Raw genomic sequence first — 56,695 nt, 5'->3', positions numbered from 1 at the left:
GAATGGCCAGAATTGCCTCACGGCCGTCCTGGCCGATATTGCTGATTCGGGTGCTGCCGCTGATCACGCCGTAAAGCCCATCGGGCTGGTCGTCCTTGGCGTAGACAAACTCGCCATCCTGCAGGGTGCGTATGCGTGCCAGCGCCAACAGCTCGTCCAGGACGTCCTGGGGCAATTCTCCAAACCAGCGATTCTGCTGCAACAGCTTGGCCAGCTGCGGGTTGTTGCCCATCTCGGACACTGTAATGTGTTTGACAGTCCGCTTTGCCGTCACCGTCTAGACTCCACTGATACTGAACGTCCCACAGTATGCCGCACGAGCGCTGGGGATGTCCTGTAGCGTCAGCCGCCTGTACGGGCCCGATTACATTATTCCAACAATAGAGGATTACTCCCCATGAATGCAGTGCATGCTCTGTCCGATATCAGCCTGAAGAACAAGGTCAGCGCCGAAGAGTGGCAGGTCCGTGTCGAGTTGGCCGCGGCGTATCGCCTGATTGCCATGTTCGGCTGGGATGATCTGGTCTTCACCCATATCTCTGCCAAGATTCCGGGCACTGAGCATTTCCTGATCAACCCCTACGGCCTGATGTTTGAAGAGGTTACCGCGTCGAATCTGGTCAAGATCGACCTGCAGGGCAACAAGATCGAAGAGTCGCCCTACAACGTCAACCCGGCCGGCTTTACCATCCACAGCGCCATTCACGAGGTCCGTCACGATGCCAACTGCGTGATGCATACGCATACCGCTGCCGGTATTGCCGTATCCGCCCAGAAGGACGGTATTCTGCCGATCTCCCAGCAGTCGATCTTTGTGCTGAGCAGCCTGGCCTACCACGACTACGAAGGGGTGGCCCTGAACGATGAAGAAAAGCCGCGCCTGCAGGCTCACCTGGGTCGCGCCAACAATCTGGTGCTGCGCAATCATGGTCTGCTGACCTGCGGCAAGTCGGTCGCCGATGCCTTCCTGACCATGTATACCCTGCAGCGCTGCTGTGAAATCCAGGTGCGCGCCCAGGCGCAGAATGCCGAGCTGATTCCGATTCCACAGTCGATTCTGGACGGTGCCGTGGCCTCCATGAAGAAGGTCACCAACGGCGCGGGTGCGGGCATCGCATGGCCGGCGCTGCTGCGCAAGCTGGACCGTGTCAACCCGGGCTACGATGCCTGAGCCGTGTCTGTCACCGGCATTGCCCTGGACGACTGGGTCGCTCAGGGGAAGGTGTTCCGTTATCGCGGGCACCAGATTCGCTGGTGGGAAGCAGGGGCGGGTGAGCCGCTCCTGCTGATCCATGGATTCCCCTCCGGCTCCTGGGACTGGCATTACCTCTGGCAGGCGCTTGCCGAACGCTATCGGGTGATCGCGCTGGACATGATTGGCTTTGCCTTTTCCGACAAACCGCAACATTACCCCTACAGTTTGCTGGACCAGGCCGACCTGCAGCAGGCGCTGATGGGGTCGCTCGACATCGCCGAGTACCACGTGCTGGCGCACGATTATGGTGACAGTGTCGCCCAGGAGTTGCTGGCGCGGCACGAGCAGGGGGCGGGTTTTTTACGTTCGCTGTGTTTTCTCAACGGTGGGTTATTTCCCGAGACCCATCACCCTGTGTTGTTGCAGCAGCTGTTGATGAGTCCGATCGGTTCCTTGATCGGGCGTCTCTACAGCCGGGAGCGGATGGCACGCACCTTCGGCAAGGTGTTTGGGCCGCAAACCCAGCCGGATGACCGCGAGCTGGATGCCTTCTGGCGCATGATCGAGTTCAATCGCGGCCCTCGCGTCATGCATCTGCTGATTCGCTATATCGCCGAGCGGCGGGGCAATCGCGACCGCTGGCTTGCTGCCATGCAGCGGACCCGGGTGCCACTGCGGGTGATTGACGGTGCGGTTGATCCGGTATCGGGCGCGCACATGGTGGAACGCTATCGGCAGCTGATTCCGAACCCGGACACCGTGTTGCTGCCGCACATCGGCCACTACCCGCAGGTCGAGGCGCCGGAGCAGGTTTTGCAGCACTATCTGGCGTTTCGCGATCAGCGTGTGGATGTGACTGCCCAGGCAACGACCCCGGCCTGAGCCGGGGTCGTTGTATTCAGGCCTGCTCGTCGCGCAGGAACACCAGCTGGTTTTCGCTGCTGGAAGCAGGGTCGAAACGGTAGCCGTCCAGATTGAAATCCTTCAGGCCTTCAGGATCCTGCAGCCGTTCCTTGATGACATAGCGGGCCATCAGGCCGCGGGCCTTCTTGGCGTAGAAGCTGATGATCTTGTACTGACCGTTTTTCTGGTCCTTGAACACCGTATCGATGATGCGCGCGTTCAGGGCTTTGGGTTTGACCGCGCCGAAGTACTCCTGCGAGGCCAGGTTGAGCAGTACCTGATCGCCCTGCGCGGCCAGATCCTCGTTCAGCCACTGGCTGATGCGCTCGCCCCAGAAGGCGTACAGATCCTTGCCTCGCGCGTTGGCCAGCTTGGTGCCCATTTCCAGGCGGTAGGGCTGCATCAGGTCGAGCGGGCGCAACAGGCCATAGAGGCCGGACAGCATACGCAGGTGCTGCTGGGCGAAGGCAAAATCGTCGGCCGAGAAATCTTCCGCGTTGAGTCCTGTGTAGACATCGCCCTTGAACGCCAGCAACGCCTGCTTGGCGTTGTTTGGCGTGCTCTCGCGCTCCCAGCTGCCGTAGCGGGCAACGTTGAGGCTGGCCAGCTTGTCCGACAGGGACATCAGCTTGGCGATATCCTGCGGCGACTTTTCACGCAGCACGTCGATCAGCTCGACGCTGTGCTCGACAAAGCGCGGCTGGGTGCTCTGTTCGATCACCGGGGGCGTGTCGTAATCAAGGGTCTTGGCGGGGGAAATCACCATCAGCATGGGCGTACTCCTGTCAGCTTTAGCCGTGGATTATGCCGCAAACCTGCGCCGCGATGGGTAATGGGTTGGATAGATAGGGGCTATTGGGCTTCGCCGCTTTGCGGCTTCGCAGCTGCAAGCTACAAGCGAGAAGCGAGAAGCGAGAAGCGAAACCGGGGTGAGCCATCGGATACGTTGAGGATTCTCGACTTATGAAAACCCCGCGTGATCTGACACCACGCGGGTTTTTCTTGCAGCTTGCAGCTTGAAGCTTATGGCTTGCAGCTACCGGCCAAAGGCCGGTCAGAGGTGCGTTTCTGCGTACTCGGCCAGTGCGGAGCGCGGTACGCCCTGCAGGTGGATGTGTACACCGTGGGGGAAGTCTTTGAAGCATTCGGTCAGATAGGTGAGGCCTGAGCTGGTGGCGTTGAGGTAAGGGGTATCGATCTGCGCCAGGTTGCCAAGGCAGATCACCTTTGAGCCGTTGCCGGCGCGGGTGATGATGGTCTTGATCTGGTGCGGAGTCAGGTTCTGGCTTTCGTCGATCAGGATGAAGCTTTGCTGGAAACTGCGGCCGCGGATGTAGTTCAGGGATTTGAACTGCAGTGGCACGCGGTCGAGGATGTATTCCACGCTGCCGTGGGTGCTCTCGTCATCCATGTGCAGGGCTTCAAGGTTGTCGGTGATGGCGCCGAGCCAGGGTTCCATCTTCTCTTTTTCGGTGCCGGGCAAAAAGCCGATATCTTCGTCCAGACCCTGGGTGCTGCGGGTGGCGATGATGCGGCGGTAGGTCTTGGTGACCATGGTCTGCTCGATGGCGGCGGCCAGCGCGAGAATGGTCTTTCCGGAGCCGGCGGCACCGGTCAGGTTGACCAGGTGAATGTCCGGGTCCATCAGTGCATACATGGCCAGCGCCTGGAAGATGTCCCGCGGGCGCAGCCCCCAGCACTCCTGATGCAGCATGGGTTCCTGGTGCAGGTCGCGGATGGTCAGGTTGCTGCCGTCGATACCCTTGACCCAGCCGATAAAGCCCTGATCGTCGATGATGAAGTCGTTGATGTGCAGCGCCGGCAGGTTGTCGGTGAGCTGAACCTGATGCACGGTCTGCCCGGTCAGCTGCCTGGTTTCAACCTTGGCCACCCGCTCCCAGAACGAGCCTTCGATTTCATGGTAACCGCGGGCCAGCAGGGCGATGTCATCGAGCAACTGGTCAGTGTGGTAGTCCTCCGCGTCAATGCCGCAGGCGCGCGCCTTCAGACGCATGTTGATGTCCTTGGACACCAGCACGATGCGGTCATCGGGATGCTGACTTTGCAGCTGACAGAGCTGGTTGATGATCTTGTTGTCGTTAAGGTCGTTGGGCAGGCAGTGGGCGGGAATCGGGGCCTTGTCCATGAGGATGGCAAGGGTGCCGTTAGGGCCGAGTTTGCCACGCTCAATGGCGACGCCCTGTTCTACCTGATCGGGTGGTGCGTCTCCCAGGGTTTTGTCGATCAGCCTGATGGCCTGGCGACAGTCTGCTGCGGTGCTGGATTTGCCGGATTTGAGTTTGTCGAGTTCTTCCAGAACGGTCATCGGGATGATGACGTGGTGTTCTTCGAAGTTGAGCAGTGCGTTGGGATCGTGAATGAGTACGTTGGTATCAAGAACGTAGAAGGTGTGCTCGGTCGGTCCGCACGCTTCCATATGCTGTACCTCGCAGTGCCGGTGACGCGACTGTATCAGGCAGCATTGGCTGCGCCTGGCAGTCCACTGGGCCGGCTCGCACAGCACTCGGGTATCAAGGGATCACCACGACGGCGTGGACCGGTTGATCGAGGTATAGCGTAAACAGAATGACCTTCACAAGCGCGGAAAATGCTTAAGGCAAAAAAACTCGAAAATTGATCAAAGGGGCTGGGCAGAGGGCAAAAAGGCGGGATATAGTCATTGGCCCGGCCACTGAAAAGTGGCCGTTTTTTTTGCCTGAATGGTCAGGTTTTATGGCTGCGGGTAGTACCGATGCTATGCCTAGGGACGCGACATGTCGCGTCCGCAAAGGGGGCACGCGGACACGGCATGCTGTGTCCCTACGGCTGGGTCAGTGGCGACCCTGTGGACGACCGCCACCGCGGCGGCTGTTGCTGCCAGCCGAGCGACGGCGGGCTGCCGCAGCGGCTTCAGCCTGCTCGGCTTCATTGGCGTCAGTAGCGGCTTTTTCTTCAGCGCTCTGCTCGCGCTTGGGCACCGGCTTGAGCAGGTGCTCTTCCGGCGGCACACACTCCAGCTTGTTACCCAGCAGCTCTTCGATCGGCGGCACCTGGAAGGCGTCGTCTTCACCTGCCAGACTGATGGAAGTGCCCTTGGCGCCAGCGCGGCCGGTGCGGCCGATGCGGTGGACGTAGTCTTCCGGGTCTTCCGGCAGGGTGTAGTTCACCACGTGGCTGATGCCATCGATGTGAATGCCGCGGCCAGCCACATCGGTAGCGACCAGCACCCGCAACTTGCCGGTCTTGAAGTTCTCCAGGGTGCGCACACGCTTTTGCTGCGGCACATCGCCGGACAGCTGGGCGGCGTTGATGCCGTCGCGCATCAGGCGCTCCTGCACCCGGCGCACTTCATCCTTGCGGTTGGCAAACACCATGACCCGGTCCAGATCCAGCTGGGTGATCAGGTTGTAGAGTACCTTGTACTTGTCGCGGCCGCTGACAGCATAGACTTTTTGGGTCACGTTCTCTGAGGCCGGACGCTCGGGCTCGATCTCGACGACGGCCGGTTCGTGCGTCCACTGACGGGCGAGGTTCATCACGTCGTCGCTGAAGGTGGCCGAGAACAGCAGGGTCTGGCGGTCGCCCTTGCGCGGTGTCTGGCGGATGATCTGGCGTACCTGCGGGATAAAGCCCATGTCGAGCATGCGATCGGCTTCGTCGAGGATCAGCACTTCGATCAGATCCAGGTGCACCTCGCCGCGATTGCAGAAGTCGAGCAGCCGGCCAGGTGTGGCGACCAGGATGTCGCAATAGCGCAGTTCCAGCTGCTTGAGCTGCTTGTCGAAGTCCATGCCACCGACGAAAGTCATCACGTTCAGCGGGCAGTGCTTGGTCAGGCCCTCGGCGTCGCTGGCAATCTGCATGACCAGTTCGCGGGTCGGTGCGATGATCAGCGCCCGTGGCTCGCCCATAAAGCGCTCGTCCGGCGGCGGTGTTTCCAGTAGTTGGGTGATGGTGGAGACCAGGAAGGCAGCGGTTTTGCCAGTGCCGGTCTGGGCCCGGCCGATCGCGTCGTGGCCGCGCAGGGTGCTGCCCAGTACGGCGGCCTGAATCGGGGTGCAGTAGCTGAACCCCTGGTCCTGAATGGCGTGCATCAGGCTGTCAGGCAGCGGGAAGTCGTGGAAGCGGGTTTTACCTTCGGCCGGTGGAACCTGAAAGTCATTGATGCTCCAGGGCTTGACCGGGGTCGCAGGTGGTTTGGCCAGGCGCTTGCGATCACGGTTGCGCGGCTTGCGTTCGCGGTTTGCGCTATCGTTCTGCAGGGGCGCGGGAGTGGGCTCTGCTGCCTGACGGGGTGTGGTGTCGGCCGCTTTCGGCGCCGGCTCTTCTGGCTTGCTAATCAGCTTTTTCAGTGCTTTGAGCAAAGGTTTTTCTCGACTGCGTGGAAATTGAACGTCAGGCAGTGTAAAGCAAGGCCGCGCGTTCGCGAAGCCTTGCGGTTGTTTTTTGAACAGGTGCGGTGGCCTGCATGGCCCCTGACCGGCTCAAAGCCCGAAGCGTTCTGCCAGCCAGCGACGGATGTCGGCGATTTCGTCCATGCAGACCTCGTGCGCCATCGGGTATTCGTACCAGCGGGTGTGGTGGCCGGCGGCCTGCATCAGATCATGGGCTTCGCGGCCCATCGCCAATGGCAGCACGTCATCAAAACGGCCGTGTGCGCAGAACAGCTCCAGCGGTTGGCGGGCCGGGTGTTGCTCGAGCAGCAGGTCCAGTCCCGGCCCGTAGGTGGACAGCGCCATCACACCGCCAAGCGGCAGCTCGCTGCTGACAGCGGTGCAGAGCACAACCGCGCCGCCCTGGGAGAACCCGGCGAGAATGATGTTTTCCAGCGCAATGCCCTGTGCGCATTGTTCGTCGATCAGCTGACGTACCAGGGCAACGGCTTCATCCAGATGACTCTGGTTGATTGCCCGGGCTGGTGACATGCCGAGGATGTCGTACCAGCAGGGCATCGGGAAGCCGCCGTTGATGGTGACCGGCCGGGTAGGTGCCTGTGGAAAAATGAAGCGGATGGCATGATCGGCGGGCAGTTGCAGGGCCTCGACTACCGGCACGAAATCGTAGCAGTCGGCGCCCAGACCGTGCAGCCAGATGACGCTGCGGGTGGCGGGCGTGGCGGGTTCGATGATGTGCGGTGACATGCGGGCTCCTTGCAGGAATGGAAATTCGGACGCCCTTTATACTGTGCTGCAGAGCCAATACCAAGTGTGAGTGCAGCCCACCGGCTGGCAGGCTGCAGGCGGGCAGGCTGCTCAGGCGCGGGACATGAACTTGCCGGATTCGGTGTTGATACGCAGCACTTCGCCGGTTTCCAGATACTCGGGGATCTGGATTTCCAGACCGGTGGCAAAGCGCGCGGTCTTGGTGCGTGCGCTGGCTGATGAGCCCTTGATGGCCGGCGGCGTTTCCTCGATGGCCATCTCCACTACCGCGGGCAGCTCGATACCCACCAGGTTGCCCTCAACCAGCAGGCCATACAGGCCTTCGATGCCGTCATGCAGGTAAGGCAGCTGATCTTCCAGCTGGTCGGCGGTCAGGGTGAACTGGGCGAAGTCTTCGTTATCCATGAAGGTGTAGCCGTCCGCGTCCAGGTAGAGGAACTGAACCGGGCGCTTCTGGAAGTCGATAAAGGTCAGGACGTCGTCGCCGGTAAAACTCTGATCGAGCTTCTGCTTGGTCTGGACGTGGTTGAAGCGCACCTTGTAGAGCGTCGTGCCGCTGCGCGAAGACGGGCTTTTTACCTCGATCTGGCTGACGATGTACGGCTGGTTGTTGATCTGGACGATATGGCCTTTTTTCAGTTCGGCAGCTTTGGGCATGGCGGCGCACTCAGGGGATGAAAACGAGGCGCTATTCTGCCCGCAGCCGCTGCACCTCGGCAAGCGGCTGCGGGGGCCGTGATCAGCGGTCTGTCGGTGCGTCGGGGGTATTGCCTGTCCCGCTCTGATCGGCCGGTGTGATCGGGTCTCTGCTGGTGCCGGCTGCTGGCGACGGCCTGGAACCGGAGGCCGAATCGCCTTCGATACGATAGCTGTGCACCAGCTTCTCAAGGCCCGCGCTGCTGCGCAGATTGACGTCGAGCTGGCGGAAGGCGATTTCGATACCGTGCTCCTTGAAACGACGGTCGATTTCGCGGTTGATCTCGTCAATCGCCATATTGCGATCGGCCAGCTCCTTCACATGTACTCGCAGTTCGTGGTCCAGCGTGCTTTCGCCAAAGTTGAGGAACAGCACCAGCGGTTCGGGATCCTTCAACACGCGGCTGTTGGACTGGGCGATCTGCATCAGCAGCTCGCGTACCAGTTGGACGTCTGAACCGTAGGCCACACCGACCTTGATGATCACCCGGGTAATAGTGTCCTGCAGCGACCAGTTGATAATCTGCTCGGTGACGAAGTTCTTGTTTGGAACAATGATTTCCTTGCGGTCGAAATCGGTAATGGTGGTTGCGCGAATGCGGATTCGGTTGATGGTGCCTGACAGCGGGCCGATGGTGACCACGTCACCAATGCGCACCGGACGCTCGAACAGGATGATCAGGCCGGAGATGAAGTTGGCGAAGATTTCCTGCAGACCAAAGCCCAGACCCACACCGAGGGCGGCAACCAGCCATTGCAGCTTGTCCCAGCTGACTCCGAGCGTTGATAACGAGGACACCAGACCGAAACCGACGATGATGTAGCTGAGCAGGGTGGTAATGGCATAACTGCTGCCCTGGCGCAGCTCCAGTCGCGAGAGCACAAGGATTTCCAGCAGGCCGGGCAGGTTGCGCGCCAGGGTAATGGTCAGAATGATGGTGACCAGTGCGCCGAGGATATCGCCAACGCTGATCGGCACCGCTTCGCCGGCATTCAGGCCGGTGCCCTCGTAGTGCCACAGGGTCACGGACTCCAGATACGAGGTGGCGCTGATCAGGTCAGCCCAGGTGAAGTACAGCGCGAGGGCAAACGTCAGCAACAGGGTCAGTTTGGCCAGTCGTAACGACTGCTGATTGATCTGCTGCAGATTCATTTCCGGGATGTCGACCGCGGTCTCGGTGTCGCTTTGCCCTTCGCGTGCCTGGGCCGCCTGCCGTTTGCTGATGGCGCGCTGATAGGCCAGTCTGCGCCCGGCAACGTTAAGGTTGCGCACCACGGTACCCTCGACCAGCATCCAGAGCACGATCAGATACAGGCTGTCGATGAAACGCTCGGCCAGCTTGACCGCCGTGTAGTGGTAACCCATGGCGGTCATGCCTGCCAGCGCCAGCGGTGCGAGGATCAGCAGGCTGGCGGCGACAAAATGGACCACCCGGGAGCTGTAGAGGGGCTGGCTGCGGAGCATGAAGCGGCCGAGCAGCAATGACAGCGCGATCATGCCGATCAGCATGCCGGTGCGCCCGATCGGATCGGTGCCGGTGTAGTCGGGCATGGACCCATGCAGGCCAAGCATCAGCACCAGCGGTACCAGAATCCAGGCGACGTTGCGCACCAGTTTGCGCAGACGATGAACCAGATCGTCGTCCCAGTGGAAATGACGGGTGGCAATGCCGTGGGGGTCGAACACCCGGTACAGCATGTGCAGGACAAACCAGGCCAGCGCCAGCTTGAGCATGCCGGTGCCCAGCACCGGCGCACTTTGCTCGCTGTCCAGACGCAGCAGCAGACCTGCGCCGGCCAGCAGCGCTGGCATCGGACTGACCAGCAGTGCTGTCAGCAGTAGCGCACGGGGCGTATGCCACTGGCTGTCGCGGCGGAAATGCCCGACCTCGTCATGCAGGGTGTCGAGGCTGCTGCGCAGTCGTGGCTTGCGCCAGATGTACAGGGCCAGTAAAAGCAGGGTACCCAGGCACCAGAGCAGATGGCGTTTGGCAGCGTCCAGCAGGTTTTCCCACTGGCGGGGCAGATTCATGCTGTCGATCTGGTGGGCTACTTCGCCTGGCAGGCTGGTCAGCCAACTGCGTTCAATGGGGCGGCTGCTGGCCACCCAGAACAGCTGGTCGTCGATGGTGCGCTTGAGATCGCTGCTGAGCTGCTGCAGCTGCCGCTGGTTGATCTGCAGGGTGATAGCCAGATTGATCAGGCTGTTGATATTGCCGTTTAGCTGCTCGACCAGCGTGACCCGGGCGTTGACCATCTTTTCCAGCTCCGGGCGCAGTGTGTCGCGTTGACGAGCTGGGATCTTGAGCAGCAGGTCGTTGAGGTAGGTGTCCGGGCTGGCGAGGCTTTGTGCCTGCTGGTTGAGCTCGAACTGGCGCAGACGCAGGTCGGCGATCTGATCCGGCAGATCGGTATCAATTTCTACCCGGGGCAGCTCGTTCTTCTGCTTGTGCAGAATGCGCGACAGCAGCAGGCTGCCCTCAAGCACTTCGATCTGTTGCTCCAGGGCCTTATCGATCTGACTCAGGTGCTCGGTCTGCTGCTTGGTTTCAATGTTCTGGCGGGTCAGTACACCGAGCTGCCTGGTTGCGTTCAGCAACTCCTCGCTCAACTGCCGGTTGATGCTGCTCTGGCCCTGCAGCACCTCGTTCTGGCTGGCCTCCTCCGGCAGGGTGGCATCGCTGACGGCCTTTTCCGACACCGACTGGCGCTTGTCATTGATGACGGTCTGCAGCAGCGAGATGTCGTCTTCAATTTCGCGTATCTGCAGGGTCAGCAGGTTTTTTTGCTGGGTGGCCAGATCCTGCAGCACGTTGTTGCCAGCCAGTCGCTGACGCAGCAGCTCACTGTCTGCATTCAGGTACTCCAGTTCTGCCTGCAACAAGGCGATGCGCGCGCGCGTGAGCGTGGTCGGTGCCAGACGTTGCTGGGTGCGCAGCTGTTCATTCAGTTGCTGGCTGCGGCGCTGGTTGTCGGACACGCTGGCCTGGGTACGTTCCGGCCGGGTCTGGGCGGCAATCAGCTGGCCATTGACGCCGGTCAGCTCGTTCTGCCAGGTGAACATCTGATTGACCTTGTCGCTGAGCAGGGTTTCCAACTGATCCAGCGCCTGACGCTCCAGTACCGCACGTTGCAGGCTGTCGTCGTTCCTGGCCAGACGATTGTGCTCGGCACGGACACTCTGGGTCTGGCGCGGGGCGTCGGCGATCTGCTCCTGCAGGGCCTTTTGTTCCTCCAGGGTCTGGCGCGTCTGCCTCAGAAACCCCTGGGTGCTCTGCTGCAGATCTGTCAGCTCACGCTTTTCTGCTTCCGGCAGATTACTGTTGCTGGTGCTTTCGATCTCCGCCGTGAGGCTTTCAATCCGTTGATCCAGATCGGCGGTTAGCTGAGTGTCCTGAGCCCATCCCAGCGGGCTGAGCAGCAGGCAGCCCAGCAGCACTATCGCGCGTAGCGGCATGGTGTTGTTCCTGAATGAGTCTGTGCGCAAGGTTAGCCCTCCTGCTGCCGATTGGGAAGCTGACCACCTGGGTAGTTGCGGGTTCCCCAAAGGGTTAAAACGCAGCAGGCCACCCGAAGGTGGCCTGCTGGGATGCCGCAAGCGGCAGGGAGGTCACAGGTCGATCAGAACCAGGCGTCCTGCATGTCGTAGCAGGTCAGGTCGCGGTTTTCCAACACGTTCAGGTCGTGGTGGCAGGACGGCACTTCCCAGCGCAGGAAGTAGCGGGCGGCCTGCAGCTTGCCCTGATAGAACGCGGTATCTGCCGCGTTACCGGCAGCCAGTCCCTGTTGAGCCTTGACTGCCTGTTCCAGCCAGCGCCAGCCGATCACCATGTGACCGAACGCCTTGAGGTACAGTGCCGAGTTGGCCAGCGCCTCGTTGACCTTGCCCTGACCCATGTCACCGAGCAGTGCCATGGTGACGCTGCCGATGTGGGCGTGCAGTTTTTCCAGCGGCTCGCGCAGCTCGTTCAGTTCGCTGTATTCGGCAGCGCGCTTGCAGCAGCTCTGAATCAGGCCGGACAGCTGCTTGAGCGCGGCGCCGCCGTTCATGGTCACCTTGCGAGCCAGCAGGTCGAGCGACTGGATACCGTTGGTGCCCTCGTGGATCGGGTTCAGGCGGTTATCGCGATAGTACTGCTCGACCGGGTACTCGCGGGTATAGCCGTGACCACCAAGAATCTGGATCGCCAGTTCGTTGGCCTTGAGGCAGTAGTCGGAGGGCCAGGCCTTGACGATCGGCGTCAGCAGGTCCAGCAGTTCCAGCGCGTTCTTGCGCTGTTCCTCGGTTTCCAGGGTTTCGGTATCGTCGAATACGCGGGCAGCGTACAGACCCAGGTCAAAGGCACCTTCAACATAGGCTTTCTGGGCCAGCAGCATGCGCTTGACGTCGGCGTGCTCGATGATCGAGACCTGCGGTGCATTCGGGTTCTTGCCGTCGGGCAGGCGGCCCTGCGGGCGCTCGCGAGCATAGTTGAGCGAGTACAGGTAGCCAGCGTAACCGAGCATCACCGCGCCCATGCCAACGCCGATGCGCGCCTCGTTCATCATCTGAAACATGTAGGACAGGCCGTGATGCGGCTTGCCGACCAGATAGCCGACGCAATTATCCTTGTCACCGAAGTTCAGTGCGGTTGAGGTCGTGCCGCGCCAGCCCATCTTGTGGAACAGGCCCGCCAGGGTCACGTCGTTGCGCTCGCCGAGGGTGCCGTCTTCGTTGACCAGGAACTTGGGTACGATGAACAGCGAGATGCCTTTTACGCCGGGCGGTGCGTCGGGCAGCTTGGCCAGAACCATGTGGACGATGTTCTCGGACAGCGGGTGATCGCCACCGGAAATAAAGATCTTGTTGCCCTTGAGTCGATAGCTGCCGTCAGCGGCCGGCTCGGCCTTGGTGCGGATGTCGGACAGCGAGGAGCCGGCGTGTGGCTCGGTCAGCGCCATGGTGCCGAAGAAGCGGCCTTCGATCATTGGCTGCAGGTAGCGCTGTTTCTGTTCCTCGGTGCCGAAGCTCTCGATCAGGTTGGCCGCGCCCATGGTCAGCATCGCGTAGGACGAGGTCCCTGCGTTGGCCGACTGGAAATGGGCAAAGCAGGCCTGCGACAGCAGGTTCGGCATCTGCATGCCGCCTTGTTCAAAGGTGCGGGTGGCGTTCAGAAAGCCCGCCTCGAGGAAGGCGTCGACCGCCGGTTTGACTTCCGGGATCAGCTCGGCCGCACCGTTGACGTACTTGGGCTCGTTCTCGTCGCTCTTGCGGTTGTGTGGTGCGAACAGCTTTTCCGCGATGGTGCGGGCAGTACCGATGGCCGCGTCGAAGGTCTCGCGGTTGTGATCGGCAAAGCGCGGGCGCTTGGTCAGCGCTTCGGCGTCCAGCACTTCATAGAGTTCAAACGCCAGGTTGCGTTGGTCAATCAGCAGTTCGGACATGGTTCTCACCTCTATAGGAATCGCGGGGCAGTGTATTGAGTCACTTCCGGCCAGGGAATGGCCATTGATGGCTTTTATATCCGCAAATCAGAACAGACGAAGCGCAGGCTCGTCCAACGTGGCGCGCTGCTCGCGCAGGGTCAGGATCTGGTCGGCCCAGTAACGTTCCTGGGCGAACCAGGGGAAGTGCCTGGGAAAGGCCGGGTCTTCCCAGCGGCGTGCCAGCCAGGCACTGTAGTGCACCAGCCGCAGGCTGCGCAGTGGCTCAATCAGGGCCAGTTCGGACGGATTGAAATCGTGGAATTCGTTGTAGCCTTCAATCAGCTCGGATAGTTGCGCCTGACGCTGATCGCGCTCACCCGACAGCACCATCCACAGATCCTGCATCGCCGGACCCATGCGGCAGTCATCCAGATCGACCATATACAGGCTGTCGTCGCGCCACAGCAGGTTGCCGACGTGCAGATCGCCATGCAGGCGAATCTGCTTGGCCGGATGCGCCTGGAGTTGCTGTTTTACCACCTGCAGCAGGTCTTCGGCGACCGAGAAGTAGGCGGGTTGCAGGCTTGCAGGCACCACATTGGCGCTGCGCAGGTAATCCAGACTGTCCCCGCCGAAGCTTTGCCAGTCGAGGGTCGGCCGGTGCTCGAAGGGGCGCATCGAACCGACCGCATGCAGGCGGCCGATCAGGCGACCGAGCATCAGCAGATGGTCGGGATCGTCGAACTCGGGGGCGTGGCCACCAAACCGGCGGAACAGGCTGAAGCGAAACCCTGCATGCTCGAACAGCGTGCGGCCGTCGATCTGCTCCGGGGCAATCACCGGGATCTCGCGTTCAGCCAGTTCAAGGCTGAAGGTATGCTCCTCGAGAATCGCCTCATCGCTCCAGCGGTCCGGTCGATAGAACTTGGCGATCAGCGGTGCGGCGCCTTCTATGCCGACCTGAAATACCCTGTTTTCGTAACTGTTCAGGGTCAGGATGCGCGCATCAGAGAGATAGCCAAGCGATTCGACCGCGTCCAGCACGGTGTCAGGGGTGAGGGTAGAAAAGGGATGGCTGGACATGGTGGTCGACTCGGAGCAAACACGTGATTGTGACCGCACAGGGTAACAGGTGTTGACCGTGGAATCGCTCGTTACAGACGGGTTTCAGGGGGTACGGGCGACGCACCAGACCTGAACCGATGCGGCGCCGGCCTTGAGCAGGGTTTGGCTGGCCTCACTCAGCGTCACGCCGGTGGTCATGACGTCATCGATCAGCGCCAGGTGCTTTCCCTGCAGGTGTTCAGGCCTTGGGCAGCTGAACGCACCGCGCAGGTTCTGGCGTCGTGCTTTGGCATCCAGGCCCTGCTGCGGCAGGGTTGAGCGGGTGCGTTCCAGCAGTTCGGGTCGACAACGGAGTTGGGTGCGTCTGGCAATATCGCGCGCCAGCTCGCAGGCCTGATTGTAGCCACGCTGAGCCTGCCGCTTGCGGTGCATGGGCACTGGCAGCAGCAGGTCGGGGCAGGGGGCAATGTCTTGCTGCAGCCAATCCGCCGCCGCTTCGGCAAGTAGCTGCCCGAGCAGGCGGCCAATGCTGGTCTGGCCATGGTACTTGAACGCGGGAATCAGGCTGTCAACCGGGAAGCGGTAGATCAGCGGTGCCAGCGCGTGACTGAATGGCGGGGGTGCATTCAGGCAGCGCCCGCATTGCTGCGCCGGGTGCGGCAAGGGCAGGGCACAGCGTTGGCAGCAGGCCTGTTGCCAGGGCAAGTCAGCCTCGCAGCCTCCGCACAGTTGCGTGTCCGGATGCGGGTTGCTGCCAAGGCAGAGTATGCATTGTGCGAATAGATTGTTTTTTATCCAGATGTAAACCTGTTGTTTTTTCAAAGGTTGACAGCCTCCGTGCCGTCGTTATGATGCTCGGCAGACTTGGAACCCGCCCGGTTCCCCTGCCAATTCGAAGGGACAAGACCCCATGACTGCATCCGTGACCCGCCACGACTGGACTCTGGCAGAAGTGCTGGAGCTATTCAATCAGCCGTTCAATGATCTGCTGTTTCAAGCACAGACGGTGCATCGCATGCACTTCGACCCGAACCGGGTGCAGGTCTCCACGCTGCTGTCGATCAAGACCGGTGCGTGCCCGGAAGACTGCAAGTACTGTCCGCAGTCCGGTCATTACAACACCGGTCTGGACAAGGAAAAGCTCATGGAGGTCGAGAAGGTGCTCAAGGCGGCGGCCGATGCCAAGGCCATTGGCTCCACCCGCTTCTGCATGGGCGCGGCCTGGAAACATCCGTCTGCCAAGGACATGCCCTATGTGCTGAAGATGGTCGAGGGCGTCAAGGCGCTGGGCATGGAAACCTGCATGACCCTGGGCAAGCTGAGCAAGGAGCAAACCCAGGCGTTGGCCGAAGCCGGGCTGGATTACTACAACCACAACCTCGACACCTCGCCCGAGTTCTACGGCAACATCATCACCACCCGGACCTACGCCGATCGGCTGGAAACCCTGTCGCATGTGCGTGACGCGGGTATGAAAATCTGCTCTGGCGGGATTCTCGGCATGGGCGAGTCGCTTCAGGATCGCGCCGGTCTGCTGATTCAGCTGGCCAACCTGCCGGAGCACCCGGAGAGCGTGCCGATCAATATGCTGGTCAAGGTGCAGGGTACCCCGCTGGCGGACGAGAAGGATGTTGACCCCTTCGACTTCATCCGCATGCTGGCCGTTGCCCGCATCATGATGCCCAAATCTCACGTGCGCTTGTCTGCCGGCCGCGAGCAGATGAACGAGCAGATGCAGTCGCTGGCCTTCTTCGCCGGCGCCAATTCCATCTTTTATGGAGAGAAGCTCCTGACCACCGGCAACCCGCAGGCGGATAAGGACATGCAGCTGTTCGCCCGCCTCGGCATCAAGCCGGAAGAGCGCCAGGAGCACGCGGACGAGGTGCATCAGGCGGCGATTGAGCAGGCGCTGATCGAACAGCGGGACAGCAAGCTGTTTTATTCGGCCGTCTGACGACGGCAGCCTCAAGCCATAAGCTGCAAGCCTCAAGCGAGCGCTGATGTGGCTTGAAGCTTGCTGCTTGCCGCTTGGAGCTTTTTTATGTCTTTCGATCTTTCTGCACGCCTCACCGAGCGCCGCGCTGCGCATCTGTACCGTCAACGCCCGCTGCTGCAGACGCCGCAGGGCGTGGAGGTGCAGGTCGACGGTGAGCGGTTGCTCAGTTTCTGCAGCAATGACTACCTCGGTCTTGCCAATGATCCGCGCATCAACGAGGCGTTCGTCGAGGGTGTGCGGCAGTGGGGCACAGGTGGTGGTGCGTCGCACCTGGTGACCGGTCACTCGGGCGCCCATCATGCGCTGGAAGAGGCGTTGGCCGAGTTTACCGGCCGGCCACGGGCCTTGCTGTTGTCCAGCGGCTATATGGCCAATATGGGTACGGTTACGGCGCTGGTGGGGCAGGGCGATACGGTGCTGGAAGATCGGCTCAATCACGCCTCTTTGCTGGATGCCGGGCTGCTTAGTGGTGCGCGTTTCTCGCGTTATCTGCATAACGATGCAGACAGCCTGCGTGGCCGGTTGAGCAAGGCTCAGGGCAATACGCTGGTGGTGACCGATGGCGTGTTCAGCATGGACGGTGACCTGGCCGACTTGCCCGCGCTGTGTGCTGCCGCAGCGGACGTCGATGCCTGGATGATGGTGGATGATGCTCACGGCTTTGGCTGTCTCGGCGCTCAGGGTGGCGGCATTGTTGAACATTTCGGCTTGTCGATCGACCAGGTTCCGGTGCTGGTCGGCACCCTCGGCAAGGCGTTTGGCACTGCCGGCGCCTTTGTTGCCGGCAGCGAAGAACTGGTCGAAACCCTGATCCAGTTTGCCCGTCCCTACATCTATACCACCAGCCAGCCACCCGCCGTTGCCCATGCCACATTGACCAGCCTGCAACTGGTGCGCGAAGAGCACTGGCGCCGTGACCAACTGGCGGCGCTTATCAGCCGTTTTCGGGCTGGAGTCACCTCGCTCGGGCTTGAGCTGATGGATAGCCCGACGCCGATTCAGCCGATAGTGGTGGGCACCAGCGAGCGGGCGCTGGCGCTGTCGGCTGCACTGCGCGCGCGCGGCCTGCTTGTGACTGCCATTCGCCCGCCGACCGTACCGCAGGGTACCGCCAGACTGCGTGTTACCCTCAGCGCCGCGCATACCGAACAACAGGTTGACCGCTTGCTCGATGCGCTCGGGCAGGCGCACAAGGAACTCAACGATGAATAACCTTACCTTACTGCCCGGCTGGGCGCTGGCCGCCAGCAACCTGCTGCCGTTGCAGCAGGCGTTGCACGAGCGGCTGCCCGACCTGGCTGTGCAGCTGGCGGAGTTGCCGCCGCGGCTGCAGATGTCGACCCTCGAGCCGGACCTGACGGCGCTGGCCGAGGCCTTGCCTGCTGGCTGGCTGGCCGGCTGGTCGCTGGGCGGCATGCTGGCAGTGCAGCTGCAGCGCCGCTTCCCGGAGCGCTTCTGTGGCGTCATCACCATCGCCAGTAATGCCTGCTTTGCGGCGCGCGACGGCTGGCCTCATGCGATGCCGGTCGATACCTTCAAGGCTTTCCTGGCTGATGCCCGCGAGCAACCCGAGCGTATTCTCAAGCGCTTTTCCCTGTTGGTAACGCAAGGTGGTGAGAACGCCCGGGAACTGAGTAAGCAGTTGCAGTGGAGCGATGCCGATCCGCTGCAACGTCTCAACCAGCTGGCGCTGCTCGGCGTGATCGATAACCGCATTCCTCTGCAGCGTTGTGCGCAACCGGTACTGCACTGCCTCGGTGGTAACGACGCGCTGGTGCCTGCGGCCGTGGAATCGGACCTGCTGGCGCTCAATGGCAATGCCCGGGTGAGGATGCTGCCGCAGGGCAGTCATGCCCTGCCGCTGGAAGCGCCACTCTGGCTGGCGGGTGAAATCGCCGAGTGGCTGGAAGCGCAATGACCACCGAGGTGATCGACAAGCAGGCCGTTGCCGCCTCGTTCAGCCGGGCGGCGACAACCTACGATCAGGTCGCCGAGCTGCAGCGCAGCGTCGGCAGCAATCTGCTGGCGCGCTTGCCCGAGAGCCTGGAGGTCGAGCGTCTGGCCGATCTGGGCTGCGGAACCGGATACTTTACCCGTGCACTGAGCGCCCGCTTCGGGCAGCCGGTGCTGGGGCTGGACATCGCCGAGGGCATGCTCCGCTATGCCCGCGCCCAGGGGCCGGTATCCTCGAGCTGGATCGTTGCCGATGCGGAGGCGTTGCCGTTACGTGCAGACTCCCGGCAGTTGCTGTTTTCCAGCCTGGCGTTGCAATGGTGCCCGGATCTCTCGCAGGCGCTGAAGGAGGCCCTGCGGGTGCTGGAGCCGGGTGGTCTTATCGCTTTCAACACGTTAGTTGAAGGCACGCTGCAGGAGCTGCGCGACGCCTGGCAAGCAGTCGATGGCTACGTGCACGTCAATCGCTTCATGCCGCTGGCGCAGTTGCAGCAGACACTGGCTGATGCGGGCTTTGCCAGTTGGCGCTGCGAGGTCGAAACCCATGTCCTGCACTACCCGCAGCTCAGCGGGCTTACCCATGAACTCAAGGCGCTCGGCGCCCACAATCTGAATGCCGGCCGTCCCGGAGGTCTGACCGGCAGAGCCAGATTGCGGGCACTGACCGCCGCCTATGAAACCTTCCGCCAGCCGGCGGGTTTGCCCGCGACCTATCAGGTCGCCCAGATCATTCTGCATAAAGGCCAGCAGGCCTGAGGGAACCCCCATGAGCAAACGTTACTTCGTTACCGGTACTGATACTGAAATTGGCAAGACCACGGTCGCCGCCGGTCTGCTGTGTGCAGCGCGTCAGCGAGGCCTGACCACCGCCGGAGTCAAGCCGGTGGCTGCAGGCTGCGAGCGCACGCCTGACGGGCTGCGTAACGAAGACGCGCTCGCGCTGCAGGCCCAGTGCAACCCGCCGCTGGCCTACGAATTGATCAATCCTGTGACGTTGGAAGCGGCTATCGCACCGCATATTGCCGCGCAGGAGGAGCAGGTGACACTGACCGCGAAAGGGTTGGCACAGGCTTGTGACGCGGTATTCGAGCGAGGTGCCGCGCTGACCCTGGTGGAAGGGGCCGGCGGCTGGTGTGTTCCTCTCAATGAGAGCGAACTGCTGTCGGATGTCGCCATTGCGCACAAACTGCCGGTGGTGCTGGTGGTAGGTATGCGCCTGGGCTGCATCAACCATGCGCTGCTGAGCTGTCGTGCCATTGCTGCAGATGGGCTGGAGCTGGCTGGCTGGGTTGCCAACCATGTTGATCCGCAGATGAGCCGTCCCGAGGAAAACCTGGCGACGCTCAAGCAGTTGATCAAGGCACCATGCCTGGGCGTCGTGCCGCGCCTGGATTCGGCCGACGCGACCGCCGTGTCTGTGTATCTGGATGTGTCTCCGCTGGTCTGATACGACCAGCGGTGCTGGGCGCGGGGGGGCGTCTATGCTTGAATGTAGGTGTCAATTTACCCAGAGACCATGCCATGGCTACCCTTGACTTGATTTCCGCTGGCCTGACCAGTGTGCGTCAGGGCCAGAACCGCATCAGCGGTGCGGCGTCCGATATTGCCCGTGCGGCCCTTCCGGTTGATCCGGTGGCTGCGACTGCGCAGCCCGCGCAGCCGGCTACGGGCCAGGCTGCGGCATCTACGCCGGTAGAAACCGCGCGTCCGGTCAATCTCGTCGACAGTCTGGTGGAACTGCAGCAGGGCCGCCAGCAGGCTGAGGTCGGGGCGTCGGTGATCGACACCGCCGACGAAGTGCTCGGCACCTTGCTGGATGTCACTGCCTGAGCCTGACCAGGCTCAACAGCGTGGTGCGCCCCCATGACCCCTGTCGGCAGCAGTCAAAGCACCTATATTCCCTCCGCGTTCACCACGCTGACCGCACGTTCCATCGCGGTCAGCGACAAGGTCCCTGCTGACGACCCCAACACCCGTTTTGCGCCGGTAGAGCCAACCAGCGAGGCGGCAGTGGGCACCGCTTCCCCTGACGCATCCGGCGATACCGAACTGGCCGAGGCCGAGCGCAGCAAGCGGTCCCAGCTCGCCAAGGCCGAAGCGCAGTTGCTGCAAGCCGAACAGAACGAAATCAGAGAGCTGGCCGCCCGTGATCGCGAGGTGCGCGCCCATGAGCAGGCGCACATGGCGGTTGGCGGTCAGTACGCCGGCTCCATGTCGCTGAGCTATGAACGGGGCCCGGACGGCCGCCTGTATGCGGTCGGTGGGGAGGTGTCCATTGATACCGCTCCGGTACCGGGCGACCCGCAGGCCACCATCGACAAGATGGAACAGGTGCGCAGAGCCGCGCTGGCGCCGGCCGAGCCTTCATCTCAGGATCGTGCCGTGGCGGCCCAGGCTGCACAGCTGATAGCGCAGGCTCGTGCCGAGATAGCAGCATCCGATCCGGTGGCCGGTAGCAGTGCCGGAGCAGCGGAGTCGGCCGACTCGGCGAGTACGCAGGCCAGCGGTGACTCAACGGTGGAAGACGACCGCGCAGGCGCGGGGCTGTCTGTCTATCGGGGTGTTGCTGCCGATCCGGCCAATGCAGGTCTGCGCGCCCTCGCCTGATTCGGCCCTGTCAGTCAGGCCACCCTTTTTCTGTTCATACTCACGCAGACTGATACCGGTGCATTCATGCGGGGGTTGACATTGGTTTGGCGTAAACGTATGTTTCAAACGTCTGTTTGAATTCGAGCTGCCAGGCAGCTCAAAACTGCAGCCTCGGCTGCCCGTGCATACTGATCAATACTTGAGGTCCAGTACCATGCCCGATTACAAGGCTCCCCTGCGTGACATTCGTTTCGTCCGCGATGAACTCCTGGGTTATGAAGAGCACTATCAGAGCCTGCCCGGCTGCGAAGATGCTACGCCGGATATGGTCAACGCCATTCTGGAAGAGGGCGCCAAATTCTGTGAGCAGGTTATTGCGCCGCTGAACCGTGTTGGTGACATCGAAGGCTGTACCTGGAGCCCCGAGGGTGTGACCACGCCCACTGGCTTCAAGGAAGCCTACCAGCAGTACGTTGAGGGTGGCTGGCCGAGTCTGGCGCACAGCGCTGAGCATGGCGGTCAGGGTCTGCCCGAGTCGCTGGGTTTGACCATCAGCGAAATGGTTGGCCAGGCCAACTGGTCCTGGGGCATGTACCCCGGCCTGTCGCACGGCTGCATGAACACCCTGGAAACTCACGGTACCGACGAGCAGAAGCACACCTATCTGCCCAAGCTGGTTTCCGGCGAGTGGACCGGCACCATGTGCCTGACCGAGCCGCATTGCGGTACCGACCTGGGTATGCTGCGTACCAAGGCCGAGCCGCAGGCTGACGGCACCTACAAGGTATCCGGCACCAAGATCTTTATCTCTTCCGGCGAGCATGACATGTCGGAGAACATCATCCACATCGTGCTGGCCCGCCTGCCTGACGCACCGGCCGGCACCAAGGGTATCTCCCTGTTCATCGTGCCGAAGTTCCTGGTGAACGCCGATGGCGAGAAGGGTGAGCGCAACACCGTCAGCTGTGGCTCGCTTGAGCACAAGATGGGCATCCACGGCAACGCTACCTGCGTGATGAACTTCGACGGTGCTACCGGTTACCTGATCGGCGAGCCGAACAAGGGCCTCAACGCCATGTTCACCTTTATGAACACCGCGCGTCTGGGTACTGCACTGCAGGGTCTGGCACACAGCGAAATCGCCTTCCAGGGCGGCATCCAGTACGCCCGTGAGCGTCTGCAGATGCGTTCGCTGACCGGCAACAAGGCGCCGGAGAAGCCGGCTGATCCGATTATCGTTCACCCGGACGTGCGTCGCATGCTGCTGACCATGAAGGCGTTTACCGAAGGTAACCGCGCGATGGTTTACTTCACTGCCAAGCAGGTCGATATCCTGAAGAACAGCCAGGATGCCGAGCAGAAGAAGCAGGCCGATGCCATGCTGGCGTTCCTGACGCCGATTGCCAAGGCGTTCATGACCGAGGTCGGTTTTGAAGCGGCCAACCACGGTGTGCAGATCTACGGTGGCCACGGCTTTATCGCCGAGTGGGGCATGGAGCAGAACGTGCGCGACGCCCGTATCTCCATGCTGTACGAAGGTACCACCGGTATTCAGGCCCTCGACCTGCTGGGTCGCAAGGTTCTGATGACCCAGGGCGAGGCGCTGAAAGGCTTCACCAAGATCGTCCACAAGTTCTGCCAGAACAACGAGGGCAACGAAGCCATCGCCGAGTTTGTCGCGCCGCTGGCTGCGCTGAACAAGGAGTGGGGCGAGCTGACCATGAAGATCGGCATGGCCGCGATGAAAGACCGCGAAATGGTCGGTGCCGCGTCCGTGGACTATCTGATGTACAGCGGCTACGCCTGCCTGGCCTACTTCTGGGCCGACATGGCACGTGTTGCTGCCGAGAAACTGGCCGCCGGTACCGCAGAAGAGGGCTTCTACAAGGCCAAGCTGCAGACCGCCCGTTTCTACTATCAGCGCATCCTGCCGCGCGTTCGCACTCACGTTGAGGCGATCCTGTCCGGTGCGGATAACCTGATGGAAATGGATGCCGACAACTTCGCACTGGGCTACTGATCTAGCCTGACGTTGTTGTCAGTATCAAGGCCGCCCCGGTAACGGGGCGGCCTTTTTTAATGTCCGATGATCAGGGATTGCGCGCCAGGCGCAGTCCGCTGAATTGCCACTGCGCCGCGGGCGGGAAGAAGTTGCGGTAGGAGGGTCTGCTGTGGCCCGCCGGGGTGGCACAGGAACTGCCGCGCAGGACCATCTGGTTGATCATGAATTTGCCGTTGTACTCACCAACGGCACCTGCCGCCGGCTGGTAACCGGGGTAGGGCAGGTAGGCACTGTTGGTCCATTGCCAGACCTGGCCAAACAAGCCCGCAAGATCTGGTGCGGTACGCGCCGCGTGCTCCCATTCAGCCTCTGTCGGCAGCCGTGCGCCCGCCCAGCGTGCGTAGGCATCGGCTTCATACAGGTTGATATGGCAGGCCGGTGCTTCGGGGTTGAGCTCTTGCCGGCCAGCCAGGGTAAAGGCGTGCCAGGGTTCACCCGAGGTCTGCAGCCAGTACAAGGGCGCCCGTGCCTGTCGCTGGTTGACCCAGTCCCAGCCATCGGACAGCCAGAGCTCCGGACGCTGGTAGCCTCCGTCGGCAATAAAGGCCATGAAGTCGGCGTTGCTGACGTTGCGCTCCCCCAGCAGGAAGGGTTCCAGCCAGACGCGGTGGCAGGGGCCTTCGTTGTCATAGCTGAAGCTGGCGTCGGACGCGCCGATCTCGCACAGACCGCCGGTAAACGCCCGATAGGGGTAAGGCTCAGTGGCAATAGCGGAGCGTTGTTCAGGTGCGCTTGTCCGCCAGGCGGGCATAAGCGGGTTACAGGAAAAGTGGTGTTTGAGGTCGGTGAGCATCAATTCCTGATGCTGCTGTTCGTGGTGCAGCCCCAGGGTCAGCAGCGGGGCAAGGTGGGTGCGCTGACCGGCGTCGCTCAGCAGCTGGCACATCTGCTCGTCAACGTGCCGGCGATAGCTGAGCACCTCGTCCAGTGTGGGGCGCGACAACAGACCGCGTTCGGCACGCAAATGACGTTCGCCGATGCCCACGTAGTAGGAGTTGAACAGGACCTTGTAGGCCGGATCAACGAGTGGGGGCGGCTCGGGCAAGGCGGCGAGAACAAAGGTCTCAAAGAACCAGGTGGTATGGGCCAGATGCCATTTCAGCGGGCTGGCGTCGGTCATGGACTGCAGCTGACAGTCTTCGGGGCTCAAGCCGCGGATCAGCTCCAGTGAGTGCGCGCGGACCCGGGCGTAGTCGAGTTCCAGGGTGCCGGGTGCTGCGTGTCTGGCCGAGCGGTTCATGCCGGCTCTGCCAGAAAGACACCGAACCAGTCTTGCGGGTCTGTCCAGTAGTGGCTGCAGTGCAGGCCGCTGGCGGCCAGCAGAGCACAAAACTCATCCACACTGTATTTGTGGGAATACTCCGTGACGATGTGCTCCCCGGCGTCGAACTGGCGCTGGGTATGGCGGGCCAGGTGCACTGAGTGGCGCTCACGGGCAACCAGGCGCATTTCGATACGGTGGTGGTCCTCGTCAAAGCGGGCGCGGTGTTCAAACAGTTCAGGCTGAAAATCGGCGTCCAGCTCCCGGTTGACGACATTGAGGATATTCAGGTTGAACGCGGCGGTAACGCCGCAGGCGTCATCGTAAGCTGCTTCCAGGACGGCGCGGGGCTTGATCAGGTCGGCGCCAATCAGCAGGCGACCGTGGCTAGTGCAATGGGCGCGTATGCGGCTGAGAAAGCGCATGGCGGCGCGGGGCTCGAAATTGCCGATGGATGAGCCGGGGTAGAAGAATACGGGAGGGTTGTCGGGGCGTTCTGCCAGCAGATCATGCAGTTCGAGATGCTGGGTGAAGTCGCTGATCACGCCAACGCATTCGAGCTGAGGGTGCTGCCGGGCAACGTCGGCTATTGAGCTGTGCAGAAACTCTCCTGCGATGTCGACACCGACCACGCGCGCCGGGTCGACGGCGTTCAGCCATTGCTGCGTCTTGCTGCAGTCACCGCAGCCGAGATCGACCCATTGCGGGTCGTCTGGCAGGTGGCCGGCGATCGTCTCACGGTTTTCCGAGAAAATCAGCGCCTCGGTGCGCGTGGGGTAATACTCATCGAGGCGGCAGATGTCGGTGAACAGCTCGCAGCCGCGTTCATCGTAGAAGTACTTTGAGTCGATGCGTGCGGTTGGCTGCAGCAGTCCCTGCAGAAGTTGTTGGCGCTCATCCTGAATCGGAAGGCGCAGGGTGGACTCGAGTCTGGGCAGGTCAAGAGCAAGGCTCACGTGGCGTCATCCTCTGCAGGTTAAAGTTAAAACCTAGCAGTGGGTTGCGCTCAGCGCCAAAATGACCGGCCAGTCAGGCCCCGGGCTGTGATCCAGTGCCGCGCCTTTATCAGAGCCCCTTGGCGTCGTCGGCCAGCACACGGATAGCCTTGAACAGCTTGCGCGCCGCCGCCGGCGGCTTGTTCTGCTCGGCTTCCTTGGCCGCCTGGCGAGCCAGTTGGCGCAGGTGCTGACGATCTGCGGCGGGGTAGGCCAGCATAAACAGCTCCAGCTCGTCCGCACGGCCGGTCAACAGCCGGTCGCGCCAGCGTTCGATCTGGTGGAAGTGCTGGTTGTGGGCTGCGCTGCTGCTGTCAAACAGATCCAGATAGGTCTGAATTTGCTCAATATCCTGATCGCGCATCAGCTTGCCAACATAGCTCATATGGCGTTTCAGCGCGCCGCGTGCGGTGTGCCGACTGGCCTCGGCGAGCGCCAGGCGCAACTTGTCGGTCAGCTCCAGCTTGGCCAACTGGTCGGGTTTAAGTGCCAGCAGGCGCTTGCCCATTTCCTGCAGGGCGTCCATCTCCCGTTTGATCTGGGTCTTGCTCTTGCCCTCATCAACGGGCTCGAGGGATTCGTCGTCGTGAAACTCGGTCATGGTGATCCTGTCTGGAGATGGTCGCGTCAGCTTTTGCCGGGGGTAATGATACCCGTTTCCCGCTGGCCGCGGCCAATCCGTGGTGGTTTCCGGTTGCGCAACCTCGCTACAATGGCTGCTCGAACCGGAGGTGACATGAGCGCGAATACCATCAGCGTAGCCGAGAATCCCGCAAGCCTGCAGCAGACGCTGGAGCAGCGGGTGGCCTTTATTGTCGACGAGGCGCGACGTCAGGGAGCAACCGCAAGCGAGGTCGCGGTCAGCCAGAGTACCGGGCTGTCGGTGAGCGTGCGCAGCGGTGAAGTCGAAACGGTCGAATTCAATCGTGACCAGGGCTTCGGCATTACCCTGTACGCAGGTCAGCGCAAGGGCTCGGTCAGTACCTCCGATACGTCCGACGACGCCATCCGGCGGGCGGTTGAGACAGCACTGGCGATTGCGCGTCATGCATCCGAGGACCCCTGTTCCGGTCTGGCCGATGCCGAGTTGATGGCTACCCAATTGCCGGATCTCGATCTGTTTCACCCGTGGGAGCTGTCTGCCGAGCAGGCGATTGATCGGGCTCTGGAGCTGGAGCGCTCGGCCCTTGCGGTTGATTCGCGGCTGACAACCGACAGTGCGCAGATCAGCAGTCAGCAAGGCTGCCGGGTGTATGGCAACAGCCATGGCTTCATTGGCAGCGCCCTGAGCAGCCGCCACAGCAGCGCGGCGGTCATGATCGTCTCTTCCGAACAGGGCATGCAGCGTGATTACTGGTACGCCGTCGATCGCGTACCGGGGCGATTGCCAAGCGAGCAGGCGGTAGGGCGCAAAGCCGGTGAGCGGACGCTGGCGCGCATCAACCCCCGCACGGTCAAGACCGCCAAGGTGCCGGTGCTGTTTGCTGCCGATCAGGCGGTGGGCCTGGTTGGCCATTTGTTCGGTGCCATTTCCGGCGGAGCTGTCTATCGTCAATCCACATTTTTGCTCGATGCGTTGGGACAACCGATTTTCCCTGCCTGGATGACCATGCGCGAAACCCCCTACCTCAAGCAGGGCATGGGTAGTGCGGCGTTTGATGGCGATGGTCTGCAAACGCGTGAACAGGCCTTCATCGAGGACGGCCAACTGGTCAGCTGGTTGCTCAGCACCTACTCTGGCCGCAAGCTCGGGTTGCCCAGTACCGCCAACGCGGGCGGTGTGCACAACCTGCAGGTCACCAGTAACGCGGGCGATCTCGATGCACTGCTCAAGGAAATGGGCACCGGCCTGCTGGTGACCGAACTGATGGGGCAGGGCGTGAATGGTGTCACCGGCGACTATTCCCGCGGTGCCGGCGGCTTCTGGGTCGAAAATGGTGAAATTCAGTACCCGGTCAGCGAGATCACCATCGCCGGCAATCTGAAGGATATGTATGCCAACCTGCGTTGCGTCGGCAGCGATGTTGAACGTCGTGGTAACTACCTGACCGGCAGCTGGCTGGTGGATGGGATGACGGTAGGGGGCGCGTAGCGCTCCCTACCGTCAGCTGCAAGCCGTAAGCTTCAAGCTGCAAGTGAAACCCGCACGGTTTTGACTTGCGTGGGTTTAGATTGAAGCGTCGAACGGTCGGAAAGCTTGCAGAAAACACTTGACCACCCTGACGCCGCATTCACCCTGTTGCAGCTTGCAGCTTGCAGCTTGCAGCTTGCAGCTTGCAGCTTGCAGCTTGCAGCTTGCAGCTTGCAGCTTGCAGCTTGCAGCTGGGCTTACTCCCCTTCCCCAAAATAGTCGTTGATCAGCTCCAGCAATGCCTGCAGGGCTTCTTCTGCCTGCTCGCCTTCGCAGCTGACGCAAACCTCTGTGCCCTTGCCGGCGGCCAGCATCATGACCTGCATGATGCTCTTGCCGTCAACCTGGTCGGTTTCGTCATGGCCTATGGTGACCTTGCAGCCGTACTGGTTGGCAATGCCCACAAACTTGGCGGCGGCACGGGCGTGCAGGCCGAGTTTGTTGATGATCAGAACACGGGAGCTTGGCATCAGGGCAGGTCGCGGTGGCGTATCAGCAGGTTGGGTGTGTCGGCGCTCAGTTCGCGCACCAGTCGCTCGGCGATATAGACCGAGCGGTGATGGCCGCCGGTACAGCCGATGGCGATGGTCATGTAACTGCGTTCGCTGGCGGCGTAGCGGGGCAGCCATTTCTGCAGGTAGTGACAGATGTCCTGGTACATATCTTCCACTTCCGGCTGTTTGCCGAGGTAATCACTGACCGGGGCATCACGGCCGGAAAAGGCGCGCAGGTCGGGCAGCCAGTAAGGGTTGGGCAGGCAACGCACGTCGAATACCAGGTCGGCATCCACCGGCAGGCCGCGTTTGAACCCGAATGACTGGATCAGGACCGAGGGCTGGCTGCCCTTGGTGCCGAGCAGTCGCTGTTTCAGGTGGTCGCGCAACTGGTAGAGATTCAGGTGGCTGGTGTCGACCTTGAGCGTGGCCAGGTCGATGATCGGTTGCAGCAGCAGTGCTTCACGGTCCAGGGCCTCGCCAAGTGACAGGTTGCCGTCGGTCAGCGGGTGTTTGCGGCGGGTTTCCGAAAAGCGCTTGATCAGTACGTCGTTACGCGAGGCCAGGAACAGCACGTCACACTGGACTCCTGCATTGCGTACGTCCTGCAGCAGCTCGGGGAAGCGTGCCAGGTCGTTGGGCAGGTTGCGGGCGTCGATGCTGATGGCGACTTCCGGCAGGCTGAAATCATTCTGTCTTGCCTGGCGGGCCAGTTCGGGCAGCAGGCCTGCGGGGAGATTGTCGATGCAGTAGAAGCCGTTGTCTTCAAGCAGATGCAGCGCGGTGCTTTTACCCGAACCGGAACGGCCGCTGACGACAATCAAACGCATGTCAGCCTCCGTCGCCGTCGCCAACCATGACGCGATAAAGCGCATCCGCGTCCGGTGCTGCGCGCAGTGCATCACGCAGCTCGGCGTTGTCGAGCTTGCCAGCCAGCATTTTGAGAATCTGCAGGTGTTGCTCGGTGGCTTCCTGCGGGACCAGCAGCACGAAGATCAGGTCGACAGGTTGGCCATCGAGAGCGTCGAAATCGATTTTGCCGTCCAGCTGCAACAGGGCGCCTATGGCCTGGTGGCAGTCTTCCAGACGACAGTGAGGGATGGCAATGCCATTACCAAAACCGGTTGACCCCAGGCGTTCACGAGCGATCAGGTTTTCGTAGATGGCGTCAGGATCCAGGTTGGTGTGCTGGGCGACCAGCTTACCGATCAGCTCCAGCACACGTTTTTTGGATCCGCCCTGAACGCCGGCGAAGGTACGTTCAGGGGTCAGGATGTGGTCTATTTGCATGGTGATGCAGTGAAGGTCCGGTTATCGGTCGTTCGCGCCTTGCTGACGGTCGATGTGCTTTTCCTTGTGCTTGATCAATTGGCGATCCAGCTTGTCGGTCAGCAGGTCAATGGCGGCGTACATATCGGAGTGTTCTGCCAGGGCAACCACTTCACCACCGGCAATGTGCAGGGTGGCTTCGGCCTTCTGCCGGAGTTTCTCTACTTCCAGGGTGACCTGGACGTTGGTGATCTTGTCGAAATGCCGCTCCAGGCGGGACATTTTTTCGGTGACGTAGTCGCGCAGTGCGTCGGTGATATCGAGTTGGTGACCGCTAATGTTCAGTTGCATACGGCATCTCCTGATTGGCTTGTTGTTGCTGGGTGACGACCTGTCACCCGGTATTGCCACTTGCGTGATCCCTGAACTGGATCTGCTGCGTTGAACGGCTCATTCGAGCCTGTTTTCGCAGGTACTAGACCAGTCTCTTGCGTTCGCTCGAAGGCGCGATGTTGAGCGACTCGCGGTATTTCGCGATGGTCCGTCGGGCTACTTCAATGCCCTGTTCTTCAAGTAAACCAGCGATCTTGCTGTCGCTCAATGGTTTCTTTGGGTTTTCTGCTGCGACCAGCTTTTTGATCAGCGCGCGGATAGCGGTGGAGGAAAATTCCCCGCCTTCGCTGGTGCCGACGTGGCTGGAGAAAAAGTACTTCAGCTCGAAGATGCCGCGCGGCGTGTGCATGTATTTCTGGGTCGTAACCCGCGAAATAGTCGACTCGTGCATGCCGACGGCTTCGGCGATGTCATGCAGCACCAGTGGCTTCATCGCCTCTTCGCCGTGCTCAAGAAAGCCACGCTGGTGTTCGACGATCTGGGTGGCGACCTTCATCAGGGTCTCGTTGCGACTCTGCAGGCTCTTGATGAACCAGCGCGCCTCCTGCAGGTTGTTGCGCAGGTAGGTGTTGTCGTCACTGGAGTCGGCCCGTCGCACCATCGAGGCATAGTGGCCGTTGACGCGAACCTTGGGTACCGCTTCCTGGTTCAGTTCAACCAGCCAGCGATTGGCGTCGCGGCGCACAATCACATCCGGTATCACATACTCCGGCTCGCCCGAGGCGATTTCCGAGCCCGGGCGGGGGTTGAGCGTCTGAATCAGCGCAACCACGTCACGCAGCTGGTCTTCCTTGAGCTTGCTGCGGCGCATCAACTGGCTGAAATCGCGGCTGCCGAGCAGTTCCAGGTGATCGCGCACGACGCGGGTCGCCTGTTCCAGCATCGGGGTGTTCTCGGGCAGCTGACGAATCTGCAGCAGCAGGCATTCGCGCAGATCCCGCGCGCCAACGCCTACCGGCTCGAATTGCTGGATGCGATGCAGCACCATTTCGACTTCATCGAGTTCGACTTCGAGCTCTGCGGGCAGGGAGGCCAGAATGTCATCCAGCGACTCTTCAAGGTAGCCGTCGGCATTGATGCCGTCGATCAGCGCTGTGGCGATCTGATAATCGGTTTCCGACATCGGCAGCAGGTTCAGCTGCCATTCCAGATGACTCTGCAGGGTCTCGCCGGTGCCGGTACGCGAGGTGTAATCCCAGTCCTCGTCATCCTGGCTGGGCAGCGAACTGGCAGAGGTCTGGTAGACGTCTTCCCATTGGGTATCGACCGGCAGTTCACTGGGAATCTGTTCATTCCAGTTGCCTTCCTGGTCGTTTTGTCCGTGCTGCTCGATGGAGTCGAGGGAGACCGGCTCGGGCAGGGTTACCGCGGGGGCGTCATCGTCGCCGCTTTCCTGGGCGCTGCTGCCGTAGTCGTCATCGCCGTCGTCTGCCATTTCCAGCATCGGGTTGGCTTCCAGTGCCTCCTGCACCTCCTGCTGGAGGTCAAGGCTGGATAGCTGAAGCAGTCTGATGGCTTGCTGCAGCTGCGGTGTCATCGTCAGCTGCTGCCCCATCTTGAGGACGAGCGAGGGTTTCATTGTGTCGCGAAATACCTTGTGCGCTTGATCAAACCATGTGCCGGGCGAAGTCCGGACTCGTTCCCCGCTAGCATGCCTGAGTTGCGGGTGCTTTTATAGCCGGAAGGCGTGGCCCAGGTACACATCTTTCACTGTCTGGTCCGCCAGCACGGTCTCGGCGTCGCCTTCAGCGATGATGTGGCCGTCGTTGACGATATAGGCCTTGTCGCAAATGTCCAGCGTCTCGCGAACGTTGTGGTCGGTGATCAGTACGCCGATGCCCTTGTCCTTGAGGTGCTGGATGATCTGCTTGATGTCGTTGACCGAAATCGGGTCTACCCCGGCAAAGGGCTCGTCCAGCAGAATGAAGCTGGGGTCGGTTGCCAGTGCGCGCGCAATCTCGGCGCGCCGGCGCTCACCACCGGACAGGCTCATGCCAAGACTGTCGCTGAGGTGGTGGATATGGAATTCACGCAGCAGCGATTCGAGTTTCCCCTCGCGCGCCTGACGGTTCAGGTCCTTGCGGGTTTCCAGAATCGCCATGATATTTTCGGCGACGGTCAGCTTGCGAAAGATCGAGGCTTCCTGCGGCAGGTAGCCGATGCCTTCGCGGGCCCGGCCGTGCATCGGCAGGCGGGTCACGTCCTTGCCGTTGACGGTGACCTGGCCTTCATCCGCCTTGACCAGGCCAACGATCATGTAGAAACAGGTAGTTTTGCCTGCGCCGTTCGGGCCGAGCAGGCCGACGACCTGGCCGCTATCGATGGATACGGACACATCACGGACGACCTTGCGCGATTTGTAGGCCTTGGCCAGATGGCGCGCCTGTAATGTGGTCATGGCGTTGCCGGCTCTTCGCTTGGCGCTTCGGTATTGCGGCTGCGCGGCTGAATCACGATTTCGATACGCCCTGAGCCCCCGCCGCCGTTGGCGCCGCTGCTGCTGTTGCCGGCATCGACGACCTGACGCTGAATGTCGTAGCTGACATGCTCACCCTGGAAGGTATTGCCGGACTGTTCAAGAAACGCATTCCTGATCAGCACGATGGTCTCGCGGTCGGCGTGGTACTCGATGGTCTCGGCGCGCGCCTTCACCGGCGGTTTGTTGGCTTCCGGCGTTTGCTGATAGGTGGCCGGTCCGCCCTGGGTGATCATGGTATTGAGCTCACCATTGGCATTGGTGGTCAGGGTAACGCGGGCACCGGTGAGGCGCAGGGTGCCCTGGGTAATGACCACATCGCCGGTGTATACGGCGGTATTGCGCTTGTCGTCCAGCGTCGCGCTGTTGGCCTGAATGCGAATCGGCTGGCTGCTGTCGCTGGGCAGTGCCAGAACGTGGCTCACTGGACACACGGCCAGCGTCAGGGCAAGGAGGGATTTAACGCACCTCATATTGGCCTCGTACGGTGGACAGCAGCTTCAGGCTACCGTCGTTGAGAAATAGTTGCATGCCCTCGGCAGTGGTCACACTGCGAGCGGCTTCGATTCTAACCGGTTGATCGGTTTCCGCGTAGTCACGGGCGGGAAACAGGGTCAGGGCTGACGTGGTCAGCTGACGCGCGTCATCGGTGTTCTGTTTCAGCAGGACATCGGTCGTCAGGTCAACGCGGTCACCGCGCTGGGTAACGACACCCTGACGCGACTTCAGCAGCCACGGCGTCGGATCCTCTCCCCGGTAGAACAGCAGCTCAGGGTCTTCCAGGTGAGTACTGCCGTCGTCTACCTGATGAACGGCATGGGAGGTCGTCAGCCGGTATGCAACCTTGCCCTGTTCATTGAGCATCAGGATGCGCGCGTTGTCGATATAGAAGTCGGGACGGTCGGTCTGAGTCTGCGGCTTGCCGGTGTTGAAGCTGGACGGATTGATGTTCCAGTAACCGACAGCCATCGCCAGCGCTGCCCCGGCAATGATCAGCAGGCCGACGACCAGATAGCGTGGTAGCGTCAGGTTCACAGGTAGGCTGCCTGTGCCTGGTCCAGGGTACCCTGGGCGCGCATGATCAGTTCGCAGAACTCGCGGGCTGCACCCGCGCCACCGGCGGCGCGGGTAACGCCATGGGCGTGTTCGCGCACAAAGGTGTCGGCAGTGGCGACCGCCATCCCCAGGCCGGCGCGGCGGATGACCGGCAGGTCCGGCAGGTCGTCGCCAAGGAAGGCAATCTCGTGCATTTCGACCGGGACGATCTCACGCAGCTCGGCCAGGGCGGTCAGTTTGTCCTCGCGGCCCTGAATAAGGTGCTTGATGCCCAGGTTGGCGGCGCGGCGCTCGACCAGTGGCGATTTTCGGCCGCTGATGATGGCGACCTCGACGCCCGAGGCGATGAGCATCTTGATACCGTGGCCATCCAGCGTATTGAAGGACTTGAACTCGGTGCCGTCGGGCATGAAATACAGGCGGCCGTCGGTCAGGACGCCATCAACGTCGAAGATGGCGAGGCGAATTGCTTTTGCGCGTTCGATCAGCTTTTCCATATTCAAACTCAGACCACGCCCGCACGGAGCAGATCATGCATGTTGAGGGCGCCCACCGGCCGGCCTTCAGTGTCTACCACGAACAGACCATTGATGCGGGCGTCTTCCATGATTTTCAGGGCTTCGGCCGCGAGCATACCACTGCGCGCAGTCTTGCAGTGACGGGTCATTACGTCGCTGATGCTGGCACGCTGAAAATCGATGTTGTGATCCAGGCTGCGGCGCAGGTCGCCATCGGTGAAGATGCCGGCCAGCTTGCCATCGGCATCTATGACGCCGGTCAGGCCGAGGCCCTTGCGGGTCATTTCCAGCAACGCGTCACGCAGCGGCGCGTTGGGCTTGACCAGGGGCATGCTCCCACCTGCGTGCATGATGTCGTCAACCAGCAGCAGCAGGCGGCGTCCCAGACTGCCACCGGGGTGCGAGAAAGCGAAGTCCTCGGCACTGAAACCCCGCGCTTCGAGCAGCGCGATGGCCAGTGCGTCACCCATCACCAGTGCGGTGGTGGTGCTGGAGGTCGGTGCCAGGTTCAGCGGGCAGGCTTCCTGCTCGACGCCGGTGTCCAGGTTGGCGACTGCGGCCAGTGCCAGGGTCGACTGCGGGTTGCCCGTCATGCTGATCAGGGGTGCGCCGAGGCGCTTGATCAGCGGCAGCAAGGTCACTACTTCGGCGGTATTGCCCGAGTTGGACAGGGCGATGACGACATCCTCGGCGGTGATCATGCCCATGTCGCCGTGACTGGCCTCGCCCGGATGGACAAAAAAGGCGGGGGTGCCGGTGCTGGCCAGGGTGGCGGCGAGCTTGCGGCCGACATGTCCGGACTTGCCCATGCCGGTGACAACCACGCGGCCGTGGCATTGCAGCAGGGTGTCGCAGGCGATGGTGAAGGGCTCTGCCAGTCGCTGCAGCAGGGAATCTACCGCATCGCGTTCCATGCTGATGGTGCGCGAGGCGGATGCAATATAGTCAAAATCGGCCATGTGCTATTCGTCGGTAATCGCTGAACGCGCAAGTATAGCGGTTTGTCGGAGCTAACTCACCCGCCTTGACCAGCTTCGTCTCGGCGTTAACCCGTTCTGGGGAGGCTGCCCATTCCCGGCTTGGGCTGCCGTCGGGGAACTGGTATATTAGGCGGCTTCGTTTGCCCGAGGTCTGGGCATGATCCGCAAAGGCCCGAACAGCACTATGACCGACGTGTCAGATTACATCGTAGACCTTCAGGGCGTGACCTTCCGGCGCGGCCAGCGAGTCATCTTTGATGGTGTGGATATCCGTATTCCCCGCGGCAAGGTCACCGGCATCATGGGTCCGTCCGGGTGCGGCAAAACCACGCTGCTGCGCCTGATCGGCGCCCAGTTGCGACCCGAAAGCGGGTCGATCTGGGTGAATGGCCGCAATATTCCCGAGCTGGGGCGCGAGCAGTTGTTTGCCGCGCGTCAGGACATGGGCATGCTGTTCCAGAGCGGTGCGCTGTTTACCGACTTGAGCGTGTTCGAAAATGTCGCCTTTCCGCTGCGGGTGCATACCGAACTGCCGGAAGACATGATTCGTGACATTGTTCTGCTCAAGTTGCAGGCGGTTGGCTTGCGTGGTGCCCGCGACCTGATGCCGGATGAGTTGTCCGGCGGCATGAAACGCCGGGTTGCGCTGGCGCGTGCGATCGCCCTCGATCCGCAACTGATGATGTATGACGAGCCTTTCGTGGGCCAGGACCCGATTTCTATGGGTGTACTGGTGCGTCTGATTCGTCTGCTCAACGACGCGCTCGGGTTGTCCAGTATTGTGGTCTCGCACGATTTGGCCGAGACCGCCAGTATTGCCGACTACCTGTATGTGGTAGGTGACGGCCAGGTGCTCGGGCAGGGTACGCCGGATGAATTGATGAACTCCGACAACCCCCGTATTCGCCAATTCATGCAGGGAGAGCCTGATGGCCCGGTGCCGTTCCACTTCCCGGCCAGGGATTATCTGCAGGATCTGATACAAGCGGAGAAAGACGCGTGAGTGCAGTCGACAGGTTGGTTCTGCTCGGCAGAGCAGGGCTGGACACCATTACTGCCCTGGGTCGCTCCGGGCTGTTTCTCGTCAATGTGATGTTCGGGCGGGCGAGCTTTGGCAACGGCTGGGCGCTGCTGGTCAAGCAGTTGCATTCGGTTGGTGTGCTGTCGCTCGCCATTATTGTCGTGTCCGGCCTGTTTATTGGCATGGTACTAGCGCTGCAGGGCTACAACATTCTGGTCGGCTACGGTTCCGAGCAGGCGGTCGGCCAGATGGTGGCCCTGACGCTGTTGCGCGAGTTGGGGCCGGTGGTAACCGCGCTGCTGTTTGCCGGGCGGGCAGGTTCTGCTCTGACCGCCGAGATCGGTCTGATGAAAGCCACCGAGCAGTTGTCGAGCATGGAAATGATCGGCGTTGATCCGCTCAAGTACGTCATTGCTCCGCGTCTGTGGGCGGGCTTTATCTCCATGCCGCTGCTGGCGATGGTGTTCTGCGTGGTCGGGATATGGGGCGGCGCCATGGTGGCCGTTGACTGGCTGGGAGTCTATTCCGGCTCCTACTGGACGAACATGCAGAATTCGGTGCAGTTCGTCGACGATGTACTTAACGGCCTGATCAAGGCCGTGGTGTTTGCCTTCGTCGTCACCTGGATCGCAGTCTTCCAGGGATATGACTGCGAGCCCACATCCGAAGGCATCAGCCGTGCAACCACGCGCACCGTAGTGTATGCGTCGCTGGCCGTGCTGGGGCTGGACTTCATCCTCACTGCCCTGATGTTTTGATTAGCCAAGGAATCATCAAATGCGTATCCGTAACCTGGAATTGACTGTCGGCGTATTTATTCTGGCCGGCGTGCTGGCGCTGACCGTGCTGGCGCTGCGTGTGGCCGGGCTGACTCCGGGCAGCACGGGCAGCACCTACAGTGTGCATGCCTATTTCGACAATGTGGCGGGGCTTACGTCGCGCGCCAAGGTAACCATGTCCGGTGTGACCATTGGTCAGGTCACTGCCATTGAATTCGACAAGAATCGTTACAGTGCGCGGGTGGATATGGCCATCGACAGTGACGTTGATACCCTGCCTGCCGACAGCACCGCATCGATTCTGACTGCCGGCCTGCTGGGCGAGAAATACGTTGGTATTTCGGTGGGTGGCGAGGAAGACCTGTTGGTTGACGGCAGCGAAATCTATGACACCCAGTCTGCACTGGTGCTGGAGGAACTGATCGGCCGGTTCCTGCTCAATACAGTAAGCAAGGAAGACTGACTGCAGTCAGCCCCACAGGAGAATGTACATGCGCCCGATCATCAATGCCTTTGTTGCCCTCACGCTGCTGTTGCCGGCGCTTGCCTTGGCTTCCGCGACCCCACAACAGGTTGTCGAGGATACCTCGCGCAAGGTCATGGAGGTGCTTGACGCCAACCGTGAGACCTATCGCAACGACGTGGAAGCGTTCACCGTTGGTCTGAATGACGTGCTGGAGCCGGTTGTCGATTTTGACGGCATTGCGCGCAGCGTCATGACCGTGCGCTACAGCCGCGGTGCCAGCGACGCCCAGATGCAGCGCTTTATCGAGACATTCAAGCGCAGCATGGTGCAGTTCTACGGCAATGCGCTGCTGGACTTCCAGAGCGGTGAGATCACCGTGCTGCCGGCCAACAACCGTGAGCCGCGCCCTGACCGCGCCAGTGTCGACATGCAGGTCAAGGCCAATGATGGCCAGGTCTATACCGCCACCTACACCATGTCCGACATCAATGGCCAGTGGAAGGTGCGTAACGTCATCGTCGAGGGTATCAACATCGGCCTGCTGTTCCGTGATCAGTTTGCGCAGGCCATGAAGACCCACAACAACAACCTGGATGCGGTTATCGACAACTGGGGCAGTGTTGTCGCCAAGTCACGTGAAGTGGCCTCCCAAGAGGTGCAGCAGTGAGCAATGCCAGCTTGCAGGTCGATGCCGAGGGCGTTGTGCGCCTGGCTGGCGTAATCGATTTTGACTCTGCCGGATCTGTGCGCGACGGGCTGCAGCAGGCTGCAGCCGGGGGGCAGGGGCCGCTGGTGCTGGATATGTCCGGGGTGACGCAGGCCAACAGTGTTGGCCTGTCTTTGATTTTGCGCGCGGCAGAACATTGCCGGCAGCAGGGGCGCGAGTTGCGGTTACGCTCGGTTCCGGACGGGCTGCAGAGTATCGCCCGGGTATGCGGGCTGGATGCCTGGCTGAGCGACGTTGAGCGAGCCCGAGACAATTAGCTTTCAGGCGTTCTGCTCCAGCAGGGCGCCGCAAGGAGTAATTTGCAATGCAATCAGATGAAGTAAAGGCGTTGATCGAATCACGCCTGGAAGATGCCCGGGTCGAGGTTGAAGGCGAGGGCTGCAACTTTCAGCTCAACGTGATCAGCGACACCCTCGCGGCATTGTCACCGGTCAAGCGTCAGCAGCAGATTTATGCGCTGCTCAACGACTATATCGCTGACGGCCGTATCCACGCCGTTACCATGAAGTTTTACACCCAGGAGGCCTGGGCGTCGCGCGCCTGAGGTCTGGAGTACGTACCACGTATGGACAAACTGATCATCACCGGCGGCAATCGCCTGGATGGGGAAATCCGGATTTCCGGGGCCAAGAACTCGGCCCTGCCGATCCTCGCTGCCACGCTGCTGGCGGATGAACCTGTCGTTATTTCCAACCTGCCGCACTTGCATGACATCACCACCATGATCGAACTGTTCGGTCGTATGGGTGTGCTGCCGGTTATCGATGAGCGCCTGGGTGTCGAAGTCGATCCGACTCGCATCACCTCGCTGGTCGCACCCTACGAGCTGGTCAAGACCATGCGTGCATCGATCCTGGTGCTCGGCCCTATGGTTGCGCACTTCGGGCGTGCTGAAGTGGCGCTGCCGGGTGGCTGCGCCATTGGTTCGCGTCCGGTTGACCTGCACATTCGCGGCCTGGAAGCGATGGGTGCGACGATCATCGTTGAAGATGGTTATATCAAGGCTACAGCCCCCGAGGGCGGTCTGCGTGGCGCGCACTTCCTGTTCGATACCGTGACCGTGACCGGGACCGAAAACATTCTGATGGCGGCTACCCTGGCCAAGGGCAAGACCGTTATCGAAAATGCCGCGCGTGAGCCTGAAGTGGTCGATCTGGCCGAATGTCTGATCGCCATGGGTGCGCAGATCACCGGTCATGGCACCGACACCATCACCGTCCACGGTGTCGAGCGTCTGCACGGCGCGCGTTATTCGGTGATGCCTGACCGCATTGAAACCGGTACCTTCCTGGTTGCCGCTGCTGCGACCCGCGGCCGGGTCAAGCTCAAAGACACCGACGCTTCGATCCTCGAGTCGGTGCTGCTCAAGCTGGAAGAGGCGGGGGCCCACATCGATACCGGCAAGAATTGGATCGAGCTGGACATGAAGGGTAACCGTCCGCGCGCAGTCAATCTGCGGACAGCGCCCTATCCGGCATTCCCGACCGACATGCAGGCGCAGTTTGTCGCCATGAATGCGGTTGCCGAAGGCACCGGTACCGTCATCGAGACGATTTTCGAGAACCGCTTCATGCACGTTCAGGAAATGAATCGCATGGGTGCGCGCATTCTGGTTGAGGGTAATACCGCGATCGTCACCGGGGTCGAGCGTCTGAAGGCTGCGCCGGTGATGGCGACCGACTTGCGTGCATCGGCCAGTCTGGTTATTGCCGGTCTGGTTGCCGACGGCGACACCCTGGTCGACCGTATCTACCACATTGATCGTGGTTACGAATGTATTGAAGAAAAGCTGCAGGCCCTGGGCGGTATCATTCGCCGGGTCCCGGCCTAACAGAGAGTTTTCATGAGCCAGAGTCTGACCATTGCCCTGTCCAAGGGACGTATTCTCGACGACACCCTGCCGCTGCTGAAAGCGGCGGGCATCGAACTGACCGAGGATCTGGAAAAAAGCCGAAAGCTGATCTTCCCGACCACCGATCCGAACGTGCGCCTGCTGATCGTGCGCGCGACCGACGTACCGACCTACGTTGAGCACGGTGCTGCCGATGTCGGCGTGGCGGGCAAGGACGTGTTGATGGAGTACGGCAGTCAGGGCCTGTATGAGCCGCTCGATCTGAAAATCGCCCGCTGCAAGCTGATGACCGCAGGCCCGGTCGGCGTGCCGGAGCCGACCGGTCGGCTCAAGGTCGCTACCAAGTTTGTCAATGTCGCGCGCCGGTACTATGCCGAGCAGGGCCGTCAGGTTGATGTGATCAAATTGTATGGCTCTATGGAGCTGGCGCCGCTTGTGGGGCTGGCGGATAAGATCATCGACGTGGTCGACACCGGCAACACGCTCAAGGCCAATGGTCTTGAGGCCCAGGAGTTGATTGCCACCATCAGTTCGCGCTTGATCGTCAACAAGGCTTCGATGAAGATGAAGCATGCCCGCATCAAGATGTTGATTGATCAACTGGCCGAGGCGGTAGAGCGCCGCAACGCCTGATCCGTTTTCGAGTAACCATTCCCTGAATCGCCAAAGGTATCGCTATGAGTACGCCGCTGAAAATCGCCCGTCTGAACGCCAACCAGAGCGATTTTGCCCAGCATCTGGATACCCTGCTGGCCTGGGAAGGCGTCTCCGACAAGGCGGTTAATGACCGGGTTGAGGAAATTATCGCAGCGGTGCGCTCCAGCGGTGATGCGGCGCTGGTCGAGTACACCGAACGCTTTGACGGCCTCTCGGCCGGCAATATGGCCGATCTGACCCTTGATCGCGCCCGCCTGGAGCTGGCGCTTGAACGCATTACTCCGGCGCAGCGCAGCGCGCTGGAAGTGGCCGCCGAGCGTGTGCGCAGTTACCACGAGCACCAGCGCCAGGACTCCTGGCGCTACACCGAAGCTGATGGCACCGTGCTTGGCCAAAAGATCACTCCGCTGGATCGGGTAGGGCTTTACGTCCCCGGTGGCAAGGCGTCCTATCCGTCCTCGGTCCTGATGAATGCCATTCCGGCCAAGGTTGCCGGTGTGCCGGAAGTCGTCATGGTAGTGCCCACGCCGCGCGGCGAGATTAACGAGCTGGTGCTGGCGGCGGCCTGTCTGGCCGGTGTCGACCACGTGTTCACCATTGGCGGTGCGCAGGCTGTCGCGGCGCTGGCCTATGGCACCGAGACTGTTCCTCAGGTCGATAAGATCGTCGGCCCCGGCAATATCTATGTCGCCACCGCCAAGCGTGCGGTGTTCGGTCAGGTCGGTATCGACATGATCGCCGGCCCCTCGGAGATTCTGGTGGTCTGCGACGGCCAGACCGATCCGGACTGGATCGCCATGGATCTGTTCTCGCAGGCCGAGCACGACGAGGATGCCCAGTCGATCCTGCTGTCGCCGGATGCTGACTTCCTGGATGCCGTTGAGGCCAGCCTGAATCGGCTGCTGGGAGAGTTGGAGCGTGATGCCATCGTGCGTGTTTCGCTGGAAAACCGTGGCGCACTGATCAAGGTCGATGACCTGGAGCAGGCCTGCGTGCTGGCCAATCGCATCGCCCCGGAGCACCTTGAGTTGTCGGTCGCGGACCCGGAAGCGCTGCTGCCGCAGATCCGTCACGCCGGTGCCATCTTCATGGGGCGCTTCACCCCCGAGGCGCTGGGCGATTACTGCGCCGGCCCCAACCACGTGCTGCCGACCTCCGGCACCGCGCGGTTCTCCTCACCGCTGGGCGTCTACGACTTCCAGAAGCGCTCGTCGATCATCTTCTGCTCGCCTGAAGGTGCCTCCGAGCTGGGTAAGACTGCATCCGTGCTGGCCCGTGGCGAAAGCCTGACAGCGCACGCGCGCAGCGCGGAATACCGCATTAAGAACTAGCGGCAAGCTTCAAGCTGCAAGCGACAAGCCGAGCTGTGCAGGCTCGGCTCGCCGGGGTTGGCTTGAAGCTTGCGGCTTGCCGCTTGTAGCTCAATCGAGGATTGCCCGTGAGTCGTTTCTGGAGCCCCTTCGTCAAGGAACTGGTGCCGTATGTGCCGGGTGAGCAGCCCAAGGTCGAAAACCTGGTCAAGCTCAATACCAATGAAAACCCCTATGGCCCGTCGCCGCTGGTGGTGGATGCCATTCAGGCTGAGCTGAACGACAGCCTGCGTCTGTACCCCGCGCCAAACGCCGATGCGTTGAAGGACGAGATTGCCCGCTACTATGGCGTGCAGCCGTCTCAGGTGTTTGTCGGCAATGGTTCGGATGAGGTGCTGGCGCATGTATTTCATGGCCTGTTTCAGCACGGCAAGCCGGTGCTGTTCCCGGACATTACCTACAGTTTCTATCCGGTCTATTGTGGCCTGTACGGGATCGAGTCTGCGCCGCAACCGCTGCGCGAGGACTTCACCATTGATCCGGCCGATTACCGTCAGGCCAATGGCGGCATCATTTTTCCCAACCCCAATGCGCCTACCGGGGTCGGTCTGCCGCTGGCTGAGATTGAGGTCATTCTGGCCGCCAACCCGGATTCGGTCGTGGTGGTGGATGAGGCCTACGTCGATTTCGGCGGCGCTACCGCAATCAGCCTGGTGGATCGCTATCCGAACCTGCTGGTAACCCAGACGCTTTCCAAGTCGCGCTCTCTGGCCGGGCTGCGGGTCGGGCTGGCCGTGGGGCATGCTGATCTGATCGAGGCGCTGGAACGGATCAAGAACAGTTTCAACTCCTACCCGCTGGATCGTCTGGCGATTGTCGGGGCGGTTGCGGCATTCAAGGATCAGGCCTGGTTTGATCAGACCCGCAAGGCGGTGATGCGCAGCCGCGATGCGCTGAGTGCAGCGCTGACCAAGCGTGGGTTCGAGGTGCTGCCGTCACAGGCCAACTTCGTGTTCGCCCGCCACGGCAGCCGCGATGCTGCCGAGCTGGCCCAGGGGCTGCGTGAGCAGAAGGTGATCGTGCGTCACTTCAAGCTGCCGCGTATTGATCAGTTCCTGCGCATCACGATTGGAACTGAAGCGCAGAACGCCGCACTGCTGGCGGCGCTGGATACCCTGCTTTAGGGCCTGAATGACGGGCGAACCCCGACTTCCGCCGTGAAGCTCGCGGGTTCGCCGTTGCGCAGCACGTCGAGTCGAATGCTGTCGCCGGGCTTGGCGCGGGCCACCTGGTTCATCGCCTGACGGCCGCTGGTTGCCGGCTCGCCATCGATCTTCAGAATCACGTCGCCCGGCAGCAAGCCGGCATTCCACGCGGGGCCATTGCGGTACAGGCTGGCCACCACGATGCCCTGACTGACCTCCAGTCCGAACGACTCGGCCAGCTCCGGTGTCAGCGGCTGTACTTCTACCCCCAGCCAGCCGCGGATCACATGACCGTGCTGGATGATCGCCTGCATCACTTCAACCGCCAGCCTCACCGGAATGGCAAAACCGATACCCTGCGCTGCGCCCGATTGGGAGAAGATCGCTGTATTGATACCGATCAGGTTGCCTTCGGCGTCGACCAGTGCGCCACCGGAGTTGCCCTGGTTGATGGCCGCATCGGTCTGGATAAAGTCTTCGTAGGTGTTGAGGCCCAACTGGTTACGGCCGGTGGCACTGATGATGCCCATGGTGACCGTCTGGCCGAGACCGAAGGGGTTGCCGATGGCCATGACCACATCACCGATACGCTGCTCGTCACGGGAGTCGATGGTGATGGAGGGCAGGTTTGGCAGGTCGATCTTGAGTACCGCCAGATCGGTCTCAGGATCGGTGCCGATCAGGGTGGCAAGTGCTTCGCGACCGTCCTTGAGTGCAACCAGAATTTCGTCGGCGCCGGCGATCACGTGATTGTTGGTCAGCAGGTAGCCGTCCGGGTTGAGGATCACCGCCGAGCCCAGACTGGACTGGCGACGGGCCGGCGCGGGCAGGCTGTCGGCATAGTCGCGCAGTGAGCCGTCGGCACCGGGCTCGACTGCCTTGCTGGTATAGATATTGGCGACGGCAGGAGAGGCGCGCTCCACGCCGCGGCTGTAGGACACCAGCCCCATGTTTGAGCGCTGCGCTGAAACCTCACGCAGGACGATGTCGTGGGCGGGCAGGCCGATCCATTGCGGGAATTGCTGAATGATCAGCAGGGCCAGCAGGATACCGCAGACAACCGGCCACCCCATCGAGCGTAACAGTGCGTTCATCAAACCCCTACCCGTCATCTGTGCAGGCCGTTGCCGACCGGTGTGAGCGGCATTATACGGGCTCGTACCGGATTCTGCAGGGCATTGGTGACATCCTTGTAACCGTTCGGCGGACGCCGGACAATATGGCCTTTTCCCGCTGACGCCACCGGAGGCACCATGGTTGATCGCGACGCGCTGATTCGCTACTGCAACAAGCTGCTTGATAGCGGCGGCTTTCAGGATTACTGCCCCAACGGGCTGCAGGTTGAGGGGCGTACCGAGATTCGTCGTATCGTCAGCGGCGTGACTGCCAGTCAGGCGCTGGTCGACGCCGCGGTAGAGGCCCGGGCGGATCTGCTGCTGGTGCATCACGGCTATTTCTGGCGTGGCGAGTCAGCCGCCGTTGTCGGTGTCAAACAGCGCAGGCTCAAGGCGTTGTTGCAGAACGACATCAATCTGGTGGCTTACCATCTGCCGCTGGATGTGCACGCCGAGCTGGGCAATAACGTTCAGCTGGCGCGGCTGATGGGCTGGCAGATCAGTGGCGGTCTGGAGCCGAACAACCCCCGATCGGTTGGGCTGACCGGCGAGCTGGCCGCGCCGTGCGCGGGCGAGGAGCTGGCCGCCCTGCTGGCCGCCCGGCTGCAGCGTGAGCCGCTGTTTGTGGCCGGCCATGATCGGCCGGTCAAGCGCATTGCCTGGTGCACCGGCGCAGCGCAGGGCTATATCGACAAGGCCATCGCCCTCGGCGTCGATGCCTTTATCACCGGCGAAGTCTCCGAACCAACCGTACACGCCGCCCGCGAAAACGGCATCCACTTCTACGCCGCCGGCCATCACGCGACCGAGCGTTACGGCGCAAAGGCGTTGGGCGAACACCTGGCCGCGACGTTCGGGCTGGAGCATCGGTTTATCGATATTGATAATCCGGTGTAGGCAGCGCGAAGCGCGTAGCGCTGAGCTACAAGCTTCAAGCCGCAAGCTTCAACAAAACCCTCACGGTCGCGTAGCGCTGGGTTTCGGTTGTCGAGGGGCGAGGGTGAAAAGAACTTCAGGAAGCGCTGTACGACCCAGTCGCGGCACTCACCCTGATTACGCTTGCCGCTTGCCGCTTGCCGCTTGCCGCTTGCCGCTGCTTTTTTCATATCCATATAGCCGAAGGTTCTTGATCGGCTGCTTATTATAAGAAACTCCCTTTGCTACAATGCCTGCCAGTCGAATCGGGCCGTGCGGCCGCTAGCCATTCAACGTGAGTACACCATGCTGGAAAAACTGACCCATCTGAAGCAACTGGAAGCGGAAAGCATCCACATCATTCGTGAAGTGGCTGCCGAGTTCCAGAACCCGGTCATGCTCTATTCGATCGGTAAAGACTCCGCCGTGATGCTGCATCTGGCGCGGAAGGCGTTCTATCCTGGCCGTCTGCCGTTCCCGGTTTTGCACGTGGATACCGGCTGGAAATTCCAGGCGATGTACGAGTTCCGCGAAAAGATGGTCAAGGAAATGGACCTCGACCTGCTGGTGCATATGAACCCGGAAGGTGTTGCCCAAGGCGTTAACCCCTTCACCCACGGCAGTGCAGTGCATACCGACGTGATGAAAACCCAGGGTCTGAAGCAGGCGCTGGACAAGTACGGCTTCGACGCGGCCTTTGGTGGCGCGCGCCGTGACGAAGAGAAGTCCCGCGCCAAGGAGCGTGTGTACTCCTTCCGTGACAAGCACCACCGCTGGGACCCGAAGAACCAGCGCCCCGAGCTGTGGAACATCTACAACGGCAAGGTGCACAAGGGCGAAAGCATTCGCGTGTTCCCGCTGTCCAACTGGACCGAGCTGGACATCTGGCAATACATCTATCTGGAAAGCATTCCGATTGTGCCGCTGTACTTCGCCGCCGAACGTCCGGTCGTTGAATACAACGGCTCGCTGATCATGGTCGACGACGACCGCATGCCGCTGGATGGCAAGACTCCGGAAATGAAAATGGTCCGCTTCCGTACCCTGGGCTGCTACCCGCTGACCGGCGCCGTCGAATCCAGCGCCGCCACGCTGCCGGAAATCATCCAGGAAATGCTGCTGACCAAAACCTCCGAGCGCCAAGGCCGCGTCATTGACCATGACTCCGCTGGCTCGATGGAAGAGAAGAAGCGGCAGGGCTATTTCTAAAGCCGCAAGCTTCAAGCAGCAAGCGACAAGCTGAGCTGAGTCGCGTTGGAGGGCTGCTTGAGCAGGCAACATGGAGGTTGCTGATGGATTTCGAACGGCTTGAAGTGTGGCAGCGTGGAAAGGCGTTGTCTGTTGCCATGTACAGAGCGCTGGCAAACTGCCCCGATTACGGGTTTCGGAACCAGCTGACACGGGCCGCGCTGTCTATTCCCAGTAATATTGCCGAGGGGATGGAACGTGGAGGTAACGCCGAGAAGCGGTATTTTCTCAGCGTCGCCAAGGGCTCATGCGCTGAGGTGCGAACCCAGTTGATGGTGGGGCAGGAGATAGAGTTTCTGGAATTGACACTGGCCACACACTGGATCAGTGAGACCCGCGAGCTGTCGCGCATGCTGACAGGCTTGATTAACCGAATTACCGAATAGCTGCAGGGGCCGCTTGTCGCTTGCAGCTTGCAGCTTGGAGCTTTGATAGATGTCGCATCAATCCGATCTGATCAGCCAGGACATCCTGGCCTACCTGAGCCAGCACGAACGCAAGGAACTGCTGCGCTTTCTGACCTGCGGTAACGTCGATGACGGTAAGAGCACGCTGATTGGGCGTCTGCTGCACGACTCCAAGATGATCTATGAAGATCACATGGAAGCCATCACCCGTGACTCCAAGAAGTCTGGTACCACCGGTGAGGAAGTGGATCTGGCGCTGCTGGTTGATGGTCTGCAGGCCGAGCGGGAGCAGGGCATCACCATCGACGTTGCCTACCGCTACTTCTCTACCGCCAAGCGCAAGTTCATCATCGCCGACACCCCCGGCCATGAGCAGTACACCCGCAACATGGCGACCGGTGCCTCGACCTGTGATCTGGCGATCATTCTGATCGACGCCCGTTACGGCGTGCAGACCCAGACCAAGCGTCACAGCTTCATTGCCTCGCTGCTCGGCATCAAGCACATCGTGGTTGCGGTTAACAAGATGGACCTGATGGACTTCGATCAGACCGTCTACGACAAGATTCGTGAAGATTATCTGCAGTTCGCCAGCGGGCTGGAGCTGCTCGACGGTGACAAGGTGCAGTTTGTGCCGATGTCGGCGCTCAAGGGCGACAACGTTGTAAACCGCAGCGAGCGCAGCCCCTGGTACACCGGCCCGTCGCTGATGGAAATTCTCGAGACCGTCGAGATCGCCAACGATCGCAACACCACCGATCTGCGTTTTCCGGTTCAGCTGGTCACCCGCCCGAACCTGAACTTCCGCGGCTTTGCTGGCACCATCGCCTCGGGTGTGGTGCGCAAGGGCGACGAGCTGACCGTTTTGCCGTCCGGTAAGGGCAGCCGCGTCAAATCCATCGTCACCTTTGATGGTGAGCTGGAAGAAGCCGGCCCCGGTCAGGCAGTGACTCTGACGCTGGAAGACGAGATCGATATCTCCCGTGGCGACATGCTGTGCCACGCCGACAATCGTCCGCTGATCGGTGATCAGTTTGAAGCGACCCTGGTGTGGATGGCCGAGCAGCCGATGCAGCCGGGCCGCAAGTACGACATCAAGCGCGCTACCAGCTACAGCCCGGCGTCCTTTACCCGCATTCAGCATCGCATCGACGTCAACACCATGGAGCAGCAGCCCGCTGCCCAGCTGGCGCTGAACGAGATTGGCCGGGTACAGGTTGCCCTGGAACGTCCGATTGCCTATGACGACTACCAGACCAACCATACCGCGGGGTCGTTTATCGTCATCGATCGGATGACTAATGGCACCGTTGGCGCGGGCATGATCGTCGCCAAGGCGCAGGACGGTCAGAACACCAGTGGCGGTCACCACGGCCGACTGGCCCACGTAACGGCGACCGAGCGCGCTGAACGCTTTGGTCAGGAGCCGGTTACCGTGCTGTTCACCGGCCTGTCCGGTTCGGGCAAGAGCTCCATCGCCTACGCGCTGGAACGCAAGCTGTTTGACGCTGGCCGTGCCTGCTATGTGCTGGACGGCAAGGTGCTGCGTCAGGACCTGAGCAAGGGGCTGGCGATGGACGCTGCCGGCCGTGCCGAGAACCTGCACAAGGGTGCACGTATTGCGCGTCAGATGAATGAAGCGGGCCTGATTGCCATCGGTGCCTTCGTTGCGCCGACCGAGGAAAGCCGCGCCACCGCGCGTCACATCCTCGGCGACCGCTGCCTGCTGGTTCACCTGAACACCCCGCTGGAGGTCTGCCAGCAACGTGACCCGTCCGGTATCTACGCGGCCAACGTCGAAGGCACCATTCCCGGTGTGTCCTTCCCGTATGAAGCGCCGACCGATGCCGATCTGGTGCTCAACACCGCCGAGCTGGATCTGGAAGGCTGCGTTGAACAGGTGGTTGGCCTGCTGCGTGAGCGCAAGCTGATCTGACCGGTTGTTGAAAGGGGCTCGCCATGACGCCAGCAGATATCGACTTTATGCGGCTGGCGCTCGCCGAAGCCCGGCTGGCTGCCGAACGGGGCGAAGTCCCGGTCGGCGCCGTGCTGGTTCAGGATGGCAAGGTGGTCGGCCGGGGCTTCAACCAGCCGATCACCAGCCATGATCCCAGCGCCCACGCCGAGATGGTTGCCATTCGCCAGGCCGCAACGGCTCTGCAGAACTACCGCCTGCCCGGCACCACCCTGTACGTCACCCTCGAACCCTGCACCATGTGCTCCGGCCTGTTGATCCACAGTCGCATCGCACGTCTGGTCTACGGCGCCAGCGAACCGCGTGCCGGCGCCGTCGCCAGCCGCAGCCAGGTGCTCGATCAGCCGTGGATGAACCACCGCATACAGGTTGAAGGTGGGGTGTTGGCCGAGGAGTGTGGGGCGCTGTTGTCGGCGTTTTTCAGGGTCAGGCGGAAGGCGTAGCCTTCCAGCTGCAAGCCGCAAGCCGCAAGCAAAACCCGTGCGGTGTTGAATCGCGCGGGTTTTTTTATGGTTCTTTGCGGCGTGGCGGTGCGCGCGAGGTGTTTCATCCCGTTCGTCGGCGACCTTCCTGTAGGGCGGACAAAGCCAAAGGCGTGTCCGCGAGGGTGGCATCAAGCCGGCAAAATACGTTGAGCCTCGGCACTTGCGGGAACGCGGCGGCCACGCTGCGCTTAGTCCGCCCTACAACACAGCGCCAGCCCGTAGGGCGGACTAAGCGCAGCGTGTCCGCCGAGGCGGCGTCAAGACGGCACCAGGCTATGACCACCCACTTCGCGGCTGAAGTAGTTTTGCTTTTAGCTTGCAGCTTGCAGCTTGCAGCTGTGTAGCGCAGCGCGGAGCGCTGCGCTACACCCCATCCGGCAACTGCTCGAGAATCCCCGGTGCGTGGTATTGCTCGGCGGGTTGCTGGCGGGATTCGGATTGGGGTTGGGTGACCCATTGCAGGATGTCGTAGTAGCGACGGATGTTCTGCACGTAGTGCACCGGTTCAGAGCCGCGGGCGTAGCCGTAGCGGGTCTTGCTGTACCACTGCTTCTTTTGCAGCAGTGGCAGAAAATCCTTCACATCAATCCAGCGGTTCGGGTCGCGGCCACCCTCGGCGGTGAGTTTGCGTGCGTCATCGAGGTGGCCAAGGCCGACGTTATAGGCGGCCAGCGCGAACCAGGTGCGGTCCGGCTCCGGAATGTCCGCGGGAATCTGGTCGCGTACCCAGATCAGGTAGCGGGCGCCGCCGTTGATGCTTTGCTGCGGATCAACCCGGTTGGTGACGCCGACAAACTTGGCGGTCGGCAGGGTCAGCATCATCAGGCCACGTACGCCGGTTGCCGAGCGGGCGTCCGGATCCCACAGCGACTCCTGGTAGCTCATGGCGGCCAGCAGCCGCCAGTCCAAACCGTTCTGATCGCCGGCCTGGCGCAGATAGGTCTCGTAGCGCGGCAGGCGGGTCTGCATGTGGGTGGCGAAGGCGCGGGCACCGACGTAATCGAGTACGTCCGAGTGGCCGTAGAAGCGCTCGATCAACTGGTCCAGCGTGCCGTCGTCCTTGATCGCGGCGAAGAAGCCATTAACCGCATCCAGCAGCGTGGTATCGGTATATTCGCGCAGCGCCCAGGCCATCGGCTGGCCATCACCGAGGTCAAAGGCCACGCTGACCGCCGGATAGAACGCCTGATTGACCACCAGTTCGTTGGAGTAGACCACCGCGCTGTCGATCTCGCCGTCGTTGACCATGCGCAGCAGGTCGACGACTTCCACGTTGTCGGATTCTTCGAAGGTCAGCTCCGGGTGGCTGGCCTGCAGCTCCCGTAACTGGTCAGCCAGGGTGCTGCCCTTGAGTACCATCAGACGCTTGTCGTACAGATCTTCAATGCTGCGCGGTTTGCGACTGCCGCGGCGGTAGACGACCTGAGGGATGACGTCGAGATACGGCGTGGCAAACCGGACCTGTTCGCTGCGCGCCGGGTTGACCGTCAGCCCGGCTGCAGCCAGCTGCGGGCCGTCGGCATCAGCAAGCTGGTGGTAAAGGCTGTCCACGGTGTCGGCGGTCTGCATGTCCAGTGACACGCCCAGGCTGTCGGCAAAGCGCTTGGCCAGCTCATACTCAAGACCGGTATCACCGTTACGATCCTGGTAGTAGGTGGTAGGCGTATTGCGGGTGATCACCCGCAGTGAACCAGCCTCCTGAATCTGCTCCAGTTGACTGCTTTGCTCACAGGCGGCCAGCAGAACAGCGCAGAGCGCGGTGGCCAGAGCCTTGAAACGGGGAGGGTGAAAGGCTGGTCGATGCATGGCGCCAGTATAGGCAAAAGCGCGGTGCGGCAATAGTCGCCAGTGCAGTCGGCACGGCTGGTCGGCCTGCTGCGCACGGCATGGCCCAACCGGCCCGCTTGGGGTATCCTATGCGCCTCTTTTTTCCCACTGTTCGCATCCCGAGGCCGATACCGACATGCATATCCTGCGTGGAGCCCCAGCCCTTTCCGATTTTCGTCGTACCAAGTTGCTCGCCAGGCTGCAAGGCCGCCTTGCCGGAGTGACCGGGGTTTACGCCGAGTTCATGCATTTCGCCGAGCTGAGCAGCGAGCTGGACGAGCAATCCGCGCAGGTGCTTGATCGTCTGCTGCGCTACGGTCCGTCCGTGCCGGTTGAAGAGCCGGCCGGCGAGCTGGTGCTGGTAGTGCCGCGTTTTGGCACTATCTCTCCCTGGTCCAGCAAGGCGACCGATATCGCCCGCAACTGCGGTCTGAGTCAGGTGCTGCGTCTGGAGCGCGGTATCGCCTATTACGTCACTGGCCAGCTGTCTGCTGATGACCGCACGACGCTGAAAGCCGAGCTGCACGACCGCATGACCGAGCTGGCGCTGGACGATCTGCAGGCCGCTGCGCCGCTGTTTGCCCACACCGAGCCCAAGCCGTTCCAGCGTGTCGACATTCTGGCCGGTGGCCGTGCCGCCCTGGTTGAAGCCAACAGCAGCCTGGGTCTGGCACTGGCCGAAGACGAGATCGACTATCTGGTCGAGAGTTTCACCGGCCTTGGTCGCAACCCGAGCGACGTCGAGCTGATGATGTTCGCCCAGGCCAACTCCGAGCACTGCCGTCACAAGATCTTCAATGCCAGCTGGGATATCGACGGTCAGGCGCAGGACAAGAGCCTGTTCGGCATGATCAAGAGCACCTATCAGATGCACAGCGAAGGCGTGCTGTCTGCCTATAAGGACAACGCCGCGGTAATCGAAGGTTTCACCGCCGGCCGTTTCTTCCCGGTGCCGGGCAGTAATGAGTACCGCGCTCATGAAGAGCCGGTGCACATCCTGATGAAGGTGGAAACCCACAATCACCCGACCGCTATTGCCCCGTTCCCGGGCGCGTCTACCGGTTCTGGTGGCGAGATTCGTGACGAAGGTGCTACCGGTATCGGCGGCAAGCCGAAGGCCGGCCTGACCGGGTTTACCGTGTCCAACCTGCGTATTCCGGGCTTCGTTCAGCCGTGGGAAGAAGACAACGGCAAGCCGTCGCGCATCGTGACGCCGCTGCAGATCATGATCGAAGGCCCGCTCGGCGGCGCTGCGTTCAACAACGAATTCGGTCGTCCGAACCTGAACGGTTACTTCCGTACCTTCGAGACCACCATCGACTCGCCCCGTGGCCCGGAAACCCGTGGTTACCACAAGCCGATCATGATCGCTGGTGGCATGGGCAACATTCGTGCGACCCACGTCGAGAAGTCTGACATTCCGGTTGGCGCCAAGCTGATCGTGCTGGGCGGCCCGGCGATGCTGATTGGTCTGGGCGGCGGCGCGGCGTCTTCCATGGCCACCGGTGCCAGCGCCGAGGATCTGGACTTTGCCTCCGTGCAGCGTGAGAACCCGGAAATGGAACGCCGCTGTCAGGAGGTCATCGACCGCTGCTGGCAGCTGGGTGACAAGAACCCGATCGCCTTTATCCACGACGTGGGCGCGGGCGGCCTGTCCAATGCCTTCCCGGAGCTGGTCAACGACGGTGGTCGCGGCGGCCGTTTCGAGCTGCGCAATGTACCGAACGACGAGCCGGGCATGAGCCCGCTGGAAATCTGGTCCAACGAATCCCAGGAACGCTACGTGATGGCCGTGCCGAACGCCGATTTCGAGCGTTTCGAAGCCATCTGCCAGCGTGAGCGTTGCCCCTTCGCCGTGGTTGGTGAAGCGACTGAAGAGCAACTGCTGCTGCTCAACGACAGCCACTTCGACAACCAGCCGGTCGATATGCCGCTCTCGGTTCTGCTCGGCAAGCCGCCGCGCATGCACCGCAGCGTCGAGCGCGAAGCCGAGCAGGGCGACGACTTCAGCGCCAACGAGCTGAACCTGAACGATGCCGCCGAGCGCGTACTGCGCCTGCCGGCGGTAGCCAGCAAACAGTTCCTGATCACCATCGGCGACCGCAGCATCACCGGTATGGTCACCCGCGACCAGATGGTCGGCCCCTGGCAGGTGCCGGTGGCTGACTGTGCCGTCACCTCCACCAGCTTCGACGTCAACACCGGTGAAGCCATGGCCATGGGTGAGCGCACGCCGCTGGCGCTGCTCAACGCCCCGGCCTCCGGGCGCATGGCGGTTGCCGAGACCGTGACCAACCTGGCTGCCGCGCGTATCGCCAAGCTGTCCGACATCAAACTGTCGGCCAACTGGATGTCTGCTGCCGGTCACCCGGGTGAAGACGCGCGCCTGTACGACACCGTCAAGGCAGTCGGCATGGAGCTGTGCCCCGAGCTGGGCATCACCATTCCGGTCGGCAAGGACTCCATGTCCATGAAGACCCGCTGGGATGAAGCCGGCAAGGAGAAGTCGGTTACCTCGCCGCTGTCGCTGATCGTTACCGGTTTTGCCCCGGTACAGGACGTGCGCGCCACCCTGACCCCGCAACTGCGTCTGGATCATGGCGCAACCGATCTGATCCTGATTGATCTGGGCCGTGGCCAGAACCGTCTGGGCGGCTCGGCGCTGGCGCAGGTCTACAACAAGATCGGCCAGCAGGTGCCGGATCTGGACGATGCCGAAGACCTCAAGGCCTTCTTTGCCGTGATCCAGGGCCTGAACCAGGACGAGCTGCTGCTTGCCTACCACGACCGCTCCGACGGTGGCCTGTTCACCACTCTGACCGAGATGGCCTTTGCCGCCCGCTGTGGCCTGAACATCAACCTCGACGTACTGGCACAAGACGCCAGCACACTGGCCGAGGTGCTGTTCAACGAAGAACTGGGCGCGGTCATTCAGGTATCCCAGGACGACACCGAGGAAGTGCTGGCGCAGCTGTCTGCCGCCGGTCTGGGTGACTGCAGCGCGGTGATCGGCCAGCCGAGCAGCGAGCAGAGCATTCGCTTCGAGTTCAACGGCAAACCGGTGCTGGAGAACACCCGCGCGGTCTGGCAACAGGCCTGGAGCGAAACCAGCTGGCAGATTCAGCGCCTGCGTGACAACGCCGAGTGCGCCGATCAGGAATTCGAGAACATCGCCGACGACGCCAACCCGGGTCTGCACGCGCTGCTCAGCTTCGACATCAACGACGACGTTGCCGCACCGCTCATCAGCAATGGGGTGCGCCCGCGTGTCGCCATTCTGCGTGAGCAGGGTGTCAACGGTCAGGTCGAGATGGCGGCAGCCTTCAACCGCGCCGGTTTCAGCGCGGTCGACGTGCACATGAGCGACATCCTCAGCGGCCGCGTTGACCTGACCGACTTCCGCGGTCTGGTCGCCTGCGGCGGCTTCTCCTACGGCGACGTCCTCGGCGCCGGTGAGGGCTGGGCCAAGTCGATCCTGTTCAACAGCATCGCCCGTGAAGCTTTCACCGCGTTCTTTGCCCGCCCGGACACCTTCGCCCTGGGCGTGTGCAACGGCTGCCAGATGCTCTCCAACCTGCGTGAGCTGATCCCGGGCAGCGACCACTGGCCGCGCTTTGTGCGCAACCGTTCCGAGCAGTTCGAGGCGCGGGTTGCCATGGTTGAAGTCCAGCCCTCGCCGTCGATCTTCCTCAGTGGCATGGTTGGCAGCCGCCTGCCGATTGCCATCGCCCACGGTGAAGGTCACGCCGAGTTCGCCAGCAGCGCCGCCGTTGATGCCTGTGAAGCCGCCAACGCGGTTGCCCTGCGCTACGTCGACAACCGTGGCCGCATGACCGAGCGCTACCCGGCCAACCCGAACGGCTCGCCGCGCGGCATCACCGGCCTGACCACCCGCGACGGTCGCGTCACCATCATGATGCCGCACCCCGAACGCGTGTTCCGCGCCGTGCAGAACTCCTGGCATCCGGATGACTGGAGCGAGGATGGCGGCTGGATGCGCATGTTCCGCAACGCCCGTGTGTGGGTCGGCTAAACGACCGCTGCGCTATCAGCAACCCCGCAACAACCCCGGCCCCGCGCCGGGGTTGTTCGTTTAAACAGAGTTGTTTTGACGTTGTGAATGCGGCCAGATACACCTGCGCCCTACCGTAGGGGCGCAGCATGCTGCGCCCGAGCGGCGTCTAACAGCCGCGCAGCGTTTCGGGGGATAGACAGCCCATTGCGCCCTGCAATAGTCTTGAAGCAGGAAACGGATTGCCCGGCTAAGCCAAAGGCCTACCCGAGCAGACTTTGCACCCCGGCAAAGGCATTACCAAGGACATGGGTATAAATCTGCGTAGTACGCACATCGGCATGCCCCAGCAGCGTCTGCACCGCATTGACATGCAGATGGTGCCGCACGATGTTGCCCTCATCGTCAGCACACAACCCCTGCGAGGGGAACAGCCACTGCCACTCAAGCGACCGCGCCGCGTTAGGGTATTTACGCCGGAGCGCGTAGGGCAGGCTCGCGTCGCACTGGTAAAACGCATCCTGCTTGCGCCAGGCACGCTGGATGCGCGCTCTGCGTTCACGCAGCGGCTCGATCAGCGACGTCGGCAGCAGCGTGGTGCGGTCCTTGTCCCCTTTGCCGCTGCGCACCGTGATGATCTGGCGGTCGAAGTCGATGTCTTTGATACGCAGCCGACAGGCTTCAACAACACGCAGCCCCGAACCGTACATCAGCGACGCGATCAGCTTGTGAGGCTCCTGCAGCAGGGCGATGATCTGGGTTGCTTCACCGTGCGTCAGCACTGTCGGGATACGTGCAGGGCGCTTCGCCCGCACTGTGTCACCGATATCACCCAGTGGCCGATCAAGCACCTTCCCGTAAAGAAACACCAGAGCATTAAGTGCCTGATTCTGCGTAGCGGCAGTCACATGCCGGCTGACAGCCAGCCAGGTCAAAAAAGCGCTGACCTCGGCAGGCCCCATTTCCAGAGGGTGACGCATCTGGTGATAACGCAGGAAGTAGCGTATCCAGTACCAATAGGTCTTCTCGGTGCGAATGCTGTAGTGATTCACCCTGATGACGTTACGAAACTGCTCGTGCAGGCGTGGCTTGGCTGGTGTGGTGTCCATATCGCATCAATGCTGTATGTTTGTACAGTATTATTGGTTGCGCAAAAAGAGGAAGTCAAGCGAATACAGATGGTATGCGGCGACAACAATCTAACCAATTGTTTTAAAGAGAATTTTTAGTTGTTTGATAACCTGGGCGAGACGTTGTTATGAAGAAGTCACGAATATGCAGTCATAAAGCCGTCGGTCCACTCAACTGTTATGGCAAAAGGATAGCTCGATCGTGATACTTGATGATCTTATTGCAAACATAAATAGTATTTTGAATAGGATAACCATTTCCAAGTTAAACGCTTATGCATATACGCAAAATCAGCTGCATTTGGTGAATGTATCCAACGATCAGAATTACCAAAGAACATTTAATGGGTTTTATCGTGTCAGGCTGCCAATTACAGCAGCTTACGCAACCTATTACGCACTGATCGAGCAAAACAAAAATAACCAAAACCCATCGCTTCAATTAATCTTAGATACCCTCTTTAACGCTACGGGCCGTGTGGAAACGTCGTTCGGTTCAAAATTGCTCGCAACAGTGAATCCTAATGTTGCTCCATTGGATAGTGTTGTTCTTGGGCATTTGGGGTTGAGGTTGCCAACGTCCTCTGGGCAGTCGAGTAATGCAAGAATACTGCAATGCGTTAATGTTCATAATAATCTGGTCATGTGCATGAACACACTAATAACGCTGCCACAGTTTCAAACGTTAAGGTCACAATTCCAAAATAGATTTCCGGGGTATCATTTTACTGATGTTAAAATACTTGATTTATTGCTTTGGCAATATCGGCCATAACAAGTCAAAGCACTCGGACGCAGCACAGCTGCGCCGGTGATTGAGGCGTTAGGGAATCGCTGATCAATTCAGATTTGCGCATTACCGGTGTCGATCAACTGAATTTTTGATGCAGCGAACCTGTTCTTGGCGACATTGCTCCGCAAATCGCCTTCAACTCTGGCCATTTTGGCCTATTTCCACCCGACT

54 protein-coding genes (1 of these 54 cut by a window edge) are annotated in these 56,695 nt (G+C 61.3%); 28 read left to right on the top strand and 26 right to left on the bottom strand.

All coding sequences use genetic code 11. The annotated features are described in order from the left end of the window. A protein-coding gene (locus AC13EY_RS08245) for a Crp/Fnr family transcriptional regulator (protein WP_088273211.1) crosses the window boundary here: on the bottom strand, positions 1-232 show its beginning. 485 nt of this gene lie to the left of the window's left edge; 232 of the gene's 717 nt are visible here — the first part of the coding sequence; it begins with the start codon at positions 230-232; its stop codon lies beyond the left edge, outside the window. Positions 233-397: 165 nt separating this feature from the next. Between AC13EY_RS08245 and AC13EY_RS08240 the strand changes: the two genes are divergently transcribed. After that, the gene (locus tag AC13EY_RS08240; protein WP_228246671.1) at positions 398-1,171 is read left to right on the top strand and encodes a class II aldolase/adducin family protein; all 774 of its coding nucleotides are present in this window, start codon (positions 398-400) and stop codon (positions 1,169-1,171) included. A 3-nt stretch (positions 1,172-1,174) separates the two neighbouring features. Next, the gene (locus tag AC13EY_RS08235) at positions 1,175-2,077 is read left to right on the top strand and encodes an alpha/beta fold hydrolase (RefSeq protein ID WP_228246672.1); all 903 of its coding nucleotides are present in this window, start codon (positions 1,175-1,177) and stop codon (positions 2,075-2,077) included. 16 nt (positions 2,078-2,093) lie between these two features. On the opposite strand, the gene yaaA is transcribed toward AC13EY_RS08235, so the two are convergent. From yaaA to AC13EY_RS08190, 9 genes are all read right to left on the bottom strand, one after another. Beyond that, positions 2,094-2,870 carry a peroxide stress protein YaaA gene (gene yaaA / locus AC13EY_RS08230; protein ID WP_228246673.1) on the bottom strand — a complete coding sequence of 259 codons (777 nt, stop codon included), beginning with the start codon at positions 2,868-2,870 and terminating at the stop codon, positions 2,094-2,096. A 282-nt stretch (positions 2,871-3,152) separates the two neighbouring features. Then, positions 3,153-4,535, bottom strand: coding sequence for a PhoH family protein (locus AC13EY_RS08225; RefSeq protein ID WP_088273215.1), 1,383 nt, complete (start codon positions 4,533-4,535; stop codon positions 3,153-3,155). A 394-nt stretch (positions 4,536-4,929) separates the two neighbouring features. Continuing rightward, positions 4,930-6,462, bottom strand: a complete 1,533-nt coding sequence (gene rhlB / locus AC13EY_RS08220) for an ATP-dependent RNA helicase RhlB (RefSeq protein ID WP_228246674.1) — start codon at positions 6,460-6,462, stop codon at positions 4,930-4,932. 120 nt (positions 6,463-6,582) lie between these two features. Beyond that, the gene (locus AC13EY_RS08215; protein WP_228246675.1) at positions 6,583-7,239 is read right to left on the bottom strand and encodes an alpha/beta hydrolase; all 657 of its coding nucleotides are present in this window, start codon (positions 7,237-7,239) and stop codon (positions 6,583-6,585) included. A 111-nt stretch (positions 7,240-7,350) separates the two neighbouring features. Beyond that, positions 7,351-7,917, bottom strand: a complete 567-nt coding sequence (gene efpL, locus AC13EY_RS08210) for an elongation factor P-like protein EfpL (RefSeq protein ID WP_088273218.1) — start codon at positions 7,915-7,917, stop codon at positions 7,351-7,353. Positions 7,918-7,999: 82 nt separating this feature from the next. Then, positions 8,000-11,413 (bottom strand): mechanosensitive channel MscK, encoded by a 3,414-nt coding sequence (gene mscK / locus AC13EY_RS08205; RefSeq protein WP_228246676.1) that lies wholly within the window; start codon positions 11,411-11,413, stop codon positions 8,000-8,002. Positions 11,414-11,577: 164 nt separating this feature from the next. Beyond that, positions 11,578-13,380 carry an acyl-CoA dehydrogenase gene (locus AC13EY_RS08200; protein ID WP_228246677.1) on the bottom strand — a complete coding sequence of 601 codons (1,803 nt, stop codon included), beginning with the start codon at positions 13,378-13,380 and terminating at the stop codon, positions 11,578-11,580. A gap of 87 nt (positions 13,381-13,467) precedes the next feature. After that, positions 13,468-14,445, bottom strand: coding sequence for a serine/threonine protein kinase (locus tag AC13EY_RS08195; RefSeq protein ID WP_228246678.1), 978 nt, complete (start codon positions 14,443-14,445; stop codon positions 13,468-13,470). 84 nt (positions 14,446-14,529) lie between these two features. After that, positions 14,530-15,132 (bottom strand): ComF family protein, encoded by a 603-nt coding sequence (locus tag AC13EY_RS08190; RefSeq protein ID WP_228246679.1) that lies wholly within the window; start codon positions 15,130-15,132, stop codon positions 14,530-14,532. A gap of 205 nt (positions 15,133-15,337) precedes the next feature. Between AC13EY_RS08190 and bioB the strand changes: the two genes are divergently transcribed. The 8 genes from bioB (at position 15,338) to AC13EY_RS08150 (ending at position 22,985) form a co-directional block, all read left to right on the top strand. Further along, the gene (gene bioB, locus AC13EY_RS08185) at positions 15,338-16,381 is read left to right on the top strand and encodes a biotin synthase BioB (RefSeq protein WP_228246680.1); all 1,044 of its coding nucleotides are present in this window, start codon (positions 15,338-15,340) and stop codon (positions 16,379-16,381) included. A gap of 87 nt (positions 16,382-16,468) precedes the next feature. Next, a complete protein-coding gene (bioF, locus tag AC13EY_RS08180) occupies positions 16,469-17,635 on the top strand; it encodes an 8-amino-7-oxononanoate synthase (RefSeq protein ID WP_228246681.1) in 1,167 nt (388 codons plus the stop codon). Further along, positions 17,628-18,341: an alpha/beta fold hydrolase gene (locus AC13EY_RS08175; RefSeq protein WP_228246682.1), complete on the top strand. Its 714-nt coding sequence runs from the start codon at positions 17,628-17,630 to the stop codon at positions 18,339-18,341. Before bioF ends, AC13EY_RS08175 begins: the two co-directional genes overlap by 8 nt. Beyond that, positions 18,338-19,132 (top strand): malonyl-ACP O-methyltransferase BioC, encoded by a 795-nt coding sequence (bioC, locus tag AC13EY_RS08170; protein ID WP_228246683.1) that lies wholly within the window; start codon positions 18,338-18,340, stop codon positions 19,130-19,132. The genes AC13EY_RS08175 and bioC overlap by 4 nt, the downstream gene beginning before the upstream one ends. Positions 19,133-19,142: 10 nt before the next feature. After that, on the top strand, positions 19,143-19,823 hold the full coding sequence (gene bioD / locus AC13EY_RS08165) for a dethiobiotin synthase (protein ID WP_228246684.1): 681 nt from the start codon (positions 19,143-19,145) through the stop codon (positions 19,821-19,823). 74 nt (positions 19,824-19,897) lie between these two features. After that, positions 19,898-20,206 (top strand): pyrroloquinoline quinone biosynthesis protein PqqE, encoded by a 309-nt coding sequence (locus tag AC13EY_RS08160; protein WP_228246685.1) that lies wholly within the window; start codon positions 19,898-19,900, stop codon positions 20,204-20,206. 33 nt (positions 20,207-20,239) lie between these two features. Then, positions 20,240-20,983, top strand: a complete 744-nt coding sequence (locus AC13EY_RS08155; protein ID WP_228246686.1) for a putative metalloprotease CJM1_0395 family protein — start codon at positions 20,240-20,242, stop codon at positions 20,981-20,983. 196 nt (positions 20,984-21,179) lie between these two features. After that, entirely contained in the window at positions 21,180-22,985 is a 1,806-nt protein-coding gene (locus AC13EY_RS08150; RefSeq protein ID WP_228246687.1) for a phenylacyl-CoA dehydrogenase, read from the top strand. Positions 22,986-23,055: 70 nt separating this feature from the next. Here AC13EY_RS08150 and egtB read toward each other — a convergent pair whose 3' ends face one another. The 3 genes from egtB to yjgA all read right to left on the bottom strand — a co-directional run bounded on the left by egtB (position 23,056) and on the right by yjgA (position 25,884). Beyond that, on the bottom strand, positions 23,056-24,267 hold the full coding sequence (egtB, locus tag AC13EY_RS08145; protein ID WP_228246688.1) for an ergothioneine biosynthesis protein EgtB: 1,212 nt from the start codon (positions 24,265-24,267) through the stop codon (positions 23,056-23,058). After that, positions 24,264-25,244, bottom strand: coding sequence for an L-histidine N(alpha)-methyltransferase (egtD, locus tag AC13EY_RS08140; protein WP_228246689.1), 981 nt, complete (start codon positions 25,242-25,244; stop codon positions 24,264-24,266). The genes egtB and egtD overlap by 4 nt, the downstream gene beginning before the upstream one ends. Positions 25,245-25,353: 109 nt before the next feature. Next, positions 25,354-25,884 (bottom strand): ribosome biogenesis factor YjgA, encoded by a 531-nt coding sequence (yjgA, locus tag AC13EY_RS08135; RefSeq protein ID WP_228246690.1) that lies wholly within the window; start codon positions 25,882-25,884, stop codon positions 25,354-25,356. Positions 25,885-26,019: 135 nt separating this feature from the next. Here yjgA and pmbA point away from each other — a divergent pair, with 135 nt between their 5' ends. Then, positions 26,020-27,375: a metalloprotease PmbA gene (gene pmbA, locus AC13EY_RS08130; protein ID WP_228246691.1), complete on the top strand. Its 1,356-nt coding sequence runs from the start codon at positions 26,020-26,022 to the stop codon at positions 27,373-27,375. A gap of 236 nt (positions 27,376-27,611) precedes the next feature. Here pmbA and AC13EY_RS08125 read toward each other — a convergent pair whose 3' ends face one another. The 10 genes from AC13EY_RS08125 to AC13EY_RS08080 all read right to left on the bottom strand — a co-directional run bounded on the left by AC13EY_RS08125 (position 27,612) and on the right by AC13EY_RS08080 (position 34,579). Then, positions 27,612-27,884, bottom strand: a complete 273-nt coding sequence (locus tag AC13EY_RS08125) for an HPr family phosphocarrier protein (protein WP_088273235.1) — start codon at positions 27,882-27,884, stop codon at positions 27,612-27,614. After that, positions 27,884-28,738 (bottom strand): RNase adapter RapZ, encoded by an 855-nt coding sequence (gene rapZ / locus AC13EY_RS08120; protein WP_088273236.1) that lies wholly within the window; start codon positions 28,736-28,738, stop codon positions 27,884-27,886. The genes AC13EY_RS08125 and rapZ overlap by 1 nt, the downstream gene beginning before the upstream one ends. 1 nt (position 28,739) lies before the next feature. Next, a complete protein-coding gene (ptsN, locus tag AC13EY_RS08115) occupies positions 28,740-29,198 on the bottom strand; it encodes a PTS IIA-like nitrogen regulatory protein PtsN (RefSeq protein WP_088273237.1) in 459 nt (152 codons plus the stop codon). 21 nt (positions 29,199-29,219) lie between these two features. Beyond that, complete coding sequence (hpf, locus tag AC13EY_RS08110; RefSeq protein ID WP_088273238.1) at positions 29,220-29,528, bottom strand: ribosome hibernation-promoting factor, HPF/YfiA family; 309 nt, start codon at positions 29,526-29,528, stop codon at positions 29,220-29,222. Positions 29,529-29,652: 124 nt separating this feature from the next. Further along, positions 29,653-31,149: an RNA polymerase factor sigma-54 gene (locus AC13EY_RS08105; RefSeq protein WP_228247576.1), complete on the bottom strand. Its 1,497-nt coding sequence runs from the start codon at positions 31,147-31,149 to the stop codon at positions 29,653-29,655. A 93-nt stretch (positions 31,150-31,242) separates the two neighbouring features. Next, positions 31,243-31,968 (bottom strand): LPS export ABC transporter ATP-binding protein, encoded by a 726-nt coding sequence (gene lptB / locus AC13EY_RS08100; protein ID WP_088273240.1) that lies wholly within the window; start codon positions 31,966-31,968, stop codon positions 31,243-31,245. Continuing rightward, entirely contained in the window at positions 31,965-32,471 is a 507-nt protein-coding gene (gene lptA / locus AC13EY_RS08095) for a lipopolysaccharide transport periplasmic protein LptA (protein WP_228247575.1), read from the bottom strand. The genes lptB and lptA overlap by 4 nt, the downstream gene beginning before the upstream one ends. A gap of 34 nt (positions 32,472-32,505) precedes the next feature. After that, on the bottom strand, positions 32,506-33,081 hold the full coding sequence (lptC, locus tag AC13EY_RS08090) for an LPS export ABC transporter periplasmic protein LptC (protein ID WP_088273242.1): 576 nt from the start codon (positions 33,079-33,081) through the stop codon (positions 32,506-32,508). Beyond that, positions 33,078-33,599, bottom strand: coding sequence for a KdsC family phosphatase (locus AC13EY_RS08085; protein ID WP_228247574.1), 522 nt, complete (start codon positions 33,597-33,599; stop codon positions 33,078-33,080). Before AC13EY_RS08085 ends, lptC begins: the two co-directional genes overlap by 4 nt. Before the next feature lie 8 nt (positions 33,600-33,607). Continuing rightward, positions 33,608-34,579 (bottom strand): KpsF/GutQ family sugar-phosphate isomerase, encoded by a 972-nt coding sequence (locus AC13EY_RS08080; protein ID WP_228247573.1) that lies wholly within the window; start codon positions 34,577-34,579, stop codon positions 33,608-33,610. A 205-nt stretch (positions 34,580-34,784) separates the two neighbouring features. Here AC13EY_RS08080 and AC13EY_RS08075 point away from each other — a divergent pair, with 205 nt between their 5' ends. From AC13EY_RS08075 to hisC, 10 genes are all read left to right on the top strand, one after another. Further along, on the top strand, positions 34,785-35,603 hold the full coding sequence (locus AC13EY_RS08075) for an ATP-binding cassette domain-containing protein (RefSeq protein WP_088273893.1): 819 nt from the start codon (positions 34,785-34,787) through the stop codon (positions 35,601-35,603). Beyond that, positions 35,600-36,379 carry a lipid asymmetry maintenance ABC transporter permease subunit MlaE gene (mlaE, locus tag AC13EY_RS08070; RefSeq protein ID WP_088273245.1) on the top strand — a complete coding sequence of 260 codons (780 nt, stop codon included), beginning with the start codon at positions 35,600-35,602 and terminating at the stop codon, positions 36,377-36,379. Before AC13EY_RS08075 ends, mlaE begins: the two co-directional genes overlap by 4 nt. A 19-nt stretch (positions 36,380-36,398) precedes the next feature. Beyond that, on the top strand, positions 36,399-36,863 hold the full coding sequence (gene mlaD / locus AC13EY_RS08065) for an outer membrane lipid asymmetry maintenance protein MlaD (RefSeq protein WP_088273246.1): 465 nt from the start codon (positions 36,399-36,401) through the stop codon (positions 36,861-36,863). A 28-nt stretch (positions 36,864-36,891) separates the two neighbouring features. Then, on the top strand, positions 36,892-37,533 hold the full coding sequence (locus AC13EY_RS08060) for an MlaC/ttg2D family ABC transporter substrate-binding protein (RefSeq protein WP_228247572.1): 642 nt from the start codon (positions 36,892-36,894) through the stop codon (positions 37,531-37,533). Next, complete coding sequence (locus AC13EY_RS08055; protein WP_228247571.1) at positions 37,530-37,850, top strand: STAS domain-containing protein; 321 nt, start codon at positions 37,530-37,532, stop codon at positions 37,848-37,850. Before AC13EY_RS08060 ends, AC13EY_RS08055 begins: the two co-directional genes overlap by 4 nt. 47 nt (positions 37,851-37,897) lie before the next feature. Continuing rightward, positions 37,898-38,137 carry a BolA family protein gene (locus AC13EY_RS08050; RefSeq protein ID WP_228247570.1) on the top strand — a complete coding sequence of 80 codons (240 nt, stop codon included), beginning with the start codon at positions 37,898-37,900 and terminating at the stop codon, positions 38,135-38,137. Between the two features lie 21 nt (positions 38,138-38,158). Next, on the top strand, positions 38,159-39,424 hold the full coding sequence (gene murA / locus AC13EY_RS08045) for a UDP-N-acetylglucosamine 1-carboxyvinyltransferase (protein ID WP_228247569.1): 1,266 nt from the start codon (positions 38,159-38,161) through the stop codon (positions 39,422-39,424). Between the two features lie 12 nt (positions 39,425-39,436). Next, complete coding sequence (gene hisG / locus AC13EY_RS08040; RefSeq protein WP_088273251.1) at positions 39,437-40,078, top strand: ATP phosphoribosyltransferase; 642 nt, start codon at positions 39,437-39,439, stop codon at positions 40,076-40,078. Positions 40,079-40,122: 44 nt separating this feature from the next. After that, positions 40,123-41,433 carry a histidinol dehydrogenase gene (hisD, locus tag AC13EY_RS08035; RefSeq protein ID WP_228247568.1) on the top strand — a complete coding sequence of 437 codons (1,311 nt, stop codon included), beginning with the start codon at positions 40,123-40,125 and terminating at the stop codon, positions 41,431-41,433. A 107-nt stretch (positions 41,434-41,540) separates the two neighbouring features. Continuing rightward, on the top strand, positions 41,541-42,596 hold the full coding sequence (hisC, locus tag AC13EY_RS08030) for a histidinol-phosphate transaminase (RefSeq protein ID WP_228247567.1): 1,056 nt from the start codon (positions 41,541-41,543) through the stop codon (positions 42,594-42,596). Here the strand turns inward: hisC and AC13EY_RS08025 are convergent. Then, positions 42,593-43,711 carry a S1C family serine protease gene (locus AC13EY_RS08025; protein WP_228247566.1) on the bottom strand — a complete coding sequence of 373 codons (1,119 nt, stop codon included), beginning with the start codon at positions 43,709-43,711 and terminating at the stop codon, positions 42,593-42,595. The two genes, hisC and AC13EY_RS08025, sit on opposite strands and share 4 nt — an antisense overlap. 159 nt (positions 43,712-43,870) lie before the next feature. Here AC13EY_RS08025 and AC13EY_RS08020 point away from each other — a divergent pair, with 159 nt between their 5' ends. The 5 genes from AC13EY_RS08020 to tadA all read left to right on the top strand — a co-directional run bounded on the left by AC13EY_RS08020 (position 43,871) and on the right by tadA (position 48,720). Beyond that, positions 43,871-44,629, top strand: a complete 759-nt coding sequence (locus AC13EY_RS08020; RefSeq protein WP_228247565.1) for a Nif3-like dinuclear metal center hexameric protein — start codon at positions 43,871-43,873, stop codon at positions 44,627-44,629. Positions 44,630-44,953: 324 nt separating this feature from the next. Further along, positions 44,954-45,856, top strand: coding sequence for a sulfate adenylyltransferase subunit CysD (cysD, locus tag AC13EY_RS08015; protein ID WP_088273256.1), 903 nt, complete (start codon positions 44,954-44,956; stop codon positions 45,854-45,856). Between the two features lie 83 nt (positions 45,857-45,939). Then, positions 45,940-46,281, top strand: a complete 342-nt coding sequence (locus AC13EY_RS08010) for a four helix bundle protein (protein WP_096003141.1) — start codon at positions 45,940-45,942, stop codon at positions 46,279-46,281. Between the two features lie 49 nt (positions 46,282-46,330). Next, positions 46,331-48,238 (top strand): sulfate adenylyltransferase subunit CysN, encoded by a 1,908-nt coding sequence (gene cysN / locus AC13EY_RS08005; RefSeq protein ID WP_228247564.1) that lies wholly within the window; start codon positions 46,331-46,333, stop codon positions 48,236-48,238. A gap of 23 nt (positions 48,239-48,261) precedes the next feature. Then, positions 48,262-48,720 carry a tRNA adenosine(34) deaminase TadA gene (tadA, locus tag AC13EY_RS08000; RefSeq protein WP_228247563.1) on the top strand — a complete coding sequence of 153 codons (459 nt, stop codon included), beginning with the start codon at positions 48,262-48,264 and terminating at the stop codon, positions 48,718-48,720. Between the two features lie 405 nt (positions 48,721-49,125). Here the strand turns inward: tadA and mltF are convergent, their stop codons facing one another. Continuing rightward, positions 49,126-50,568, bottom strand: coding sequence for a membrane-bound lytic murein transglycosylase MltF (gene mltF / locus AC13EY_RS07995; RefSeq protein ID WP_088273895.1), 1,443 nt, complete (start codon positions 50,566-50,568; stop codon positions 49,126-49,128). 157 nt (positions 50,569-50,725) lie between these two features. Between mltF and purL the strand changes: the two genes are divergently transcribed. After that, complete coding sequence (gene purL / locus AC13EY_RS07990) at positions 50,726-54,622, top strand: phosphoribosylformylglycinamidine synthase (protein WP_228247562.1); 3,897 nt, start codon at positions 50,726-50,728, stop codon at positions 54,620-54,622. Positions 54,623-54,864: 242 nt separating this feature from the next. Here the strand turns inward: purL and AC13EY_RS07985 are convergent, their stop codons facing one another. Next, on the bottom strand, positions 54,865-55,710 hold the full coding sequence (locus AC13EY_RS07985) for an integron integrase (protein WP_228247561.1): 846 nt from the start codon (positions 55,708-55,710) through the stop codon (positions 54,865-54,867). 223 nt (positions 55,711-55,933) lie between these two features. Here AC13EY_RS07985 and AC13EY_RS07980 point away from each other — a divergent pair, with 223 nt between their 5' ends. Beyond that, positions 55,934-56,506, top strand: coding sequence for a hypothetical protein (locus AC13EY_RS07980; protein ID WP_228247560.1), 573 nt, complete (start codon positions 55,934-55,936; stop codon positions 56,504-56,506). Positions 56,507-56,695 lie beyond the last annotated feature (189 nt).

The organism is Halopseudomonas sp. L-58, from assembly GCF_056859475.1.
This window is presented reverse-complemented; position numbering and strand designations above follow the sequence as displayed.

What these genes read in the sequence shown, in the direction of transcription:
- AC13EY_RS08240 (WP_228246671.1), top strand. Translation starts at nt 398, where the DNA reads ATGAATGCAGTGCATGCTCTGTCCGATATCAGCCTGAAGAACAAGGTC.
- yaaA (WP_228246673.1), bottom strand. Translation starts at nt 2,870, where the DNA reads ATGCTGATGGTGATTTCCCCCGCCAAGACCCTTGATTACGACACGCCC.
- AC13EY_RS08225 (WP_088273215.1), bottom strand. Translation starts at nt 4,535, where the DNA reads ATGGAAGCGTGCGGACCGACCGAGCACACCTTCTACGTTCTTGATACC.
- AC13EY_RS08215 (WP_228246675.1), bottom strand. Translation starts at nt 7,239, where the DNA reads ATGTCACCGCACATCATCGAACCCGCCACGCCCGCCACCCGCAGCGTC.
- efpL (WP_088273218.1), bottom strand. Translation starts at nt 7,917, where the DNA reads ATGCCCAAAGCTGCCGAACTGAAAAAAGGCCATATCGTCCAGATCAAC.
- mscK (WP_228246676.1), bottom strand. Translation starts at nt 11,413, where the DNA reads ATGCCGCTACGCGCGATAGTGCTGCTGGGCTGCCTGCTGCTCAGCCCG.
- AC13EY_RS08200 (WP_228246677.1), bottom strand. Translation starts at nt 13,380, where the DNA reads ATGTCCGAACTGCTGATTGACCAACGCAACCTGGCGTTTGAACTCTAT.
- AC13EY_RS08195 (WP_228246678.1), bottom strand. Translation starts at nt 14,445, where the DNA reads ATGTCCAGCCATCCCTTTTCTACCCTCACCCCTGACACCGTGCTGGAC.
- bioB (WP_228246680.1), top strand. Translation starts at nt 15,338, where the DNA reads ATGACTGCATCCGTGACCCGCCACGACTGGACTCTGGCAGAAGTGCTG.
- bioF (WP_228246681.1), top strand. Translation starts at nt 16,469, where the DNA reads ATGTCTTTCGATCTTTCTGCACGCCTCACCGAGCGCCGCGCTGCGCAT.
- AC13EY_RS08175 (WP_228246682.1), top strand. Translation starts at nt 17,628, where the DNA reads ATGAATAACCTTACCTTACTGCCCGGCTGGGCGCTGGCCGCCAGCAAC.
- bioC (WP_228246683.1), top strand. Translation starts at nt 18,338, where the DNA reads ATGACCACCGAGGTGATCGACAAGCAGGCCGTTGCCGCCTCGTTCAGC.
- bioD (WP_228246684.1), top strand. Translation starts at nt 19,143, where the DNA reads ATGAGCAAACGTTACTTCGTTACCGGTACTGATACTGAAATTGGCAAG.
- AC13EY_RS08160 (WP_228246685.1), top strand. Translation starts at nt 19,898, where the DNA reads ATGGCTACCCTTGACTTGATTTCCGCTGGCCTGACCAGTGTGCGTCAG.
- AC13EY_RS08155 (WP_228246686.1), top strand. Translation starts at nt 20,240, where the DNA reads ATGACCCCTGTCGGCAGCAGTCAAAGCACCTATATTCCCTCCGCGTTC.
- AC13EY_RS08150 (WP_228246687.1), top strand. Translation starts at nt 21,180, where the DNA reads ATGCCCGATTACAAGGCTCCCCTGCGTGACATTCGTTTCGTCCGCGAT.
- egtB (WP_228246688.1), bottom strand. Translation starts at nt 24,267, where the DNA reads ATGAACCGCTCGGCCAGACACGCAGCACCCGGCACCCTGGAACTCGAC.
- yjgA (WP_228246690.1), bottom strand. Translation starts at nt 25,884, where the DNA reads ATGACCGAGTTTCACGACGACGAATCCCTCGAGCCCGTTGATGAGGGC.
- pmbA (WP_228246691.1), top strand. Translation starts at nt 26,020, where the DNA reads ATGAGCGCGAATACCATCAGCGTAGCCGAGAATCCCGCAAGCCTGCAG.
- AC13EY_RS08125 (WP_088273235.1), bottom strand. Translation starts at nt 27,884, where the DNA reads ATGCCAAGCTCCCGTGTTCTGATCATCAACAAACTCGGCCTGCACGCC.
- rapZ (WP_088273236.1), bottom strand. Translation starts at nt 28,738, where the DNA reads ATGCGTTTGATTGTCGTCAGCGGCCGTTCCGGTTCGGGTAAAAGCACC.
- ptsN (WP_088273237.1), bottom strand. Translation starts at nt 29,198, where the DNA reads ATGCAAATAGACCACATCCTGACCCCTGAACGTACCTTCGCCGGCGTT.
- hpf (WP_088273238.1), bottom strand. Translation starts at nt 29,528, where the DNA reads ATGCAACTGAACATTAGCGGTCACCAACTCGATATCACCGACGCACTG.
- AC13EY_RS08105 (WP_228247576.1), bottom strand. Translation starts at nt 31,149, where the DNA reads ATGAAACCCTCGCTCGTCCTCAAGATGGGGCAGCAGCTGACGATGACA.
- lptB (WP_088273240.1), bottom strand. Translation starts at nt 31,968, where the DNA reads ATGACCACATTACAGGCGCGCCATCTGGCCAAGGCCTACAAATCGCGC.
- AC13EY_RS08085 (WP_228247574.1), bottom strand. Translation starts at nt 33,599, where the DNA reads ATGGAAAAGCTGATCGAACGCGCAAAAGCAATTCGCCTCGCCATCTTC.
- AC13EY_RS08080 (WP_228247573.1), bottom strand. Translation starts at nt 34,579, where the DNA reads ATGGCCGATTTTGACTATATTGCATCCGCCTCGCGCACCATCAGCATG.
- AC13EY_RS08075 (WP_088273893.1), top strand. Translation starts at nt 34,785, where the DNA reads ATGACCGACGTGTCAGATTACATCGTAGACCTTCAGGGCGTGACCTTC.
- mlaD (WP_088273246.1), top strand. Translation starts at nt 36,399, where the DNA reads ATGCGTATCCGTAACCTGGAATTGACTGTCGGCGTATTTATTCTGGCC.
- AC13EY_RS08060 (WP_228247572.1), top strand. Translation starts at nt 36,892, where the DNA reads ATGCGCCCGATCATCAATGCCTTTGTTGCCCTCACGCTGCTGTTGCCG.
- AC13EY_RS08050 (WP_228247570.1), top strand. Translation starts at nt 37,898, where the DNA reads ATGCAATCAGATGAAGTAAAGGCGTTGATCGAATCACGCCTGGAAGAT.
- murA (WP_228247569.1), top strand. Translation starts at nt 38,159, where the DNA reads ATGGACAAACTGATCATCACCGGCGGCAATCGCCTGGATGGGGAAATC.
- hisG (WP_088273251.1), top strand. Translation starts at nt 39,437, where the DNA reads ATGAGCCAGAGTCTGACCATTGCCCTGTCCAAGGGACGTATTCTCGAC.
- hisD (WP_228247568.1), top strand. Translation starts at nt 40,123, where the DNA reads ATGAGTACGCCGCTGAAAATCGCCCGTCTGAACGCCAACCAGAGCGAT.
- AC13EY_RS08025 (WP_228247566.1), bottom strand. Translation starts at nt 43,711, where the DNA reads ATGAACGCACTGTTACGCTCGATGGGGTGGCCGGTTGTCTGCGGTATC.
- AC13EY_RS08020 (WP_228247565.1), top strand. Translation starts at nt 43,871, where the DNA reads ATGGTTGATCGCGACGCGCTGATTCGCTACTGCAACAAGCTGCTTGAT.
- cysD (WP_088273256.1), top strand. Translation starts at nt 44,954, where the DNA reads ATGCTGGAAAAACTGACCCATCTGAAGCAACTGGAAGCGGAAAGCATC.
- AC13EY_RS08010 (WP_096003141.1), top strand. Translation starts at nt 45,940, where the DNA reads ATGGATTTCGAACGGCTTGAAGTGTGGCAGCGTGGAAAGGCGTTGTCT.
- cysN (WP_228247564.1), top strand. Translation starts at nt 46,331, where the DNA reads ATGTCGCATCAATCCGATCTGATCAGCCAGGACATCCTGGCCTACCTG.
- tadA (WP_228247563.1), top strand. Translation starts at nt 48,262, where the DNA reads ATGACGCCAGCAGATATCGACTTTATGCGGCTGGCGCTCGCCGAAGCC.
- mltF (WP_088273895.1), bottom strand. Translation starts at nt 50,568, where the DNA reads ATGCATCGACCAGCCTTTCACCCTCCCCGTTTCAAGGCTCTGGCCACC.
- purL (WP_228247562.1), top strand. Translation starts at nt 50,726, where the DNA reads ATGCATATCCTGCGTGGAGCCCCAGCCCTTTCCGATTTTCGTCGTACC.
- AC13EY_RS07985 (WP_228247561.1), bottom strand. Translation starts at nt 55,710, where the DNA reads ATGGACACCACACCAGCCAAGCCACGCCTGCACGAGCAGTTTCGTAAC.